50 protein-coding genes are annotated in these 48,828 nt (G+C 56.3%); 32 read left to right on the top strand and 18 right to left on the bottom strand.

Annotated elements, in window-relative coordinates; genetic code table 11:
- Window positions 1-249: 249 nt before the first annotated feature.
- A complete protein-coding gene (locus tag B7364_RS02425) occupies window positions 250-1,011 on the bottom strand; it encodes an alpha/beta fold hydrolase (protein WP_085338355.1) in 762 nt (253 codons plus the stop codon).
- Between the two features lie 9 nt (window positions 1,012-1,020).
- On the opposite strand from B7364_RS02425, the gene B7364_RS02420 reads away from it, so the two are divergent.
- The 4 genes from B7364_RS02420 (at window position 1,021) to pheT (ending at window position 8,804) form a co-directional block, all read left to right on the top strand.
- Window positions 1,021-1,818, top strand: coding sequence for a tyrosine-protein phosphatase (locus B7364_RS02420; protein ID WP_085338354.1), 798 nt, complete (start codon window positions 1,021-1,023; stop codon window positions 1,816-1,818).
- Window positions 1,819-1,864: 46 nt separating this feature from the next.
- On the top strand, window positions 1,865-3,412 hold the full coding sequence (locus B7364_RS02415) for an acyl-CoA carboxylase subunit beta (RefSeq protein WP_085338353.1): 1,548 nt from the start codon (window positions 1,865-1,867) through the stop codon (window positions 3,410-3,412).
- A 64-nt stretch (window positions 3,413-3,476) separates the two neighbouring features.
- Window positions 3,477-6,386 (top strand): DNA polymerase I, encoded by a 2,910-nt coding sequence (gene polA / locus B7364_RS02410; RefSeq protein ID WP_085338352.1) that lies wholly within the window; start codon window positions 3,477-3,479, stop codon window positions 6,384-6,386.
- Between the two features lie 30 nt (window positions 6,387-6,416).
- On the top strand, window positions 6,417-8,804 hold the full coding sequence (gene pheT, locus B7364_RS02405; RefSeq protein WP_085338351.1) for a phenylalanine--tRNA ligase subunit beta: 2,388 nt from the start codon (window positions 6,417-6,419) through the stop codon (window positions 8,802-8,804).
- A 43-nt stretch (window positions 8,805-8,847) separates the two neighbouring features.
- Here pheT and B7364_RS02400 read toward each other — a convergent pair whose 3' ends face one another.
- On the bottom strand, window positions 8,848-9,426 hold the full coding sequence (locus tag B7364_RS02400) for a VOC family protein (RefSeq protein WP_085338350.1): 579 nt from the start codon (window positions 9,424-9,426) through the stop codon (window positions 8,848-8,850).
- A gap of 91 nt (window positions 9,427-9,517) precedes the next feature.
- Between B7364_RS02400 and B7364_RS02395 the strand changes: the two genes are divergently transcribed.
- From B7364_RS02395 to B7364_RS02335, 13 genes are all read left to right on the top strand, one after another.
- Window positions 9,518-10,369 (top strand): HpcH/HpaI aldolase/citrate lyase family protein, encoded by an 852-nt coding sequence (locus B7364_RS02395; protein WP_085338349.1) that lies wholly within the window; start codon window positions 9,518-9,520, stop codon window positions 10,367-10,369.
- A 2-nt stretch (window positions 10,370-10,371) separates the two neighbouring features.
- Window positions 10,372-10,893 (top strand): MaoC family dehydratase, encoded by a 522-nt coding sequence (locus B7364_RS02390; protein WP_085338348.1) that lies wholly within the window; start codon window positions 10,372-10,374, stop codon window positions 10,891-10,893.
- Window positions 10,893-11,111 (top strand): hypothetical protein, encoded by a 219-nt coding sequence (locus tag B7364_RS02385; RefSeq protein ID WP_085338347.1) that lies wholly within the window; start codon window positions 10,893-10,895, stop codon window positions 11,109-11,111. The genes B7364_RS02390 and B7364_RS02385 overlap by 1 nt, the downstream gene beginning before the upstream one ends.
- A gap of 10 nt (window positions 11,112-11,121) precedes the next feature.
- A complete protein-coding gene (locus B7364_RS02380) occupies window positions 11,122-12,318 on the top strand; it encodes an acyl-CoA dehydrogenase family protein (protein ID WP_085338346.1) in 1,197 nt (398 codons plus the stop codon).
- 11 nt (window positions 12,319-12,329) lie between these two features.
- Window positions 12,330-12,863, top strand: a complete 534-nt coding sequence (locus B7364_RS02375) for a GNAT family N-acetyltransferase (protein ID WP_085338345.1) — start codon at window positions 12,330-12,332, stop codon at window positions 12,861-12,863.
- A gap of 89 nt (window positions 12,864-12,952) precedes the next feature.
- The gene (locus tag B7364_RS02370) at window positions 12,953-13,204 is read left to right on the top strand and encodes an AbrB/MazE/SpoVT family DNA-binding domain-containing protein (protein ID WP_085338344.1); all 252 of its coding nucleotides are present in this window, start codon (window positions 12,953-12,955) and stop codon (window positions 13,202-13,204) included.
- Window positions 13,201-13,593, top strand: coding sequence for a type II toxin-antitoxin system VapC family toxin (locus tag B7364_RS02365; protein WP_085338343.1), 393 nt, complete (start codon window positions 13,201-13,203; stop codon window positions 13,591-13,593). The genes B7364_RS02370 and B7364_RS02365 overlap by 4 nt, the downstream gene beginning before the upstream one ends.
- Entirely contained in the window at window positions 13,587-14,000 is a 414-nt protein-coding gene (locus B7364_RS02360) for a GFA family protein (protein ID WP_085338342.1), read from the top strand. The genes B7364_RS02365 and B7364_RS02360 overlap by 7 nt, the downstream gene beginning before the upstream one ends.
- Entirely contained in the window at window positions 13,997-14,554 is a 558-nt protein-coding gene (locus B7364_RS02355; protein WP_085338341.1) for a lipocalin family protein, read from the top strand. The genes B7364_RS02360 and B7364_RS02355 overlap by 4 nt, the downstream gene beginning before the upstream one ends.
- A 5-nt stretch (window positions 14,555-14,559) precedes the next feature.
- Window positions 14,560-15,687 carry a CaiB/BaiF CoA transferase family protein gene (locus B7364_RS02350; RefSeq protein ID WP_232780772.1) on the top strand — a complete coding sequence of 376 codons (1,128 nt, stop codon included), beginning with the start codon at window positions 14,560-14,562 and terminating at the stop codon, window positions 15,685-15,687.
- A gap of 74 nt (window positions 15,688-15,761) precedes the next feature.
- Complete coding sequence (locus B7364_RS02345; protein WP_085338339.1) at window positions 15,762-16,397, top strand: hypothetical protein; 636 nt, start codon at window positions 15,762-15,764, stop codon at window positions 16,395-16,397.
- Window positions 16,398-16,516: 119 nt separating this feature from the next.
- Window positions 16,517-17,686, top strand: a complete 1,170-nt coding sequence (locus B7364_RS02340; RefSeq protein ID WP_085338338.1) for a CaiB/BaiF CoA transferase family protein — start codon at window positions 16,517-16,519, stop codon at window positions 17,684-17,686.
- Window positions 17,686-18,759: a DUF2332 domain-containing protein gene (locus tag B7364_RS02335; protein ID WP_085338337.1), complete on the top strand. Its 1,074-nt coding sequence runs from the start codon at window positions 17,686-17,688 to the stop codon at window positions 18,757-18,759. The genes B7364_RS02340 and B7364_RS02335 overlap by 1 nt, the downstream gene beginning before the upstream one ends.
- A 12-nt stretch (window positions 18,760-18,771) precedes the next feature.
- On the opposite strand, the gene B7364_RS02330 is transcribed toward B7364_RS02335, so the two are convergent.
- Window positions 18,772-18,975, bottom strand: coding sequence for a SlyX family protein (locus B7364_RS02330; RefSeq protein WP_085338336.1), 204 nt, complete (start codon window positions 18,973-18,975; stop codon window positions 18,772-18,774).
- A 134-nt stretch (window positions 18,976-19,109) separates the two neighbouring features.
- Between B7364_RS02330 and B7364_RS02325 the strand changes: the two genes are divergently transcribed.
- On the top strand, window positions 19,110-19,847 hold the full coding sequence (locus B7364_RS02325; protein WP_085338335.1) for a superoxide dismutase: 738 nt from the start codon (window positions 19,110-19,112) through the stop codon (window positions 19,845-19,847).
- Window positions 19,848-19,947: 100 nt separating this feature from the next.
- Here B7364_RS02325 and B7364_RS02320 read toward each other — a convergent pair whose 3' ends face one another.
- A complete protein-coding gene (locus B7364_RS02320) occupies window positions 19,948-20,304 on the bottom strand; it encodes a cupin domain-containing protein (RefSeq protein WP_085338334.1) in 357 nt (118 codons plus the stop codon).
- Complete coding sequence (locus B7364_RS02315; protein ID WP_085338333.1) at window positions 20,304-20,945, bottom strand: CC0125/CC1285 family lipoprotein; 642 nt, start codon at window positions 20,943-20,945, stop codon at window positions 20,304-20,306. The genes B7364_RS02320 and B7364_RS02315 overlap by 1 nt, the downstream gene beginning before the upstream one ends.
- Before the next feature lie 300 nt (window positions 20,946-21,245).
- Here B7364_RS02315 and rimO point away from each other — a divergent pair, with 300 nt between their 5' ends.
- Window positions 21,246-22,574 carry a 30S ribosomal protein S12 methylthiotransferase RimO gene (gene rimO, locus B7364_RS02310; protein WP_085338332.1) on the top strand — a complete coding sequence of 443 codons (1,329 nt, stop codon included), beginning with the start codon at window positions 21,246-21,248 and terminating at the stop codon, window positions 22,572-22,574.
- On the opposite strand, the gene B7364_RS02305 is transcribed toward rimO, so the two are convergent.
- The 4 genes from B7364_RS02305 to B7364_RS02290 form a co-directional block, all read right to left on the bottom strand.
- Complete coding sequence (locus tag B7364_RS02305) at window positions 22,571-22,900, bottom strand: hypothetical protein (RefSeq protein ID WP_085338331.1); 330 nt, start codon at window positions 22,898-22,900, stop codon at window positions 22,571-22,573. The two genes, rimO and B7364_RS02305, sit on opposite strands and share 4 nt — an antisense overlap.
- Window positions 22,897-23,508, bottom strand: a complete 612-nt coding sequence (locus B7364_RS02300; RefSeq protein ID WP_085338357.1) for an RNA polymerase sigma factor — start codon at window positions 23,506-23,508, stop codon at window positions 22,897-22,899. The genes B7364_RS02305 and B7364_RS02300 overlap by 4 nt, the downstream gene beginning before the upstream one ends.
- A gap of 31 nt (window positions 23,509-23,539) precedes the next feature.
- Window positions 23,540-23,932: a DUF6249 domain-containing protein gene (locus B7364_RS02295; protein WP_085338330.1), complete on the bottom strand. Its 393-nt coding sequence runs from the start codon at window positions 23,930-23,932 to the stop codon at window positions 23,540-23,542.
- 92 nt (window positions 23,933-24,024) lie between these two features.
- Window positions 24,025-24,429 (bottom strand): hypothetical protein, encoded by a 405-nt coding sequence (locus B7364_RS02290; RefSeq protein WP_157893436.1) that lies wholly within the window; start codon window positions 24,427-24,429, stop codon window positions 24,025-24,027.
- A 122-nt stretch (window positions 24,430-24,551) separates the two neighbouring features.
- Between B7364_RS02290 and B7364_RS02285 the strand changes: the two genes are divergently transcribed.
- The 5 genes from B7364_RS02285 (at window position 24,552) to B7364_RS02265 (ending at window position 30,276) form a co-directional block, all read left to right on the top strand.
- On the top strand, window positions 24,552-25,652 hold the full coding sequence (locus B7364_RS02285) for an aromatic ring-hydroxylating oxygenase subunit alpha (protein ID WP_085338328.1): 1,101 nt from the start codon (window positions 24,552-24,554) through the stop codon (window positions 25,650-25,652).
- 96 nt (window positions 25,653-25,748) lie between these two features.
- Entirely contained in the window at window positions 25,749-26,885 is a 1,137-nt protein-coding gene (locus B7364_RS02280) for a Re/Si-specific NAD(P)(+) transhydrogenase subunit alpha (protein WP_085338327.1), read from the top strand.
- 9 nt (window positions 26,886-26,894) lie between these two features.
- On the top strand, window positions 26,895-27,236 hold the full coding sequence (locus B7364_RS02275; RefSeq protein WP_085338326.1) for an NAD(P) transhydrogenase subunit alpha: 342 nt from the start codon (window positions 26,895-26,897) through the stop codon (window positions 27,234-27,236).
- A 1-nt stretch (window position 27,237) separates the two neighbouring features.
- Window positions 27,238-28,644, top strand: a complete 1,407-nt coding sequence (locus B7364_RS02270; RefSeq protein WP_085338325.1) for an NAD(P)(+) transhydrogenase (Re/Si-specific) subunit beta — start codon at window positions 27,238-27,240, stop codon at window positions 28,642-28,644.
- A gap of 72 nt (window positions 28,645-28,716) precedes the next feature.
- Window positions 28,717-30,276, top strand: coding sequence for a hypothetical protein (locus B7364_RS02265; RefSeq protein ID WP_085338324.1), 1,560 nt, complete (start codon window positions 28,717-28,719; stop codon window positions 30,274-30,276).
- Here the strand turns inward: B7364_RS02265 and udk are convergent.
- Genes udk through B7364_RS02250 form a run of 3 tightly spaced genes read right to left on the bottom strand, consistent with a single transcriptional unit; the run spans window position 30,262 to window position 31,635 of the window.
- A complete protein-coding gene (udk, locus tag B7364_RS02260; protein ID WP_157893435.1) occupies window positions 30,262-30,918 on the bottom strand; it encodes a uridine kinase in 657 nt (218 codons plus the stop codon). The two genes, B7364_RS02265 and udk, sit on opposite strands and share 15 nt — an antisense overlap.
- 5 nt (window positions 30,919-30,923) lie before the next feature.
- Window positions 30,924-31,244 carry a heavy metal-binding domain-containing protein gene (locus B7364_RS02255; protein WP_085338322.1) on the bottom strand — a complete coding sequence of 107 codons (321 nt, stop codon included), beginning with the start codon at window positions 31,242-31,244 and terminating at the stop codon, window positions 30,924-30,926.
- A 34-nt stretch (window positions 31,245-31,278) separates the two neighbouring features.
- Window positions 31,279-31,635, bottom strand: coding sequence for a hypothetical protein (locus B7364_RS02250; protein ID WP_085338321.1), 357 nt, complete (start codon window positions 31,633-31,635; stop codon window positions 31,279-31,281).
- 88 nt (window positions 31,636-31,723) lie between these two features.
- Here B7364_RS02250 and B7364_RS02245 point away from each other — a divergent pair, with 88 nt between their 5' ends.
- Window positions 31,724-32,953 carry a serine hydrolase domain-containing protein gene (locus B7364_RS02245; protein ID WP_157893434.1) on the top strand — a complete coding sequence of 410 codons (1,230 nt, stop codon included), beginning with the start codon at window positions 31,724-31,726 and terminating at the stop codon, window positions 32,951-32,953.
- A 348-nt stretch (window positions 32,954-33,301) separates the two neighbouring features.
- The gene (locus B7364_RS02240) at window positions 33,302-35,203 is read left to right on the top strand and encodes a ribonucleoside-diphosphate reductase subunit alpha (protein ID WP_085338320.1); all 1,902 of its coding nucleotides are present in this window, start codon (window positions 33,302-33,304) and stop codon (window positions 35,201-35,203) included.
- Window positions 35,204-35,534: 331 nt separating this feature from the next.
- Here the strand turns inward: B7364_RS02240 and B7364_RS02235 are convergent, their stop codons facing one another.
- Window positions 35,535-36,290 (bottom strand): hypothetical protein, encoded by a 756-nt coding sequence (locus B7364_RS02235; RefSeq protein WP_085338319.1) that lies wholly within the window; start codon window positions 36,288-36,290, stop codon window positions 35,535-35,537.
- On the opposite strand from B7364_RS02235, the gene B7364_RS02230 reads away from it, so the two are divergent.
- The 3 genes from B7364_RS02230 to B7364_RS02220 all read left to right on the top strand — a co-directional run bounded on the left by B7364_RS02230 (window position 36,278) and on the right by B7364_RS02220 (window position 38,303).
- Window positions 36,278-36,778 (top strand): GNAT family N-acetyltransferase, encoded by a 501-nt coding sequence (locus B7364_RS02230; RefSeq protein ID WP_085338318.1) that lies wholly within the window; start codon window positions 36,278-36,280, stop codon window positions 36,776-36,778. The two genes, B7364_RS02235 and B7364_RS02230, sit on opposite strands and share 13 nt — an antisense overlap.
- 126 nt (window positions 36,779-36,904) lie before the next feature.
- Entirely contained in the window at window positions 36,905-37,942 is a 1,038-nt protein-coding gene (locus B7364_RS02225) for a ribonucleotide-diphosphate reductase subunit beta (RefSeq protein WP_085338317.1), read from the top strand.
- A 142-nt stretch (window positions 37,943-38,084) separates the two neighbouring features.
- Entirely contained in the window at window positions 38,085-38,303 is a 219-nt protein-coding gene (locus B7364_RS02220) for a hypothetical protein (RefSeq protein WP_085338316.1), read from the top strand.
- Here the strand turns inward: B7364_RS02220 and B7364_RS02215 are convergent.
- A complete protein-coding gene (locus B7364_RS02215) occupies window positions 38,300-39,892 on the bottom strand; it encodes a sodium:solute symporter (RefSeq protein WP_085338315.1) in 1,593 nt (530 codons plus the stop codon). The genes B7364_RS02220 and B7364_RS02215 overlap by 4 nt on opposite strands.
- A 211-nt stretch (window positions 39,893-40,103) precedes the next feature.
- Between B7364_RS02215 and B7364_RS02210 the strand changes: the two genes are divergently transcribed.
- Window positions 40,104-40,892, top strand: a complete 789-nt coding sequence (locus B7364_RS02210) for a bestrophin-like domain (RefSeq protein WP_085338314.1) — start codon at window positions 40,104-40,106, stop codon at window positions 40,890-40,892.
- Window positions 40,893-40,904: 12 nt separating this feature from the next.
- On the opposite strand, the gene B7364_RS02205 is transcribed toward B7364_RS02210, so the two are convergent.
- Window positions 40,905-42,185 (bottom strand): extracellular solute-binding protein, encoded by a 1,281-nt coding sequence (locus B7364_RS02205; RefSeq protein WP_157893432.1) that lies wholly within the window; start codon window positions 42,183-42,185, stop codon window positions 40,905-40,907.
- Window positions 42,186-42,464: 279 nt separating this feature from the next.
- Here B7364_RS02205 and B7364_RS02200 point away from each other — a divergent pair, with 279 nt between their 5' ends.
- The gene (locus tag B7364_RS02200; protein WP_085338312.1) at window positions 42,465-42,869 is read left to right on the top strand and encodes a hypothetical protein; all 405 of its coding nucleotides are present in this window, start codon (window positions 42,465-42,467) and stop codon (window positions 42,867-42,869) included.
- 597 nt (window positions 42,870-43,466) lie between these two features.
- Entirely contained in the window at window positions 43,467-45,248 is a 1,782-nt protein-coding gene (locus B7364_RS02195) for a TonB-dependent receptor plug domain-containing protein (protein ID WP_157893431.1), read from the top strand.
- A 267-nt stretch (window positions 45,249-45,515) separates the two neighbouring features.
- Here the strand turns inward: B7364_RS02195 and B7364_RS02190 are convergent, their stop codons facing one another.
- The 3 genes from B7364_RS02190 to B7364_RS02180 form a co-directional block, all read right to left on the bottom strand.
- Window positions 45,516-46,880 carry a pyridoxal phosphate-dependent decarboxylase family protein gene (locus tag B7364_RS02190; protein WP_085338310.1) on the bottom strand — a complete coding sequence of 455 codons (1,365 nt, stop codon included), beginning with the start codon at window positions 46,878-46,880 and terminating at the stop codon, window positions 45,516-45,518.
- Between the two features lie 9 nt (window positions 46,881-46,889).
- Window positions 46,890-47,135, bottom strand: coding sequence for an ArsR/SmtB family transcription factor (locus B7364_RS02185; protein ID WP_232780773.1), 246 nt, complete (start codon window positions 47,133-47,135; stop codon window positions 46,890-46,892).
- An 86-nt stretch (window positions 47,136-47,221) separates the two neighbouring features.
- A complete protein-coding gene (locus B7364_RS02180) occupies window positions 47,222-48,154 on the bottom strand; it encodes a pyridoxal-phosphate dependent enzyme (RefSeq protein WP_085338308.1) in 933 nt (310 codons plus the stop codon).
- Window positions 48,155-48,828 lie beyond the last annotated feature (674 nt).

Below are 48,828 nucleotides of genomic sequence, written 5' to 3'. Positions count from 1 at the left end.
AACCAATACAAATCTCAATTCCACAACTGACTTGATGACAGCGTGAAAAGGGTCTTTATCTGGAAGGCTTTGGTGCAGGCTGTGCCTGCCCCAAAGGCCAAACTCAATTGTTGGTGGACCATAGGGATCACCAAAACGCGTCCAGATGAGACTCCTTCAAAAAGCGCGATGTCACCCCCACCGAAGCGTAGTGGAAAGGGGAGGCCCTACGGCACGTAGCCGCACCAATTCCTGCTTTGGCGGCGCCGTTTACGTGCGCAGAAAAGCCACGAGGGCATCGCGGAAGGCGGGTTCGGCGACGGCGCTTAAGTGATTGCCCGGTACCAATTTGTAACTGCCATTGCCGAGTGCCGCTGCCAACGCGACTGGGTCGCCATTGTCGCGATCTTGATCGCCATTGACCACAAGCACCGGGGTTTTGATCTTGGCCAATTCCTCTGGCGATGTGGATACTTGCGTCGAAAGGACACCCAAGGCTGCCTGCGGACTCATGCCGCGTTGCTTGAGGATGTTTTGAATAAAGGTGCCAGCACGCGGATCTTGGGCATTGGCCCCATTACGGATACCATCCTCAAAATAATCCTTCCGTGTACCGACGGTGGTGATGCCTGCCTCTCCCATGCCGCCGAGAAAGACCTTTTCTGGACGAGTATAGCCGCGTGCGAGGAGGCGCACCGCCGTGCGTGCCCCCAAGGAATAGCCGACGAGATCAAAATCTGTGATCCCCAATTGGGCCAAGAGCACTTCTTGATCTTTGGGAAGCGCGTCCTTGGGATAGGCGGCCTCGTCTGTTGGCGCATCAGATTGGCCGTGGCCACGTAAGTCCGGCAGAAGGATGCGGCGCCCCGTTGTCGCCATCGCTGCGGCGAGGCCCGGCTCTATCCAGTTCAAATGCGCACTGGCTAGGAAGCCGTGCAAAACCAGTGTGGGTCGACCATTGGGTGAACCCGTCTCAGTCCAAGCCAGATTTAAGCCGTCAAACGTCTTGAAGCGCGCGGTTCTGTAGTCCATGTCCGTTTGATGACCTCACCTCTGCCGCCCCCATTCATTTTTGTCGAAGGCGTTCGCAATTTTCGCGACTTTGGACTCTATCCAACCCAATCCGGCCAGACAGTGCAAGCAGGAAAGCTCTTCCGCTCTGCCAATTATGCGCAAGTAACCGATGCCGGCCGGGAAAGGTTTCGCGAGACCGGGATCAAAGTTGTGGTTGACTTGCGCCGTGGCCATGAGCGCCAACAACAGCCGAGCCAGTTAGATGGGCTTCCAGTTGAGATTCTCGCTTCCAATCTGGGCGATGGGGATGGGCTGACCTTGCCGCCGCATCTGCAATTCATCCGCGACACCGATTTGACGCAACAGGCCACCCACGACCATATGCTGTCCTCCTATCGCCGTATCCCATGGGAGCCCCAACATCTCAGCCTGTTTGGCGAGACCTTCGACCGTTTGGCGGAAGGGAAAGGCCCGATTGTTATTCATTGTGCTGCCGGCAAAGACCGAACGGGCATTTTGTGCGGCTTGATCCTCTATGCCTTGGGGGTCGATCTGGAGCGGATTGAGCACGATTATCTGTTGACCAATCATGTCGCCCATGACCCCAATCTATTGGCGAATTATGCCAAGATGATGGGCGAGCAGTTTGAAAAGCAAATCGACCCAGAGGCCCTTATGCCGATGGTCGGCGTCCATCAGGACTTTTTAGCCGAAGCCTGGGCCGAGATGGCGCGGCGCGAGGGCGGGTTGGATGGATATCTCGAGCGTTTAGGGGTGGATGCCGCCAAGAAGCGGGCCTTGGCGGATTATTTGCTGACAAGCTGATGGGTTGGTTGATTGCACGCGTGAAAAGTGTGGTTACAGTCTGGCTATGAGCTGGAAACCTGAGATCGAAGACTTGCGTGCCCGCGAGGCACTGGCCGAACAAATGGGCGGCGAAGAGCGCGTTGCGCGCCAATTGGCGCAAGGAAAGTCGACCGCCCGAGCCCGGGTAGATGCCCTTTTAGACCCCAGCAGTTTCCACGAGATCGGCAAGATTGCAGGCGTTGCGGAGTATCATCCAGACGGCTCGCTCAAAAGCTATTTGCCGTCCAATATGGTGACCGGCCGTGGACGGATTGATGGCCGCCCGGTTGGGGTGATCGCCGATGACTTCACCGTCCGTGGCGGGGCGGCAGATGCGGCCATCTGGCAAAAGATGGTACAGGCTGAAAAGTTCGCGGGTGAATATCGCATGCCGCTGATCCGCATGGTGGATGGCACGGGCGGCGGCGGCAGCGTCAAAATGCTGGAAAAGGACCCTCGCACCTACATCCCAGAGACACCAGGCTGGGAAGTTGTGGTCGCCAACATGGGCCAGATTCCAGTTGTGTCTCTGGCCTTAGGCCCGTGCGCGGGACTGGGCGCAGGCCGGGTGGCGGCGAGCCATTATTCGGTGATGGTCAAAGGCCTCAGCCAGGTCTTTGTGGCAGGCCCACCCGTCGCGCGGGCCATTGGCGAGGACATTGACAAGGAGGGCTTAGGCGGTTGGGAGATACAGGCCCGCAATGGCGTGGTGGATGAAGCCGTCGATAGTGAAGCCGAGGCCATGGCCTGTGCGCGGCGCTTCCTGTCTTATTTGCCGGGCTCGGTTGATGATTTACCGGCCCGCGCGCCCAGTCTGGACCCAACCGATCGCAAAGAGGAATTTCTTCTTTCGATCGTGCCGCGCGACCGCGTGACGCCCTATAAGAGCCGCAAAATTGTTGAGGCGTGTGTCGATGCCGGTACTTTCTTCGAGATGGGCAAAGCGTGGGGGCGGTCCATCATCACAGGCCTTGCCCGGATTGATGGCTGGCCCGTCGCCATTATGGCGGGCGACCCCTATGTGCTGGATGGGGCGTGGACGGCAGATGCCGCCCGCAAGATTGAGCGCTTTGTCGATCTTGCTAACACCTTCCATCTTCCCATCGTCCATTTCGTCGATTGCCCGGGTTTTGCAGTCGGTCGCAAGCATGAGCAGGCAGGCGTAACCCGCGCGGGCGTTCGGGCGATGAGCGCGATTTATCAAGCGCGCGTGCCCTTCTGCGCGGTGGTGATGCGTAAGGCCTATGGGCTTGCGGGTTCTGCCATGTTCAACCCGTCCCGCGCCAAGGCCCGCTTCTGCTGGCCATCGGGTGACTGGGGCAGCTTGCCGATGGATGGCGGGGTCGAGGCCGCTTTCCGGCGCGAGCTGGAGGCCCATCCAGACCCCGCCGCTCGCTTAGCCGAGATCAAGGCCTGGATGGAAGGCTTGCGCAGCCCATTTCGAACCGCAGAAAGCTTCTATGCCGAAGAAATCATCGACCCGCGCGATACCCGCCCGCTTCTGTGCGAATGGGCAGGACTTGCCCGTCGGGTCTTGCAAGCGGGGCCAGTCCGTACGGCGATGCGGCCCTGAGACAAATGTGTGGATCGGAGAGTTTGGGATTGGAAGTGGCAAGCCGCTGGCCTAAGATCAGAGGATGACACATCCTGTAGGCCCCGATTCCCGCGTCACCCTTGTTGACGGCTCTGGTTACATTTTTCGCGCTTTCCATGGCCTGCCGCCTTTGACGCGCAAAAGCGATGGTGCGCCGATTGGCGCGGTGTCGGGCTTTTGCAACATGATCTTCAAGCTCTTGGCCGACGAAAAGGATGGCGACCAGCCAACCCATTTGGCGGTGATCTTTGATGCGTCTGGACCGACCTTTCGCAACGATATCTATCCCGCTTACAAAGCTAACCGGCCGCCTGCGCCCGAAGATTTGGTGCCACAATTTCCAATGATCCGGGAAGCCACCCGCGCCTTTGGTCTGCCCTCGATTGAATTGCCCGGCTATGAGGCCGATGATTTGATCGCAACCTATGCCAAGCAGGCCGCAGACAAGGGTGCCAAAGTCCGTATTCTGTCGTCGGATAAGGATTTGATGCAGCTGATTACTGACAAAATTTTCCTCTATGATCCGATGAAGGATCGCCCCATGGGACCTGAGGCGGTTCTGGAGAAATTCGGTGTTGCGCCCGAACAAGTGATTGATGTGCAATCCTTGGCTGGGGACAGTACCGACAATGTGCCCGGTGCGCCCGGGATTGGCGTGAAGACCGCCGCAGAATTATTGGGCATTTATGGCAATCTGGAAACGCTTCTGGACCGAGCCCATGAGATCAAACAGCCCAAGCGCCGGGAGACCTTGATCCAATTCCGCGAACAGATTGAAATCTCGAAGCGCCTTGTCACCTTGATGGATGACGTGCCGGTGTTGGAACATCTGGAACATTTTGGCGTGCGCGAGCCAGATCCAAGCATTTTGCTCGACTTTTTGCGCAAGATGGAATTGCGGACCTTAACGGGCCGGGTGGAAGCCGGGCTGCGCCGGGATGGCTATGTTGCCGATAAGGCTGAGCACCGCGATACAGTGCCTGTTGCTTCGCTCGCTTCTGTGCCGACAACAAATCCGAGTACGGATGGTGCGCCCGCCGGGCAGGTGTTGATCCCACCGGCGGTGTTTACGCCGATCGACACCAGGGGCTATGAAACCATTTCGAGCCTTGCCCGCCTTGACGATTGGATCGCCCGTATTCACAGCCAAGGCTATGTCGCCTTTGATACTGAGACCGCGTCCCTCAACAGCGTCAGTGGCGGTTTGGTCGGTCTTTCGCTGGCGGTTGAGCCAGGCATTGCTTGCTATATCCCGGTCGGTCATCGCGGCGCGGGCGATTTGGGCGTGACGGGTGACCTGTTTGGTGGTGGGCAAGATACGGTCGCGAAACTGCCTGGCCAGTTGGAACTGGCCGATGTCTTGGCCCGCTTGAAGCCTATTTTGGAAGATGATGCCATCCTGAAGATCGGCCAGAATTTGAAATATGATGTCTCGGTCATGGCCCAGCATGGCATTGCCATCAGCCCGATTGACGACACCATGTTGATGAGCTTTGCCCTCGATGCCGGCCGCAATAGCCATGGCATGGATGATTTGTCACTCCGCTTGTTGGCGCACCAGCCCATCGCCTTCAAAGATGTGTGCGGCACAGGCAAGTCTCAGATCAGCTTTGACCAAGTGCCCCTTGAGCGCGCCACCGCCTATGCTGCCGAAGATGCGGACGTGACCTTGCGCCTGTGGCACATTTTGAAACCGCGTTTGGTGCAGGAGCGTTCAGCCACTGTCTATGAAACGCTGGAGCGCCCCTTGGTACCTGTCATTGCAGGGATGGAGCAGGCCGGCGTGAAAGTGGATGTGGCCGAGCTCTCGCGTCTTTCGCTCGATTTTGCCCAGCGCATGATTAGCCTTGAAGCCCAAGCCCATGAGCAAGCCGGCGAGGTGTTCAATTTGGGCAGCCCCAAGCAATTGGGCGATATTTTGTTTGGCAAAATGGCTTTGCCCGGCGGCAAAAAGACGGCGACGGGGCAATGGGCCACCGGTGCTGATGCGCTGGAAGATCTGGCGGCCCAAGGCCATGAACTACCGCGTACTTTGGTGGACTGGCGGACGTTGGCCAAGCTTAAAAGTACGTATACCGACAATCTGAAAGATGCGATCGATGCCACCACAGGCCGGGTCCATACTTCCTACAATATGGTTGGGGCGGCGACGGGGCGGCTGTCCTCAACTGATCCCAATTTGCAGAATATCCCCATTCGGACCGAAGAGGGCCGCCGCATCCGTCGCGCCTTTGTCGCAGAGCCCGACCACGTTCTGATCTCTGCCGATTATAGCCAGATTGAGTTACGCCTCCTTGCCCATGTTGGCGACATTCCCCAGCTGAAGAAAGCCTTTATTGAGGGCTATGACATCCACGCCATGACGGCCTCAGAAATGTTTGGCGTGCCGTTGGAGGGGATGGACCCGATGATCCGCCGCAAAGCAAAAGCGATCAATTTCGGTATTATCTATGGCATCTCGGCCTTTGGCCTCGCGCGGCAATTGTCGATCCCGCAAGGCGAGGCACGCGATTATATCGCGACCTATAAGCAGCGCTTCCCCGGCATTCAGGCCTATATGGACCAGATGAAGGCGATGGCGCGGGAAAAAACCTATGTTGAAACCATTTTTGGTCGCCGGTGCTGGGTGCCGGGTATCCATGCCAAAAGCCAAGCTGAACAGGCCTTTGCCGAACGCCAAGCAATCAATGCCCCTCTTCAAGGAGCTGCCGCCGATATCATCAAACGCGCCATGATCCGCCTGCCAAAAGCCCTGAAAGAAGCGGGTTTGCAGGCCCGAATGTTGCTGCAAGTGCATGACGAGCTTGTGTTTGAAGCGCCTTCAAGCCAAGCGGATGCGACATGTGCTCTGGTTGCAGAGGTGATGGAGAAGGCTGCCCTACCGGCAGTGGCCTTGTCTGTGCCTTTGGTGGTAGAGGCACGCGCCGCCTTGAATTGGGCTGAGGCCCACTAAACCGATTAGCTCCCGCAGGGATTTGTACCGATGAAATTCACCTTGTCTTGGCTGCAGGATCATTTGGCCACCGACGCCCCTTTGTCTGCTGTGTTGGACGCCATGACAATGGCGGGCCTAGAGGTGGAGCATTGGGAAGATCCAGCCGACAAACTGAAAGCTTTTTCAGTCGCGAAAATCATCTCGACCGCGCGTCATCCCAATGCCGACCGCTTGCAAGTGTGCCAAGTGGAAACTTTTGAAGGCATGAAGGAAATCGTCTGCGGCGCACCCAATGCCCGGCCGGGCCTGACGACGGTTTATGCGCCTTTGGGTACTTATATCCCCGGTAGCGGCATTACGTTGGAGCCGCGCGCCGTGCGGGGCGTGGTCTCCAACGGCATGTTGTGTTCGGCGGCTGAGCTGGAAACCGCCGAAGAGAGCGATGGCATCCTTGAACTTGATGACGCTCTGGCCGTTGGTACGCCCGCCGCTGCCGCTTTAGGCCTTGCTGACGCGGTGATCGACTTTGAAGTGACGCCAAACCGCCCCGATTGGCTAGGCGTGGTGGGTATCGCGCGTGAATTGGCTGCAGCCGGTCTCGGCACACTGAAAGATCATTCAGTTAAACCAGTAGCTGGCAGCTTCCCCTGTCCGGTGACCGTGACCATCGACGCGCCTGAGGCATGCCCCGCTTTCGCGGGCCGCTTGATTAAGGGCGTGAAAAACGGGCCAAGCCCTGCGTGGCTGGCGGATCGGTTGCGCGCCATTGGCCTGCGCCCGATCAATGCGCTGGTTGATATCACCAATTTCATTTCCTATGACCGCGCTCGGCCTCTGCATGTCTATGATGCGGCCAAACTGACCGGCGGCATTGTGGCGCGTATGGGTGAGGCAGGCGAAAGCTTTGTCGCCCTCGATGGCAAGACGTATGAGTTGACCTCTGCCATGTGCGTCATTGGCGATGAAGCCGGACCTCTGGGCTTGGGCGGCATTATGGGTGGCGTGTCGTCGGGTTGCTCTGAAGAGACCGTTGATGTCTTTGTCGAGAGTGCCTTGTTCGCGCCTTTGACGATCGCTCAAACCGCGCGCGCTTTAGGCCTGCAATCCGACGCCAAATACCGCTTTGAGCGGGGTGTTGATTCAGGTTTCATGGTGGATGGGCTAGAGCTTGCCACCGCAATGATCCTCGAGCTGTGCGGCGGCACTGCCTCAGACGTCATTATTGCCGGGGAAGTTCCTGCGGCCCCAGAAGCCGTGCCCTTTGCCACCAAGGAAGTGCATCGCTTGACGGGCCTAGACCTAAGCGATGGCGAAATTGACACCATCCTGACTGCTTTGGGCTTCTCACCGGAAGTGACCGGGGCGGGAACCCGTAAAGTTGGCGTCCCCACATGGCGGCGGGATGTGGCAGGCCCTGCTGATCTGGTCGAAGACATTGCGCGCATCGCTGGCTTTGATCGTTTGCCGACGGCCACATTGCCAGAGCGCAAAGGCAGGAAAGAGCCCCTACTAACCGCGGCGCAAAACCGGGTCCGTTTAGGCCGTCGCAGCCTCGCTGCCCGCGGCTGGATGGAAGCGGTGACTTGGAGCTTTGCCAGCCGCGCGACATGTGAGTTATTTGGCGCTGCCCAGGGCGGCGGGGCTTTGGTTCTGGCCAACCCCATTGCCTCAGACCTCGATTGCATGCGACCCAGCGCCTTGATTCATCTGCTGCTGGCGGCCCAACGCAATGCCGATCGCGGCTTTGGCGACCTCGCCTTGTTTGAGGCCGGTCCGGTCTATCGCGGCGATGGACCGAAAGATCAGGAGATGGTTATTGCGGGCGTTACGCGCGGCGCCATTCGTCACTGGAGTGGGACCGAGAAGCCCGATGTCTTCACGGTAAAGGCCGATGTCTTGGCCATGTTAGATGCCATGGGCGCATCGACTGGCGGGATGCAAACGGTTCAAGGCGCGCGGGCGTGGTGGCATCCCGGCCGCTCGGGCACGTTTAAGCTGGGCCCGAAGACGATTTTGGCAGAGTTTGGGGAGCTACACCCCCGGGTCCTCAAGGAATTGGGCGTTGATGGCCCAGTCTATGGGTTTGAGCTGTTCTTGGACGCCTTACCACCCGCCAAAGTGAAGGCTGGCAAGACCAAATCCAAGCTGGATGCTTCCGCATTCATGCCCCTGACGCGCGACTTTGCCTTTGTCGCCAAGGCTGAACTGCCCGCAGGGGATTTGATGCGTGCCGTGGCCCAGGTTGATAAGGCCTTGATTTCAGATGTGAGTCTGTTTGACCGCTATCAGGGCCAAGGTGTCGCTGAAGGGGAGGCTTCGCTCGCGCTCCAAGTCAGTCTTCAGCCCCGTGACCGCACCCTGACCGACGCAGAGATCGAAGCCGTCAGCACAAAGATTATTGCAGCCGCTGCGAAATTAGGGGCACGGCTGCGCTGAGTCCTTCAGTCCGATCCGGGCAGTCCGATCCGGGCAATCCCCGCTAGCGAACGCTGGGCGGGTCGGACTTGGGATATTCATACAGCACGATCACATTGCCATCCCAGTCAAGGAAGCCTTGCTCGGTCCCGTCGCCCTGACCAACCGAAGCCAGGACTCGTGGCCCAAACACGGTCAGGCCCATCGCCTTGGCCTTACCGATAATCTCTGCCAGACGGCCATTGGCATTAATGACAGCCCCAGTTGTGCGAATACCTGTCTTGGGCGGCAAAGGAACGCCTTTGACCTCTAGCAACGCCATGGTGCGCACCTGCGTCGGCCCGGCGCTTAAGGTACAAAAGCGCATTTGGGCTTCTGCAGGAATATTGAATACTTCACGCGAGTAAGAATTAGGGCCCGAAGTCGTAATCGCGCCAGCCTGAAGGCCCAAAACATCGCGCCACAGCGTCAAGGCCCGCTCCATATCGGTGACCACATAGAGTTGCCGTTTGTAATAAGAACCAGAGTAAGGGGCCTCAGAGGCCTGTGTGGATGTGGCATGTTGGGCCAGCGCGGGCGTAGCCGCCATCGCCATTAGGCCGACCAAAATACCAGCCAAACCAAATCTTACCCGTAGATCCATTGCTTGAACTCCCTTGCCTGGCGACACAAAGTCACACGGCCACGCGGTTTCGAATTGACGTCAGCTTATATCAGGTTAAATGTCCGGACAAATGAAAACGTTTCGATCGCTCCTCTTTGTCCCGGGTTCCCGGCCAGACCGCTTTGAAAAGGCGCTGGCAGCGGGTGCCGATTCCATTTGTATCGACCTTGAAGACGCGGTGCCACCGCAAGATAAAGCCGCCGCCCGTGCCGGAGTGATTGGCTGGCTGGAGGCCAATGCAGAAGCCGATCCAGCCTGTGCAATCGGTGTCCGGATGAACGGCCTCGATACTCTAGACGGCCTCAAGGACATCATTGCCTTTAGCGAAACGACCGCACGACCAGACTTCTTGATGGTGCCCAAGGCAGGCTCAGGGGCAGACTTGGCCAATTTGAGCCAATTGCTCGACCTGCGCGGCTTGTCGCACAAAAAAGTCGCGCTTTGGGCCGTGATTGAATCCGTTATGGGCCTTAAGAATGCCTCAGACATAGCTGTAACCTGTGGCTCCAGTGGCGGCGTTTTGTTTGGCGGCGCGGATTATTCGCTCGCGATTGGAACGGCAATGGACTGGGACGCGCTGTTCCATGCCCGCACCACTTTAGCCACTGAAGCCCGCGTTGCCAACGGATCCTTGATGGATGTGCCCTATTTGAACGTGAAGGACGAAGAGGGCTTGCGTGCAGAATGCGTACGCGTGAAGGCCTTGGGCTTTGACGGCAAGGCCTGCATCCACCCCAGCCAAGTCGCCATCGTCAATGAAGTCTTCTCCCCGTCCGAGGCGGAGTTAGGCTGGGCTAAGCGCGTGGTGGCAGCTGGCCGATCTGGCGATGCCAAAGCAATGTTGCTCGACGGCAAACTCCTCGACATCCCCGTTTATCTGCGCGCAGAGCGCGTGTTGTCCAAAGCAGGAATTGAGTTCTAACCATGGTTCGAAACGTGAAAGAAGTGGGTCCCCAGCGCTACCGCGAGACTTTTGGTCGCTATTTTGAGGACTTTGTGGTCGGCGATGTCTATGAGCACCGCCCGGGCAAGACCATCACTGAATATGACAATCACATGTTCACCTTGATGACCATGAACACCCACCCAATGCACTTCGATGCGCAATTTGCCGCCGCAAGCGAGTTCAAAAAGAATCTGGTTGTGTCACCCTATACTTTGGCATTGTGCATTGGCATGAGCGTGACCGATACCAGCCAAAAGGCGATCGCCAATCTGGGTATGGACGAGGTGAAGTTCACCGCACCGGTGTTTGCCGGTGATACGCTGTATGCCGAAAGCGAAGTGCTGGCCAAACGAGAGAGCGCCAGCCGCCCCGGGCAGGGCATTGTCACCATTATCACCAAGGGGTTCAACCAAGATGGTGTCATGGTGTGTACCTTCAAGCGCAACATGCTGATCCCCGCCCGCGGCCACGCGGTTGAGGACAAAGTGGGCAATTATTGATGGTTCTCTTGCTCCGCATTCTCGCTGTACTCGCCGCCCTTAGAGGCATTGGCGCAATGATGGTCATGATGGGGAGCGACCATGGCGGTGTCGGCCCATTTGTTGTCATCGGCGAGGTCTTGGATGCCGGTACCCCTTCTCTCACTTTGGCGCTTGTCAGCTATGTGGTTGCCGACCTGCTTGCCGCCAAAAAACTCAAAGAAAACCTGAAAGACTAGGATCAGCATCATGGCAGACGGACATTTTGGACATATCAGCGAGGCAGATGAGCGCCAGATGCTGGACGCGATCCAGAAATGGATTGAGAAAAAAGTCGCCCCTGTGGCGATGAAGCTGGAACATGACAATGAATGGCCAGCCGACCTTGTCGAAGACATGGCAGAGCTTGGGTTGTTTGGCGCGATCATCCATCCCGATTATGGCGGCCTTGGCCTGTCGGCGACCACCTATTCGAAAATCGTCACCATGATCTCGCAGGAATGGATGAGCCTGACGGGCATCTTCAATTCCCATTTGATGATGGCAACCGTGGTGCAGCGCTTTGGCACCGATTATCAGAAAGACTATTGGCTGCCGAAGTTTGCCACCGGTGAAATGCGCGGTGGTTTGGGCCTCACAGAACCCGATGCTGGCACAGACTTGCAAGGCATCCGCACCGTCGCCCGCCGTCACGGCGACAACTATATCGTCAATGGTACCAAGACCTGGATCTCCAACGCGATCGAAGGCCATTGCGTGGCCCTGCTGGTCAAGACTGATCCCGATGCCCAGCCCCGTCATAAGGGCATGAGCATGCTGATCGTGCCCAAGATTGACCCCGAAACCAAGGTCCCGCTCAAAGGCATTAAGAATGGCAAGAAGCTGGAAAAGCTCGGCTATAAGGGCATTGATTCAGGCGAATTCATCTTTGAAGATTATGAAGTCGACGCCAAGAAGAGCTTGGTCGGTGGTGAAGAAGGTAAGGGCTTCATCATGGCCACGGGTGGCCTTGAGATTGGTCGCGTCAATATCGCTGCCCGCTCGGTCGGCATTGCCAAGCGTGCTTTGGCTGAGAGCGTGAAATATGCCCAGTTGCGCAAGACGATGGGCAAGCCGATTTGTGAGCATCAGGCCATTCAGCTGAAACTGGGCGAAATGGCCGCCAAAACGCGCGCCGCAGAACTTCTGACCCAGGATGCGGCAGCGGCCTTTGATCGCGGCGAGCGGATCGATATGGAAGCTGGCATGGCAAAATTCTTTGCCTCTGAAACCGCCGTGGAAGTGGCGTTCGAAGCCATGCGCATCCATGGCGGCTATGGCTATTCGAAGGAATATGTCATCGAACGTCTCTATCGCGATGCGCCGCTGATGTGCATTGGCGAAGGCACCAATGAGATGCAGCGCATCATCATCGCCAAGCAATTGGTGGCGCGCAATCCGGTCTAGGATGGGCGAGGATGATGCTCGAGACCGGCCGTCTCATCTTGCGCCCTCCGGCTGAGGCAGATTTTGAGGCTTGGGCGGCCCTATTGGCCGACCCTAACTTACTGGAAGCGGGCGAAAAGCCCGTAACTGGCCCTGAGGCTTGGCGGTCATTTGCGGCGGCGGCTGGGTCTTGGCAGTTGCGCGGCTATGGGGTTTTTGCGGTTTTCGAACGCGAAAGTGGCTCATTTGTCGGCCGTGTTGGGCCCCATAAGCCCTATGGCTGGCCCGACCGCGAGCTTGGATGGGTGATTGCAACGCGCTTCCAAGGTCTGGGCTATGCTGTGGAGGCCGCAAGTGCATGTCGTGACTGGATTTTTGAGGTGCTGAAGTGGCCCCGCATTATCCATACCATTCGCCCTCAAAATCGCGCCTCCTGCGCCATCGCGACGAAAATCGGCTCCAGAAACTTAGGCCCCATTCAATTGCCACCGCCTTATGACCACATTGTCAATGACGCATGGGGCCAAACCCGCGAAGAATATTTGGCAAGGAGCCAACAGGCTTGATGGCTTATCCCAATCAGACCTCTCACCCCTAGCCCCTCATCCGGCAATCATGTATATACGTGTATATACAATCAACCGAGGACAGGACAATGGCGACGCACAAAACCAAGACGTTCAAAAGTGGCAATAGCCAAGCGGTGCGCTTGCCAAAAGCGCTGGCCTTTCCAGAAGGCACGGAATTGGAGATGGTACGCGAAGGAGATGTTATTACCCTGCGTCCAACCTCGCGGTCCGGCAAAATTAGCTTCCAACAAATGTTAGCAGAGCTCCGAAACCTGCCTGACGTCGCCGACATTGAAGCGCGCGATCCCGATATCTTTCCTGAGCGCGAGGGGTTATGAGCCCGCTTTACCTGCTCGATACCAGCGTTGCTATTGAAGTTCGCGATCGCAGTCGGGACATTCTAGAGAAGCTGCAAAATCTAACCGGGCGGCTCGCGATTTCTGTCATCACGCGTGTTGAGCTGGAGGGCGGCGTTCACCGAGAGCCATCGTCCGCTGCACTGAGGCGACAGCGACTTGATGTTTTCCTTTCCTTCATGCCTGTGCTCCCTTTCGAGGAGAAGGATGCAGACCGGTATGGATTGATTTTGCAATCCTGTGGGTTTTCACGTCGCAAAATCCTCGACCGGATGATTGCTGCCCAGGCTTTGAATGCACAGGCGACATTGGTGACGCTCAATCCGCAAGACTTTGACGACATCACAGACTTAGAGGTGATGGGATGGTGAAAACATGGCGCACCGGCTCGTGCCATTGTGGCGATGTGAGGTTTGAGGTGCTGTGCGCCGACACAGCCGAGGTGGAGGCCTGCAATTGCTCCATGTGTGCGCGGACGGGGTTTGTGCACCTGATTGTGCCACAAGATCATTTCCGGCTGTTGGCGGGGGCCGAGTGCCTGACCTCTTACCGTTTCAATACAGGCGTGGCCAACCATACCTTCTGCTCGCGCTGCGGGGTCAAGCCCTTCTACACGCCGCGCTCCAACCCCGATGGGGTTAGTGTGAATGCGAACTGCTTTGATCCGGGTAAGGCCCCAGACCTGACCATTGTTCCGTTTGACGGACAGAATTGGGAAGCCAATGCCGCCAAACTGGCGCATAAATCTGTTTCACCTTTGAAAGGCAAACACCCATGAGACCGCATTTTTGTGCTTTGTTGCTGACCGCCAGTTTGGGCTTAAGCGCGTGTGTGGCAGGCACGATGGGCCGGGCCAAGGACGCCCCACCGCCGCAGACAGTCGCGGCTGTCGATCTCAATCGCTATGCGGGAACTTGGTATGAGATTGCCCGCTATCCCAATAGCTTCCAGAGAAAGTGCGAGGGTGTCACGGCTCAATATGCGCTGCGCGAGGATGGACGTGTGGGCGTCACCAATACGTGTGCGACCGGGACCAAGGATGGCAAACCGCGCAGTGTTCAAGGCGTGGCGTCGGTGATTGCAGGCTCAAACAACACCAAATTGGCGGTCAATTTCGCCCCCATTCCCTTGCCAAAGGGCGATGGTAATTATTGGGTGCTGTATCTTGATCCCGATTATCAGACAGCCTTGGTGGGAAGCCCTAATGGCTCTTATTTGTGGCTCTTGGCGCGCACGAAAACCATCAGCGCCGAGCAACGCGCCGCGCTGAATGCGGCTGCCGAGCGCAATGGCTTTCGCACCGACCTCCTCAAAGAGACGGTGCAGAAGTGATGTCGGTGGCGGAGCTTCCCCTTGCGGGCATCAAAATCCTGTCGATTGAGCAATATGGTGCGGGGCCTTATGGCACGATGTTGCTGGCGGATCTGGGTGCTGAGGTCATCAAGATCGAGGCCCCCAGCATGGGTGGCGATGTCAGCCGCGCGACGGGCCCCTATTTTTTGGGCGAGCAGGACAGCCAATTCTTCCAGACATTTTCGCGTGGCAAATCCTCGGTTGCGCTAGAGATTAAGACTGCTGAAGGCCGGGCTGCCTTTGAGGCCATGGTGCGGGAAGCCGACGCGGTGGCCAATAATCTGCGCGGCGATCAGCCTGCCAAGATGGCCATCACCTATGAGGATTTGAAAGCGATCAATCCGAAGATCGTCTGCGCCCATCTTTCCGCCTATGGACGCGATAATGAGCGGGCGTCTTGGCCAGGCTATGATTATCTGATGCAGGCCGAAGCAGGTCTGATGTCCATGAGTGGCGAGCCCGATGGCCCACCGGTCCGCTGCGGCCTGTCGATCATTGATTTTCACACCGGAAGCCAGTTGGCTGTCGCCCTTTTGGCGGGCATCCTCGGTGCGCACCGGACAGGAAAGGGTTGTGATGTGGATGTCGCCTTGTTTGATACCGCCTTGCACCAGCTGTCATATCCAGCCACGTGGTATCTCAATGAGGGGGTGCAAGTCGGCCGCCTGCCACGCGGGGCACACCCCTCCATCGCGCCCAGTCAGGCCTTCAAGACCCAAGACGGCTGGCTCATGCTCATGTGCCAAACGCCAAAATTCTGGGAGATTTTTTGCACCAAGACGGGCCGCTCAGACCTGTTGACCGATCCTCGTTTCAGCAGCATCCCAGCCAGACGGGCCAATCTGGCTGATTTGACCGACGTGCTTGATACCTTGCTCTCAACCCAGCCCACATCTGCTTGGATTGCGCTTTTGGGCGGGCATGTCCCCGTCGCCCCCATTTATGACATCGCCCAAGCCCTAGACAGCACGCATGTGAAGGCCATCGGCATGACCGACGCGGTTGGCCATCCCGATGCCAAGGATGGCCGCTTGCGCCTGTTGGCCAGCCCGATCAAGGTCAATGGCAAGCGGCCAGCTGGAAAGCGCGCACCAAAAATGGGAGAGCATTGAAACGGACCGTTTCGGCTTAGTCGAATATGGCTCGCTGGTTTTGCCGACACGAATTCGTGATAGCTAAAAACTCCATGCGTCAGCTTTGGCGATTGTCAAAAATTGGATCATGCCCTACCCTTGCAACCTTTGATTTATTTTGGGGGCGAAAGTTGGTTGATTCAGTAAATCGGCGGCCGGAATGGCTCCGGATTTCCGCGCTCGTTGTTACCTGTATCGTCGGCCTTGCCGCAAGTTACCTCTGCGAAATGGTAATTACTGGTGCGCCATTGTTGCTGACGCTTGCGCAATCGGCCAGCCTTCTTCCGTTTTGGATCTGTGTTTTCTGGCCAAGCTTTGCTCTTAGCAAGGATTCACTACACAGAATGTCGATCTCGGGGTTTCTTTGGCGACTCGCCCTCGCCTTGCAGATCGTTGGCTTTTTCGCGTTGAGCCTTGCGAGCGACATTTATCGTGGCGTCGCTGCTGAGCTTAAGCTTCGCGATACCACTGCTGCTTCGCAAGAGTTGATACAAGCCATGCATGAGCAGGCGGCTGAGCTCACATCCCTCGCACTAACATGGGCAGGCTACAGTCTAGCCTTTTGGGTGTTTGCTCTAATCGTATATGGTGTAATCTGGATTTGGCGCTCCTTCCGCGAGATTGCGGCCATTAAGGAAAGCCCAAAATTGAACAAAGATGAAATTTTCATTGTGGGTGATCGCGGGTGACAGCCTTGCGATAGGTGCCTTGTGTGGGCTAGCTTGTGAGATGTCTGCCCGTCGTCTTGCACTTTGATATAATTAGCGCTCTTGTGGCATCCGATTGAACCCATGAGCGACACACCTGCATGAAACTCCAAGGCCTAAAAGTTCTCGACCTCTCCGCCTTTTTGCCGGGGCCGCATATGACCATGATGATGGCCGATCATGGGGCCGATGTCGTGATGGTTGAGCCTGCCAATGGTGTGGGTGAGCCCACCCGCGTGATTGGCTATAAGACCCAAGACGGTGTGTCGGTGTGGTTTCGCAACATCGCGCGTGGCAAGCGCAGCTTGAAGATCAATCTGAAAGATCCAGAAGCGCGTGAGCTGTTCTTGAAGCTCGCCGCAGAGGCGGATGTGATTGTCGAAGCCTTCCGGCCCGGTGTCGTGAAGCGCTTGTGCGTGGATTATGACACCATCGCCGCGATCAACCCGCGGATCGTCTATTGCTCCATCGCGGGCTTTGGTCAGGACGGCAAATATGTGAACAAGCCTGGCCATGATCTGACGATGGAAGCCATGGCAGGTCTGGTCGATCTCAACCGGGGCTTAACCGATGATAAGCCCGCCAGCCCCTCCATCCCGGCAGCGGACATGGCTGCCAGCCTGATGGCTTTTGCCGCGATCATGATGGCCCTTTATCGCCGCGCAGAGACGGGCAAAGGCGATTATATCGATCTTTCCATGTATGATGCGCTTCTGGCTTGGACGCCTAATGTTCTGGGGCCCGTCTTTGCCGACAATGCGCACCCTGTCGCCAAAGAGATGCGACCCTTCGGTGGGGCGGCCATGTATCGGCCCTATGAGACGAAAGATGGAAAGTTCCTGGTCTTGGGTGGGTCGGAGCATCATTTCGCCAAGAATTTGCTCGACGCATTGGGACGGCCCGACCTCTTTGACTATGCCAAGCTGGAACCCGGTCCCGGCCAAGACCCGCTCAAGCGCTATTTCGAAGAAACCTTTGCCAGCAAGACCTTGGAGGAATGGAGCGCCTTTCTCAAAGACGTCGATCTGTGCTGGGCGCCCGTGCGCAGCCTAAAGGATGCGATGGAAGACCCCTATACCATCTCGCGCGGCATGGTGCTGACCGATGCGGATGGTAATAAGCATTTGGGCATCCCCATCCGCTTCCGGGATGAACCGGGTCGGGCCACGCTCACCCTACCTGCCTATGGCGCGGATTCTGAGGCTTTGGCTGGAGAGGCAGGCCTTGATCCTGCCGCCATTGCCGCGCTGAAAGCGCGTGGTGCAATCTGATGGTGGACGTCACAATCCCAGAGGCCCTGCGACAACAGGCCATTTGGTGCACAGCCTTCGACTCCCCCTTCACGGCGGCCTTGTGCGACATCATGGCCGATGATTTTGAGGCCGGTGGCATTATCGCAGACTTGACGCAGGGGTGGATGACCCACCCGATCCAAGATGCTTTAGCGCTGCGCTTGGCAGGCGCCCTGCATGCCATTGTCCTGACCGATCCAGACGGCAGCTTGGCCCAAGTCTGGCCGCAGCAAGGCCGTGCTTGGTCGATGGCGGCGGCTTGGCCAGTGGCGCGTGCGACCTTGCGCGAACGTGAGTCTTGGGCACGCGCGTTTCTAAAGTCCCCACCCCAGACCAATGAGGTGCGCCGCGCTATGGGCCTATGGCCCGGCCTGTGTGCTGCTGCTGAGGCCTTTGTTGGGCCGATGGATGTGCTGGAGCTTGGGGCGTCGGCCGGACTCAATCTCAGCATGGACCGCTTCCACTATGATGGTGGCAGCTGGCAGTGGGACAGCCCTATCGCGGGACCGCGCGTGGCGCTTTCCACACAATGGATGGGTCCTGCGCCGCGCTTTCCAGACCATGTTGCCATCCGCAACCGCGCGGCCTGTGATCAGAATCCCTTGAATGCGGCTCTGGCAGAAGATCGGCTTCGGCTGCGCGCCTATATCTGGCCAGACCAGCCCGAGCGTCTCGAGCGCGTCAATGCGGCGATGGAAATTGCCCAAGCCCAGTCCATCACGCCCGAAAAAGGCGATGCCGCCGACTGGATAAAGGCCAAGCTTGCGGCCCGCGCGAAAGATGCTTTGACACTCATCTATCATTCCGTCTTTTTCCAATATCCGCCGCAAGCCGTGCGCGATGCCATCACACACGCGATCGAAACCGAAGGCGCACGCGCCACGCCTGCAGCCCCGCTGGCTTGGCTACGGTTTGAGCCGGGTGGTATTCTGGGTCATGCCCAGCAGGGGGCCAATATGGTGTTGGAATTGATCGAATGGCCTTCAGGTCGGCGTCGGGTTCTAGCCGAACTTGACCCCCATGGTCGCTTTGTTCATTGGCACGGGGCTTGAGCCCGCACGGCCTCAATAATGGGGCGGCTTCTGGTCAGCCGGTGGCAGCTCGGCTTGTTCATGCTGGCGCTGGGCTTCGCGCTCCAACAAATGATCAACCCGGCGAGTCAGACGGGTGATCTCCCGGGCCTGCGCATTGGAAAGGTCTGAGAGTTCTTCCACCGTCCGCATCAAATGCATGACGTAAATTTCCAAGGCTTCCACGCGGTCTTCCATACTTCATGCCCTCTTTATGCCCTGCTCTTAAAGCAAGATTTATGAGCGGGTGACATTATTGTCAGCACAAGCCGCCTTGTTTACGCCGCCGCCTCAGACCATGTTCGCATGATCCTGTTAGGAAAGTAGAATAAATGCGCCTCGTCTTGACCCTCTCTGCCTTGAGCCTGCTTTCGACTGCCGCCTTGGCCCAAACCCCAACCCCCGCGACAGCACCAACAGCCCCTGCTGCGGCTGCGACACCTGCAGCGCCGGCCTTCACGCAAGTGGCTCTGCCCTATGCTTATGGCGCTCTGGAGCCCATCATTGATGAAGCCACCATGCGCCTTCACTTTGAGCGTCACCATGGCGCACAAGTTGCGGGTCTCAATGCCGCCATTAGCGCCAATCCAGCCTATGCAGGCAAAAGCTTAGAAGCACTTCTGGCCTCGGCCTCAACCGCGCCAGCCGCCATCCGCAATAATGCAGGCGGGCATTGGAACCACAGCTTCTTCTGGAAGATCATGACCCCGGTCGGCACGGGCGGCGCGCCTTCACCCGAACTGGCCGCCGCGATCAACCGTGACTTTGGTTCACTGGATGCCTTTAAGGCCCAGTTCCGGGCAGCATCTATGGGCCGCTTCGGTTCAGGCTGGGCTTGGCTGATCGTGAAGCCAGACGGCAAACTGGCGGTCGGCTCTACCCCCAATCAGGATAATCCTCTGATGGATATCGGCGATTTTCGTGGCAAGCCCATCCTTGGCAATGATGTGTGGGAACACGCCTATTATCTGAAATATCAGAACAAACGCGCCGATTATGTTGATGGGTGGTGGAGCCTGATTAATTGGAACCAAGTCTCCAAACTCTATGCGGAAGCCGTCAAGCCGTAAGGTTCAGGATGAGGCTGATTTAGAGACGACACGTGGAAGGCTTTGGTGAGGAATATGCCGCACCATAGCCGTGTCCAGACGGGCCAAACCAAGCACCCTGCTAAGCCTGCGACGGCAGCACGATCACATAGTGCTTTTCCATATCTTCCAGCACGTCCCACACGCCTTCAAAGCCGTTCGGAATGACAAAGCCATCTCCGGCTTGCACCTCAATGACCTCGCCCGCTGACGATGTTAGGCGGGCGCGGCCCTTGGTGACGTGGCAATATTCCATCTCGTCATAGACAACCCGCCACGCGCCGCGTGTGGCATGCCAAATGCCGGCAAAAACCCGTCCATCAGGGCTTTCATATACATTCTGCGTTCCCCCAGCAGCCCCAGCCCGCACCACGCGATCAGGCGCAGGCTGCCAGGGTTCGACTGGTTTCGCCGCACTGCGAAACACAATGATCCGCATCAGGTCTTCGTGGTCGTGGAGGCGGAGGCCGGAGCGGCCGGAGCTGGAGCTACCGTTGGCGCCGGGGGCGGGATAATCCGTGGGGCCAAATTCATCTTCACATCCCGCGCATCGTAAGCATCCGCGCGGTCTGTTGGTTTTGGACCCTTGCCAAGAATAATCTCAGCGGTGGCTTGAAACCGGGTGATCTCTTCGGTGTCAAACCGGTCAAAGAACGGATCATAAAAGCCATTAGACCAGAAGGGATCATAATAGCTGACCCAGCCATAGCGGGGATGGAAGGTCCGGAAGGAAGAATAGCCAAATCCGCCGCCAAACGCCCATCGCGACCTCAATTGAGGGCGGCTATAGGTCTTGGGATCGGTTGCGCGCTGGGCAATTTGAAACCAATCATAGCCGTTATCAATGGTCACATCGGCAGCGCGTAGCAGAAGCGAGTCTTCAACCCGTTGGCGGGTGGTCTTGCTATTGCCTTCAAACGTAATGCGATAGCGATTGGCTTCAATCCGTTGATCCGTGAAGCCAAATTTGCCGGCTGCTGCGGACTGATAGGGCGTTGGTCCTGACTTGGTCGCCGTTGTGGCACAGGCCGACAGGCCGACAGTCGCAGCAAGGGCAATCAACGTTACAAGCGTTTTCATCTCATCTCTCCACTTGCCCGTCCCAAGCCTCAACATGCGCGCAAGCGCCGCATTCGGCAAGGGTTAACCACTGTTCCGGCGGACATATTTTTGTGTTTGGCGGCCCCTTATGGCTGCACCAACACCACCGCCCAAAACCATGACATCCCTGCGGAACGGGAGCGGTAAGCCGGCACCTCTGCCAGTTTGCGGCATAAGGTCTGGGACTGGGCCGCGCCATAGGGGATGACATCGCCCTTACCGTCACGAAGGCCAAACCCGCGCCTTGCCCCACAAGGCCGCGCGCGCTAAAGCCAGCCGATGACAGACGCACTTGAAAAAACCATTCCCAAAGTTGGCATTGTATCGCTGGGCTGCCCGAAGGCGCTGGTGGATAGTGAGCGGATTATCACGCGCTTGCGGGCTGAAGGCTATCAGATTGCGCCCGATTATAGCGGGGCAGACCTCGTGCTGGTGAATACCTGCGGCTTCCTCGACTCGGCGCGGGAAGAAAGCTTGGATGCTATTGGCGAGGCGATTGCCGAAAATGGCAAAGTTATCGTCACCGGCTGTCTAGGGGCCGAGCCGGATGTGATCCGCGAGCGTCATCCAAAGGTTTTGGCGATCACCGGCCCGCAACAATATGAGAGCGTGATGTCGGCGGTACATACGGCGCTGCCGCCCAGCCATGACCCGTTCCTGGACCTGGTGCCTGAAGGCGGGGTTAAACTGACGCCGCGCCATTATGCCTATCTGAAAATCTCAGAGGGCTGCAACAATCGCTGTTCTTTCTGCATCATCCCCAAGCTGCGTGGCGACCTCGTTTCCCGCCCAGCCGCCCATGTCATGGCAGAGGCTGAGAAATTGGTGGGCGCGGGCGTGAAAGAGCTTTTGGTGATCAGCCAAGATACATCCGCCTATGGCCTCGATATTGGCTATGCCACCAGCAGTTGGAAAGACCGCGAGTATCGGGCGAAATTCTATGATCTCTGCAAGGACTTAGGCAGTTTGGGCGCATGGGTGCGCCTGCATTATGTCTATCCTTACCCCCATGTAGATGAAGCCATTCATCTGATGGCAGAGGGCAAAATCCTGCCTTACCTCGACATTCCGTTTCAGCATGCAAGCCCGCGTGTGTTGAAAGCGATGCGCCGCCCTGCCAATCAAGACAAGCAGGCTGCCCGCATTGCGAAATGGCGGTCAGAATGTCCTGATCTTGCGATCCGTTCGACCTTTATCGTCGGTTTCCCCGGCGAGACGGAAGAAGATTTCAGCCTTCTGCTCGATTTTATGCGCGAAGGACAAATCGACCGAGTTGGCTGTTTTAAGTATGAAAATGTCGTCCATGCTGCCTCGCGTGACCTCGACGGCCAAGTGCCCGAGGACGTAAAGGAAGAACGCTGGCACCGGTTTATGGAAGTCGCCCGCGAAGTTTCCGAACAGCGTCTAGCCACCAAGATCGGGAAAGAAGTCGACGTCATTATTGATGAGGTTGATGATGAAGGCCCGATTGGCCGCACGGTTTGGGATGCGCCGGAAGTGGATGGTGCGATTGAGTTGCATGGCTTTAAGAAGGCCAAGCCCGGCGATATCGTGCGGGCACGCGTGGTGGATGCGGGTGATTATGATCTGGTTGGCGAAGCGATCTAGTTTTTCGTCGCCAACCACCAACCACCAAAACTGAAGCTCAGCACCAAGGTCAAAAGGACGGCCTGTTGGTTGAGGCCATAGGCAGCGGCACTTCCCAGAACTGCCGATTGGATAATGGGCAGACCTGTGGGGGCCAGAAGGGCGCATAGGCTCACTACCATGACAAAGAGCACGATCCCGACCACCTCGCGCCAAACCTGTTTGCGCGCGATATCGGCCTGAACCTGCTGCATGACGCCCGCCACAAAAGCTTCGTTAGAGGCAGATTCTTCAAAAGCCTGGGCTTCCAAGAATAAGGATTTGAGAGCGAGATCGTCTTGGTTCATGGCTGCTGGCTTTCTGACAGATCAAGTTTGGCCCTTAGAGCCGCGGGGCGCAAGTCCCGCATGACTTCGAGGGCGCGGTCTCGCCCGCGCTGGGCGTGGCTTTTGACGGTGCCTAGTGGCATGGACAGGGCTTGGGCGGCTTCGGCATGGGACAGGCCAGCCCCGAAACAGAGGGAAACCACCAAACGCTGATCAGGTGACAAGGCTTCTAGCACTTTCTCGAGGTCGAGCTTGGCGGCGAGGCCTGCTTCTTGGGTGCCAATTTGCTCTTGATCGGCGAGCCAATCGGTGTCGCGCTTTTGCGACCGGGCTTGGCTGCGACGTTGGTCATGGGCGGCATTGACGGCAATGGAAAACAGCCAACCCCGGAAACTGCCCCCCGCTTGGTCTGCTCCACGCCAGCGTGAGAGATTTTTCCAAGCTTTCAAAAAAGTCTCCTGTGCCAGATCGTCGGCCAAGCTTGGCTCTTGGACCATCCGGCACAGGAAGCCACGAACGGCGGCTTGATGACGGCGCACCAGTTGGTCAAACGCGTTGGAGGAACCCGTACGGGCGCGCTTGACCAAAGCTTCATCAATATCGCTGACAAGCGTTTGACTGGTGTGCATGGTCATGACCGAGTTCGCGTGACCCCTCGCCTTATTGCGGTTCAGACGAAGGAGCGGGGCGACGCAGGCGCCAGCTCAAGAGCTGGCCTGCGCCGGTAAAGGCCAAAACGATGCCAATCAGGATCAAAACGATGCCAAAGCCGTCGTCAAAGTCATTGAGTTTGCTGATCCCGCCAGCGGCGCAGAAGCCTAAGCCCATCATCAGGCTGATAATGCCGGCGCGAAGGTCCATTTCTGGCGAGTTTGGGGCCTTCACCATGAGCTTTAGCGTGGTCTCATCCAGCTTTTGCCCAGAGGCAATGACTTGACGGAGGGTTTCTTGTTGGCCTTCGCGGACCTTGGCGTTCCAATAGAGCGTCGCGAGTACCCCGACGGTGATGCAGAAGAAGAGCATAAAGGGGACGAGTTCACCAACGATTTCCATTTTTATTTTCCTTTTCTCATGTGCGGCGACGGCAAAAACAACTGACGCCGCCGCAGCTGGATTTGGATGCAGCCAAGCTGCATTCTTTAGGACTACCGAGCAAGCGTGGCTTGGGTAGAGGCGGTGGCAATGACCACCAGATCATAGCTCACTAGCCGCTCTCGCACGCTTAAGGGCAAGGAGAGCCAAACCGCACGATTGGCCTTCAGGGCTTTGATGTCGATGGCTTGGCCCTCCGCCGTCGGTTTTGGCGCCAGCTGGGTTAGGATGGAGCACGTCTTGGCACTCAAGGCTTGGCGGCCTGCAGGTTGGCACAATATATGCCGGTTGACAGGAGGAGCTAAGTCTTTTGCCCACGCCAATTGGGCAGGCTTCAGGGGGGTAACGACCTGTTGTACTTTGACATTGGTTTGCGGAATGGCTGCAAATACGGGGCTTGCAAGGGTTAGGCTCACGCAAAAATGGCCGGCGGCAAGGATCAGGGGGAGGGTTTTCATTTTGGTATCCTTCGTGCTGGTTGGATAGAGATAAGACGCCACCGCCCGAGGATTTGGATGCGCCACTTTTCCGCATGGGATGATATTTTTCGTGTCGGCAAAACTAGTTTATAGGATTTGCTATGGCTGATGATGTTTCCCCCCTCTCGAGGGCGCAATCCATCACTTCTGATGGGCTGTTACTGGATTGTTGGTATTTTGCCGCGACGTCGGCAGAGCTGAAGGCGGGCAAGCAATTTCGGCGCATGATTGTCGGTGAGCCCGTGCTTTTGGGGCGTACCGCACAGGGTGAGGTTTTGGCAATCCGCGACGTCTGCCCGCATCGCGCCGTGCCCTTGTCGGCTGGGCGTCAAGTTGAGACCAATGGCCAAGCCACCATTGAATGTCCCTATCATGGCTGGCGCTTTGGCGGCGATGGCGTCTGCAAGCTGATGCCGTCCTTGGTCGCGGGCCAACCCTATGACCCGTCCAAAGTGAAGGTGCGGCGCTTTCCCCATGCAGAGCGCAACGGCCTTGTCTTTATCTATATCTCGTCTGATCCCCGGTTTGACGGTACGCCCGACCTTCCCCCACCAGATTTCGGGATTAAAGCTGATAAACCCAAATTCGTGGTCAGCCGGGTGTTTGAAGCCCATATGGATAATGCGGTGGTGGGCCTGATGGACCCGGCTCATGTGCCCTTTGTGCATAATCAATGGTGGTGGCGGCCGCCGTCGGTGGGTCTCAAGATCAAGGAAAAGCAATTTGAGCCGCGGCTTTATGGCTGGGCGATTGCGCGGCACGCCCCGTCGTCTAACTCGTTGGCCTATCGCCTCCTATTCGGTGAGGGGGTGACGACCGAAATTGTGTTCATGGTGCCGGGCTTTCGTTGGGAAGTGGTGGAAAATGACAAGAGCCAATTCTTCACGCTCACCTGTTTGACGCCCATCGATGGTAAATCCACCCTGATTACTCAAATTAGCTACTGGACCCGCGCGCCATTACTAGACCTGATCAAGCCAATCCTCATCCCCGCAGCCCGCGAATTTCTGGACCAAGATGGCCGCATGGTGGACCTACAGAATAAAGGCCTGCCATTTACCAAAGGCATGCTTTGGATTGACGACATCGACGTACAAGCTAAGTGGTACAACAAACTCAAGCGGGAATGGGCGCAAAGTCGGGCTGAGGGGCGGCCCTTTTCTAACCCCATCCGTCCGCAAAGCTTGAAGTGGCGCAGTTGATTTAACGCACGTGCGACGAATAGGCTTGCGTCAACGCGGTAGGTCAGCCATCGTGTTAACACAGCACGTGCAGGGGCTCAGGGGAGATTAAGCTTCATGCGAATAGCCATATTGAAGGAAACGCGCGACGGGGAAACTCGGGTGGCGGCCTCGCCAGAAACGATCAAGAAACTTACCGCGGCGGGCCATCAGATCGTGATCGAAACCGGTGCTGGGGATCAGGCCTCGTCGCCAGACCGTCTGTTCGTTGAAGCTGGCGCTGAAATCGCTTCCGATGCGAAGGCGACCCTGAAGGGTGCTGACCTTGTGTTGAAGGTGCGCCGCCCCAGTGCGGCTGAGCTGAAGCTGGTGCCGAAGGGCGCGGGCGTTGTGGCCTTTTGGAATCCCCATGGCGATAAAGCGCTGATTGAGGCGGCCGCCAAGGCTGGTGTGGTCGCGCTGTCGATGGAATTCACCCCGCGTATCACCCGCGCGCAGGCTATGGACGCTTTGTCCTCGCAGGCAAACTTGGCAGGCTATCGCGCCGTGATTGAAGGTGCGGCCCTCTATGGTCGGGGCTTTCCGATGATGATGACGGCAGCAGGAACGGTTGCCGCAGCCAAATGTTTTGTCATGGGGGCAGGCGTGGCCGGTCTTCAGGCCATTGCAACCGCGCGTCGGCTTGGGGCCATCGTCACGGCAACCGATGTGCGCCCAGCCGCCAAAGAACAAGTGGCGTCACTGGGGGCAAAGTTCATCGCGGTTGAGGATGAAGAGTTCAAGGCAGCTGAAACTGCAGCTGGCTATGCTAAGCCCATGAGTGCGGAATATCAGGCCAAGCAAGCTATCCTTGTTGGCGACCATATTGCCAAGCAAGATGTGGTTATCACCACGGCTCTAATCCCCGGCCGTCCTGCCCCGGTTTTGGTGACTCCGGAAATGGTCGCTGCCATGAAGCCCGGCAGCGTGATTGTGGATTTGGCGGTGGAGCAAGGCGGCAATTGCCCATTATCCAAGGCCGATGAATTGGTGGTGACGGAAAACGGGGTCACGATTGCGGGTTTTGCCAATTTGCCCGGTCGGTTGGCTGCGGATTCTAGCGCGCTTTATGCGAAGAATTTGCTCAATCTTCTGCCCTTGTTGACAGACGCAGAAACCAAAGCCTTCGCCCCCCATTTTGACGACGATATCATTCAGGGCATGCTGCTCACCCGCGATGGCGCGGTGGTGCACCCCTCCCTGACAGCAGCATGAGGATTGAACATGGAAGCCGTTGATCCCACCGTTTTCCGCCTCGCCATTTTCGTGTTGGCGATTTTTGTTGGTTATTATGTGGTGTGGAGTGTAACTCCAGCCCTGCATACGCCTTTGATGGCGGTGACCAACGCGATTTCCTCGGTCGTTGTCGTGGGTGCCTTGATCGCAGCTGCCGCCACCCTGCCAGATGGTGGGGCGGATGGCGCGACCTGGGTGTCTCGTGGCATGGGTGCTGTTGCCGTGGCCTTGGCCGCCGTTAATATTTTCGGCGGATTCCTCGTGACCCAACGTATGTTGGCCATGTATAAAAAGAAGGAGCGTACCGCTCCTGGAAAGGGCGGCCACTAAGATGACCCCATCCATTGCAGCCCTTCTCTATCTCGTTTCCGGTGTCCTGTTCATTCTAGCCCTGCGTGGGCTTTCGAGCCCAGAGACAAGCCGTCAAGGCAATATGTATGGCATGGTCGGTATGGCGATTTCGGTCGTCACGACTTTGCTTGCCGTCAAACTGGATGTGACGACCATTGGCCTCATCCTCGCCGCAACCGCTGTTGGCGGTGGCATTGGGGCGGTTCTGGCGCGCAAGATTGCCATGACCAGCATGCCGCAATTGGTGGCAGCCTTCCACTCCCTTGTCGGTTTGGCTGCTGTTCTGATTGCGGGTGCAGCTATGTATAGCCCCGAGGCCTTTCGTATTGCGGCGGAAGGCGGCGGTATCAAGACCGTATCCTTGGTCGAAATGGGCCTTGGGATTGCCATTGGCTCAATCACCTTTACCGGCTCGCTGATCGCCTTTGCCAAGCTGAATGGCAATATGAGTGGCGCGCCCATCATTCTGCCCGCCCGCCATTTGCTGAACATTTTGATTTTGGTCGGCATTATCGCCTTGATCGGCATCTTGATCGCAAGCCAGGGTGCAGCGCTTTGGGCTTTCTGGGCGCTGGTTGCTCTGTCCTTCCTCTTGGGCGTGACCTTGATCATCCCCATCGGTGGGGCGGACATGCCCGTCGTTGTTTCGATGCTCAACTCCTATTCAGGTTGGGCTGCGGCGGCGTTAGGCTTCACGCTTGAGAATAATGCCTTGATCATCACCGGGGCCTTGGTTGGTTCGTCTGGGGCGATCCTGTCCTACATCATGTGTAAGGGCATGAACCGTAGCTTCATCTCGGTTATCCTCGGCGGTTTTGGTGCCGCTGATGGTGCCGCGGTCGCGGGTGGCAAGATTGAGACGCGTCCCGTCAAGCAAGGCAGCGCCGATGACGCGGCCTTCATCATGAAAAATGCAGAGCGTGTCATCATCGTGCCGGGCTATGGCATGGCCGTGGCGCAGGCCCAGCATGCGTTGAAAGAAATGGCCGACAAGCTGAAAGCCGAAGGCGTTGAGGTCAAATATGCGATCCACCCGGTCGCGGGCCGCATGCCAGGCCATATGAACGTCCTCTTGGCGGAGGCCCAAGTGCCCTATGACGAAGTGTTTGAGTTGGAAGATATCAACTCAGAATTTGGTCAGGCTGATGTGGCCTATGTCATTGGTGCTAATGACGTGACCAATCCCTCGGCCAAAACCGATCCGCAAAGCCCCATCTTCGGCATGCCGATCCTGGACGTGGAAAAGGCCAAGACAGTCTTGTTCATCAAGCGCGGCATGGGTTCTGGCTATGCGGGGGTGGAGAATGAACTCTTCTTCCGCGACAACACCATGATGTTGTTTGCCGATGCCAAGAAAATGACGGAAGCGATCGTGAAGTCATTATGATGAGGGAAATCTTAAACAGATCCCTCTAACACAAGGGTTTTCTTGATCCGTTTGAGCGTATCTGAGAACCCTATGACGCGACAGAAGCTTTCAGATTACCTCGCCAAGCCCAAACTCTTGGGCGCTTGCCTAAGTTTGGCTTGGCTAAGTAGTTTGATTATCGGTTTGCTGTTAGAGCCAACAACCGACATTACGTGGCGCAGCCATATTGCGGGCGAGATTCTGCAAGGCAAGACGCTTTATCGCGATATCATCGACCTTAACCCGCCGCTTTGGTTTTGGGCGGCCATTCCCAGCGTTTGGTTAGGGCAGATTCTTGGAGTTGGCACACCGGTCGTCGCCATGACGCTGGCCCATCTTGGTGCGCTGTTTGCCGTATGGATGTTTGCCAGGGGCGTGGATGGGCTTATTTCTAAAGCGGAACAAGGCCCTGCCATACTGGGTTTTCTGATCGCAATATTGTGGGTGGCGGTCGCCGATGTTGGCCAGCGTGAACAATCCGCCTTGGTGGCCAGCCTATTGTGGTTGGTACTCGCGCTGCGCCGCGACGCGCAGCTTCCAGTCTCGCTTCCCCTCGCCCTCGGCATTGCTGGATTTAGTGCCTATGGCTTTGCACTCAAGCACTATTTCGTTCTCATTCCGATTGTCATCGAAGCGGTTCTGGCGCTGCGACTTGGCAAAAAATGGCGACCCTTCCGGCCCGAGACTTTAGCCTTAGCGGTGTTTGCACTGGCCTATGCATTAGCCGTGCTTCGCCTTGCGCCGGACTTCTTGTCGCAGATCGCCCCGATGGCGGCCATATCCTATGATGCCTTCAATGCGTGGACAGGAAAGCCAGCTTGGTTTGCGCTTTTGATGATTGTTGGGCCGGCCCAATTCATCTTGGTTCCATTGGTTCTGGCACTTCGATTGAGAGACGCGCGACCGATTATCCTGGGCCTTCTTGGTCTTAGTCTGTTGTTCCTGCTGATCATCGTCGTTCAGATGAAGGGCTTTTTCTATCACTATATTGCCTTGAAAGGGACGTGTGTCCTCCTCTTGATCGTGTGGTGTGCCCGCGAAGCGCCTTTACCCAAGCTCGACAGTCTCTTGGTCTGGCTTGGGCTGTTGGGCTATTTCATTTCGATGGTCATCAGCCCCCTGGTTGTTGTTGTGACCACCGGGGCGACACCCGTCTCAGAGAATTTGCGCCAGCTGATCAACGCAGAGCCGGCTTCAAACCGCATTATGATCCTTTCAACCGTCCCCCAAAACAGCTTCTATGTTTTGGTTCGGGAAGGGCGCAGCTTTGGTGGGCGACATTATTCCATGTGGATGGTTCCAGGCCTGATGGTTCGGGCACAAGATCCGGCAGTGGCGAAAGCGGCCCAAGATCAACTGGCTCGCGTGCGCCGGGACTATCTGGAAGATATCCAGTGCTTTGCCCCCACTATTTTGATCTCCCAAAGTGAGCGCTTTGAAGGTCTAAGGCCGATCCAGACCAACGGCATGGGATTCCTGCGCGAAGACCCCGTTGTGGATCGCTGGATCGCGCAGCATTATCGCCCCGACTCCCGACTCGAGGATTTCCAAGTTTGGCGACAGATAAAGCCAATCCCTATTGCGGCCACCTGCCCGTCACAGCGGCGGTAGGCCGAGTGCCTTGCGAATAGCGGCGGCAATTTGCGCCGCTGCTCCAAAGGCAGTTTCAGATTGTGAGCCCTGCACGCCAGTACCCCCTGAGACGATCAGATCTGCATTCAACCGGCTGGGCCCTGTCCAACGCTCATAGGCGGGGCGGACGGTGGAAAGATATTGGGCTGCCACGGTTTCGGGGGTGCGCCCGCGCTCATGAATGTCGCGCAAGAGCCGACGCAGCAGTCGGATGTCGGATGGCGTGTCGACAAAGACTTTCAGGTCACACAGATTATAGATGGCGCTGTCACACAGGGTGTGGGTGCCCTCTAAGATCACCACATCACAGGGAGGTAAGCGGTGGGTTGCTTCCCGTCTTCCATGGATGGTGAAGTCATAGATGGGTACATCCACAGTTTCGCCTGCTTTGATCGCCTTTAGATGCTGTTCCAGCAGCACATGGTCCCGCGCTTCGGGCGTGTCAAAGTCATAAGTCGCAGGGTCAAAACCCGGCAGAGAGCGACTGTCCTTGTAATAATCATCCTGGCTGACAATGCGCGCATTCAAAGGGCGCAATAAGCTCACCAATTGCGCCGCGGTTGTCGTCTTGCCAGAACCGGAACCACCGCTGATCGCGACCAAAAAAGGGGGATTACTCACGCCGTCTATCCAAGGCGCACGGCGGTGCCACTGGCGGCCACCATCATCATGGTGCCTTGGTGGACGCCGCCTTCAAAATCGATGGACACGCCAATGACGGCATCTGCGCCAAGGGCTTTCGCTTCGATCATCAGCTCATCAATCGCCACTTGGCGTGCTTCGCGCAGAGTCTTCTCGTAAGCGCCACTGCGCCCACCTATAACGTCGCGAATGCCAGCAAACAGATCGCGGAAAACATTGGCCCCGATAACCGCTTCGCCCGCGACCACGCCCAAATAATGGGTCACTTTGCGCCCCTCTACGGAATCGGTTGTTGTTACGATCATCCTAAGCTCCTTCAATCATCGTGGGGTTTGTGCCCTAGTCGTTCACGGGTTCTTTCAAGACGGGGGCAGGCATAGTGCCAACAAAGGTCTGCACATTACAGCCATAGCCGGGCTTTAGCCGCGCTTCGGCTTGATTGAGGCCAGAGAAATTCACAATTACCCGCTCGTCCATATAAACGATCTGGGCACCCTCGATCTGAGGCCCGATTTCGGCGCGGCAAGCCTTTTCGTCTCTGTTTTGCACATAGAGGCAGCTACACATTTGGCGCGCGATAAAGCCCGCACCAATCTCGCCATATTTGCGCGCTTGGTAGCCAACCGCCAGCACGATGATGAATATGGCAACAAGGACGATGCCAACGATCGTGGAAAAAGAAGGCAGTTTGCGCACTGGCCATAGAACCTTATAAAGAGAGTCGTTAGAGACCAGCCTAATCCGGTCTGTCCTGTTCATCTAGAGGCTAATGATGCGCCGCGCCATGCGTCCAAGCAGAAATTTCCCCACACTTTCCCGCCCAATCTGGCTTGGCCTTGCAGCTTGCGCAGCGCTTGCGACCGGCGTGGGTACATTTGTGGTCGCACAAGACAGTCAAAAGGCGCAAATGGCGGCCTATGCTAAGGCCCCATTGGTGCCTCTGCCGCCGCAGCCCAAGGATGTGCCTTTCCCGACTGAGACTTGGCCACGGGGGGAAGCACCTAAAGCCGCTGCCCAGGTGATCAAGACCCAGTTTGATAAGGCCTTTAACGATTCGAGCTCTCCTATGGGGCAGACCCGCGCCGTCATCATCGTTCAAGGTGGCCGGATCGTCGCGGAACGTTATTCAACCGGCTTTGACGAGAAATCGAAGCTTATCTCGTGGTCGATGGCGAAAAGCGTAACCTCCAGCCTTGTCGGCATTGCGATGCTGGATGGTAAGCTGAAGCTGGACCAGCCCTTGAACGATCCCCTATGGGATGATGGCGACCCTCGCCGCAACATCACCATTCGTCAGGCCCTGCACATGAGCGACGGTTTGCGCTGGCGGGAAGATGGCTATTCAGACCCTGTTTCCAATGATGCCGCCAAGATGTTGTTTGGCCCAGGGCGGGAAAACATCGTGGCCTATGTCGCTGATCGTCCGACTGAGTTTAAGCCCGGCGAGAAGTGGCGCTATTCTTCTGGCACCACCAATTTGATCTCGGCCGCAATTGCCCGTGCGGTGTCGCCCCGCAGTCTCAAGGACCCGACGGGTGCGGAGGGCTATCGCAATTTCATGTATGATCGGCTGTTCCGCCCCATCGGCATGAATAATGTGGCGGCCGAGTTTGATTTGGCGGGCAATTTTTACGCCTCTTCCTTGGTGCATGCGACCGCGCAGGATTGGGCCCGCTTTGGCCTCCTTCATTTGCGCGACGGGGTTTGGGACGGCAAACGCATCCTGCCCGAGGGCTATGTTGACTTCCTGCGCACGCCAACCACGGCGGAGGGGGCCACCAGCTATGGCGCGCATTGGTGGCTGAGCCTGCCAAACAAACAAGGCACGCTGAAGAACGGTCCCTATGATTCGTTTGAAGCCCACGGCTTCCAAGGACAATGGATCGGGGTGATTCCCTCCAAGGATTTGGTGATTGTCCGGCTGGGTTTGATGACGGACGAATCAGGCTGGGATACGTTGGATGCGTGGCTGCAACCAATTGTGGATGCCTTTCCACCTGTGACCCGGCCCTAGGGGCCGCCAATACCCCAATAAAGCGACTAGAATCGCGGGTTTTCTCTTCATCTTCATGAAGAATCCCAAGCGGCTGCCCGTCTGCATTAATCTCTCATTAACTGAAAAATACATTTTGCGTGAAAAACCCCATTGACCGTTCTGCCAAGCCACATCCACTATATATGGTGTCTTGCTCTGGGGGCGGGCGCAAATTCTAGGCAGAACGCCGAATCATCTCAATCTGCGCAAACATGTGAGTCGCGCGAACGAACTTGTGTGCACTGCCACATTAGGGGCTGTTCAAAGGTTGGGGAATCGGGTGTTCTGAACGGCTGACGGGCCGGTAACGATTTGGGAGCAGGAAGAATGAACGGGAATGATGCAGCTACCGCTAATGCCATCGAAGCTGTCGCCAGCGCAGCACCGGCACTTGCGCGCCGTGCCGTCCATCGGGGTAAGCCAAAGGCCGTTCAGTTGCGGATCGTTGAAAGCGTTAAAGTAGATCGGTCGCGCGATGCGCTCTTGACCGATTTCGGCAAAACCACGCTGGAAGATCGCTATTTGCTGCAGGGCGAAAGCTATCAGGACATGTTCGCCCGCGTCGCCACCGCGTATGCCGACGATATTGCCCACGCCCAGCGCCTGTATGATTATATCTCCAAATTGTGGTTCATGCCCGCAACGCCTGTCTTGTCCAATGGCGGGGCAGAGCGCGGTTTGCCCATCTCCTGCTTCCTGAATTCGGTGGACGATAGCCTGGATGGCATCGTGCAGTCCTGGAACGAAAACGTCTGGCTGGCCTCTAATGGCGGTGGCATCGGCACCTATTGGGGGGGCGTGCGCTCGATTGGGGAAAAGATCGGGGCCAATGGCCATACCAGCGGCATCATCCCCTTTATTCGCGTGATGGATTCCTTGACGCTCGCGATCTCGCAAGGCTCGCTGCGCCGCGGCTCGGCTGCTGTCTATTTGGATGTGCACCACCCAGAGATCGAAGAATTCCTTGAAATTCGCAAACCCTCGGGCGACTTCAACCGCAAGAGCTTGAACCTGCACCATGGCATCAACATTACCGATGACTTCATGGAAGCGGTGCGCAATGATGGCGATTTCAGTCTGATCAGTCCCAAGACCCAGGAAGTGGTGCGCACGGTAAAGGCGCGCAAAATCTGGCAGAAAATCCTCGACCTGCGCCTGCAAACCGGCGAGCCGTATCTGCTGTTCGTTGATACGGTGAACAAGGCGATGCCGGCTCACCAGCGCAAGCTGGGCTTTAAGGTTCGCCAGTCCAATCTGTGCAGCGAAATCATGTTGCACACCGGCAAAGACCATTTGGGCAAAGACCGCACGGCCGTGTGCTGCCTATCTTCGCTCAATGCGGAAACCTATATGGAGTGGAAGGACGATCCAAACTTTATTGAGGATGTTTTCCGTTTCCTCGACAATGTGTTGGAAGACTTCATTCAGCGCGCGCCAGACGAGATGGAGCGGGCAACTTATTCCGCCTTCCGCGAGCGGTCGGTCGGTTTGGGCATCATGGGCTTGCACTCCTTCTTGCAAGCCCAAGGCGTTCCCTTTGAAAGTGCTATGGCAAAAAGCTGGAATATGCGGATTTTCAAACAAGTCCGCCAAGCCGCTGATGCGGCCTCGGTTAAGCTGGCGCAAGAGCGTGGGCCTTGCCCTGACGCGGCAGAGCAAGGCGTAATGGCCCGCTTCACCCATAAGCTGGCGATTGCGCCAACGGCATCCATCTCGATCATTTGCGGCGGGACTAGCGCGGGTATTGAGCCAATCCCCGCCAATATCTACACCCACAAGACCTTGTCGGGATCGTTTTCGGTGAAAAATCCGTATCTTGAGAAGCTTTTGGACTCCAAAGGCCTCAATAATGATGCAACCTGGACTTCGATTCTCGAGAATGAAGGTTCGGTCCAGCACCTCGATTGTCTGACGGACTTGGAGAAGTCAGTTTATAAGACCGCCTTTGAATTAGACCAGCGCTGGGTGATTGAGCTGGCAGCAGATCGCACGCCCTATATCTGCCAAGGCCAAAGCTTGAACGTGTTTATCCCCGGCGATGTCGACAAATGGGATTTGCATATGTTGCATTGGTCGGCTTGGGAAAAGGGCATCAAGAGCCTGTATTACTGCCGCTCTAAGTCCATCCAACGCGCCCAAATCGCAGGCTCGGCCAATAAGGGCGAGGATGTGGTGGATATGGCAAGCAGTGCCCCGACCAATTATGACGAGTGCTTGGCCTGCCAATAGGTGGGTCAACAAAAATTTGGGCGTCTGGTTGAGGGGCCCATACAGAAAGGTCCCAGACATCACTTTGTAATGCAAAGCCGATGCTGAGACCTTGTCCAAATTGCGCTCTAGTTCACGGCTAGTCGCAGTTTGCAGCCGGGTTGCCGGACCAATAGCGGGCGGGCGAGGATTAATTCTTCGTCCGCCTTTTTCACTTAGCCTGCTTCGAGAATTATGGAATCCCCTAACTGTCAAATAGTCGCCGCTAATGGTTAACAGTCTTCTAACTTTTGAGCCGAGAAGCAAGCGAATCAAACGACTGAACTACCAGCACCGTGTTCAAGAAATTCGGTCAATGGTCCAACGAGCGTATGTCTCGCCCAGTCATGTCGATCTTATTCACCTGCGCGAAGCGCAAGAAAGAGCCCATCGGGAATTCAGTCCAGCTGCGGTGGGCGGTGTCGAGGCCTAGGGCTGCGGCTACGTCAAACACATAATCCTGACAGCCAAAGGTCTTACCCTTGTCAGGGCCGATCAGGCTGGGTCGCAGACGATAGCGGTTTTCAGAGCGCCAGCGCCGATCAACGGCGAGTGCTGCCTGATAGCGGGCTTCATCGACGCGAACATGAACTTGCAAATGCCGCCACCAGCCATCATCCACCTTCATCAGACCCGGGACAAAGTCCTGACCCGTCACCGCGCCCCAAGGCAGGATCAAGGCCGCGGCCATCGCCTTGACCGCTTGGATCTGGTCTTGCGCATAATAGCCGCCCTCGCGTGTGCCAGGCTTTGCCAAGGGCGGCGTTTCGGGCCATTCCAGCCATAAATGGCCGATAAAGTCGCCCTTAGACGGGGTAGGCTTGGTGGCAATAATGGTGATGACCCGACCGGGCACAGACGTATCGGTGCGCAGATCAAGCGAAGCGGCGCGCGGCACAGGCTCAATCGGTGCGTAATAGGAGCGCATCCAAGCGGCTAGGACGAGGCCTAAGTTCAAGACAATCCACGCCAAAATCGCAAGCAAGGTCAACAAAATGATTTTGCCGCGCCGCTGCTTGGTTGCACCCGCGGTCTTGCTTGTGGCAGTCTCGTGCAATGCGCTATTCAATTCGACCTGCCACGTTAGAGGATGCAGCCTCTATTCAAGCAATCTATGCCCATCATGTCAAAACAGGTACGGGCACGTTTGAGCTGGACCCGCCTGACTTGGCAGAAATCCAAGCACGTATGGACAAAATCTCAAAGCGCGGCAGCCCTTGGCTGGTGGCCTGCCGCGAGGCAGGCGACATTATCGGCTATGCTTATGCCGGGGCATTTCGAGAGCGGCCGGCTTATAATTGTACAGTGGAAGATTCCATTTATCTTGCCCCTGAGGCCATTGGCCATGGCGTCGGCCGCGCGCTTTTGGCCGAATTGATCGCCCAATGTACCAAGTCTGGCTATACCCAAATGCTGGCGGTGATTGGCGATAGTGGCAATTTAGCCTCGATTGGTTTGCATCGGGCCATGGGCTTTACCGATATCGGCGTGCTGCGCGAGGTTGGCCATAAGTTTGGCCGCTATTTGGATGTTGTGATTTTGCAGAAAAGTCTGTGAACAAGTCGCCAGAAACGGGGAATCATTGTTTCGTGTTTGCGCGATGTTGTTAAGCTGGTCTTAACCAAGCCCCGATCTATATGTAGGGGCACACAGCACGAAACACACACGATATAGGGGCGATCAATGGCATTTGGTGATAATGGTTCGGGCGTCGGGTTGGTCACACCTTCTCATAGTTACAAGCCATTTCGGTATCCTTGGGCCTATGAATTCTGGAAGCGCCAGCAGCAAGTTCACTGGTTGCCAGAAGAAGTGCCGCTGGGCGAAGATTGCAAAGACTGGGCGACCCGTCTGAACGATAATGAGCGCAACCTTCTGACCCAGATTTTCCGCTTCTTTACCCAGTCCGATGTCGAGGTGAACGACAATTATATGGAGCGCTACGCCCGCGTCTTTAAGCCGACTGAAGTGAAGATGATGTTGTCGGCTTTCTCAAATATCGAGACCGTGCATATCGCCGCTTATGCGCTGCTGCTTGAAACCATCGGCATGCCCGATTCGGAATTCTCGGCTTTCATGGAATATGAAGCCATGCGCGACAAGCACACCTATATGCAGGACTTTGGTGTCGATACCGAAGAGGATGTGCTGCGTACCTTGGCCATGTTTGGCGGCTTCACCGAAGGCCTGCAGCTGTTTGCTTCCTTCGCCATGCTGATGAACTTTCCACGCTTCAACAAGATGAAGGGCATGGGCCAGATCGTGTCTTGGTCGGTCCGCGACGAAAGCCTGCATTGCGAAGGCATGGTGAAATTGTTCCACACCTATGCCCGCGAGACCGGCAAGCTCTCGGCTTCGGTGAAGGATGATATCGTCGATTGTTGTAAGACTGTGGTGAAGCTGGAAGACAAATTCATCGATCTGGCGTTCGAAATGGGCCCTGTTCAAGGCATGGTTCCCGAAGATATCAAATCCTACATCCGCTATATCGCCGATTGGCGCTTGACCCAGCTTGAGCTGCCAACCGTCTATGGCGTGACCGAGCATCCGCTGCCTTGGTTGAGCCCTCTGCTGAATGGGGTGGAGCATGCGAACTTCTTTGAAGCGCGCGCCACAGAATATTCCAAAGGCGCGACCAAGGGCGATTGGCACGGCGATGATGGCGTGTGGTCGATGTTTGACCGCATGCTGCAAAAGCGCGCTGCCGAAGGTGCCCTATAAGGCCCTCTGATTGACCATTCGTGCCGCGCAAGCGGCACGTATTGCCTAGCCAGATGACAGGTTAGCGCCAAAATAGCTGAATTGATCAAGTATTTGGCTGGCACGCTTCTTGAAATGAGACCATCGAACAGGATGGTCTCATATGCGTCTCGAACTACTTCCCGTCGATAGTCTGACCCGTATTGCCTGGGCGCTTGTAGATGCCCATGGCACAGAGGCCTTGGGCGTGGCCGACCGCACCATCCACGAACTTGAAAGCGAAGGCTCCCCCGTGGTGGCCGATGCTTGGCGCGGCCTGCGGTCAGTTCTGGAAGACGTGCTAGAAGGTCGCCTCGGCCGCGACGCCCCGACGATCCACTAGCGCCAGATCCAAACCAAGACGGCCGTAATCCCGATCAAGACCGCTGCCTGAAGGCGGTAATTCTGCCAAAGCGGACGGGTGCGCAAATGCTCGGTCTCGGCGTCATAATCGGCTTTGCGCCACATCAGGGTTTCAATCTGGGCAAGCTGTGGAGCGGGGGCCAGCAGCGAGCCTATGACCGTTGCTATCAAGGCGACCGCAAAAATGACCACAGCCGCGATCAAGAAGTGCATCTTCAGCGTGCCCAAAAGGGCAATCGTGATGAAGAGATAAATACCGCACAACGTGCCCAAGGTCAGGCCGATGCGGGCCCCGGTCGCATTGGCGCGCTTCCAAAACAGCCCCAACACAAACAAAGCCACGATGGGGGGCACGGCATAGGCCAGCACCGCTTGAATATATTGCCACAGCGAGTCGGCATGCTTTTCGATGACGGGTATCCAAGCAATCGCCAACACCATCAGCACCAAAGTCGTGATGCGGCCAATGCGCACCAGTGCCGTTTGGCTTAAATCCGGTGCGATTTTGCGGGCAAAATCCATCGTCACCAGGGTGGAGGCTGAGTTGAATGTCGAGGCAATGGACGACATGATCGCCGCCAAGAAGCCTGCAATCACAATGCCAACAATCCCAACCGGCAAGAGATCAAAGATCAGGGTTGGATAGACCATGTCGCCCTTGGACAGGTCGGGATAGATTAGAATCGCGGCCGTCCCGGGTAGAACCATCAAGAACAGGATTGGCAGCTTCAAGACTCCGGCAAACAAACTGCCCCACCGCCCATGGTCTAGCGTTTTGGCACTCATCACCCGCTGGGCCATGAATTGGTTGGTACACCAGAAATAAAACCCCAACAGCGGCACGCCTGTGATCAACCCGAACCACGGCACACCTTGATCATCATTGGGGCGGATCAGGCTGAGCTTTTCTGGATCTACTTGGGTCATCACCGCATGCCAGCCGCCTGCTTTCTCAAAGGAAAAATAGGCGATGAAGACAGAGGCCCCGAGGAGTAAAATGGTTTGCACCACTTCGGTCACCATCACAGCCCGTAGCCCGCCAAGCGCGGTATATAGCCCTGCCGTAACCGCCAAAATGGCTGCAATTTCCCACAGGGCAAGACTGGGGAATAAGAGCTTAAACAGGATGGCACCCCCAAATAGGGTCGCCGCGGTATCCACAACGATGTTGAGGAAGATGGTTAGGCCTGAAAAATAGAGCCGGATCGAGCTGGAGTAACGCCGCTCCAGAAACTCTGGCATTGTATAGACTTGGCTGCGCAGCACGGCTGGCAGCACAAAGACGCAATAAATGGCAAGAATTACCGTCGCCATCCACTCATAATTGAACACAGAAATGCCAATCGTATAGGCCGCCCCGGCCAGACCGATCAGTGTGGTGGCCGAAATGTTGGAGCCGATGAGTGCAAGGCCAATGGTCGGCCAAGTTGCAGAGCGGGAGGCGAGAAAATAGTCCTTGGCATCTGTCTGCCCGCGAGAGGCGATCAAACCCAATAGGATAATGCCCACCATATAGCCGATGACAATGATCCAGTCCAAGCTCGCCATAGATGCTTGCAGCGTGTCCATGTCTCTTCCCCCAGATTTAACGGGTTATCTGCGCAACCGTCTGATCACGCTAAAGTGACCACCGGCATTCGACAACCATTCCAGCGAGAGTTTTCACAGCACGTGCTGGTAAGGGCATTGCGCCCTGAACATGTCTTGACCGCATTCTAAACTATAAACGATACTCACCCCTTGGTAGCAGCCAAAACGCGCGGCGCGGAGATGACACCCCATGCTGGACTCTTTCGTGGCAAATCAGCCTTTGTGGCTCTTGTGTGTGATCTTGCTGGTCAGTCTGGTTGTTTTCGAGTTTTTAGGTCGTGTCTTACGCCAATTTCTGCGCCGTCGAGCTGGGGCTGGGACCGACGCCGCGGCAGATGGCATTGATTATTTGCTCTCCAGTGTCTTTGCCCTTTTGGGCCTCTTGATTGCGTTCACCTTCGGCATGGCGTTGGACCGCTATGAATCGCGTCGTGATTTGGTGGTGCAAGAAGCCAATGCGATTGGCACCGCCCATATTCGTACCGCCTTTGCCGCCGAACCCATGCAGAGCCAATTGCGGGATCAGTTAGAGGCCTATGCCAAAACGCGCCTGGCCTATGGGCAGGCCGCCTTTCACGACAAGCCACCCTTGGCCGCAGAATCCGAACGCCAACGCGCGGTGCTGGCAAGCCTTGGAATTGCGGCTACGCAAAGCGTCGCGTCTGCCCCAATGGGCCCTGCCGTGATGGCCAGCGTGAACGAGGTGATTGATGTGGGAAGCACGCGCGAAGCGATTAATCTCGCCAAAGTGCCCACCAGTGTGGTGGCGATGCTGGTCGGCTATGCTTTGATCTCAGCTTTTGTTTTGGGCTATTCCCAAGCCATACCCAGTCTGGTGCAGCGGATTGGCAATGGCTTGTTGTTTTTGCTGCTGACCTTGTCGCTCGTCACCATCTTTGACCTCGACCGCCCGGCAACTGGAACCATCAAAGTCAGCCAACAGCCGCTGGTCGATCTCATTGCCGGATTTAAGAAATAGCGGCTTTGGCGGTCAGCTCGCCTTGCCGTCACGCAGGGCTAGGATGGCGGCTTGCACTTCGCGCTGGCAATCCTGCCAAGCCGCTTCAGAAGTCGTCTCCAACTTGGTGACCCGCTTCATCGCCTTGTCAGCTGGCGACCAGACCATGGTCATTTCCGGCAAGTTGGGCATGGCGACGGCCGAAAGGGCTTGGGTCTTATAGGCCTGCGCAATCGGGTTTTGGGCCACTTCTGGCACGTCATAGACCGCGCGCAGCGTCGGCAATTCCCCGCCTTCAACGGCCATGATTTTCGCCGCCTCAACACTGGTTAGGAATTTCGCAAACGCCCAAGCTTCGGCTGGGTCATGGGTGCCCGCGCTCATAAAGATGGCTTCCACGGCCAAATAGGGGGCCATTGGCCGATTATTCGCGGCTGTAATCCTTGGCAAAACGGCTGCGCCATACTCAATCTCCGGCGCGATCTCGCCCAGAAACCATGGGCCATTAAAAATCATAGCCGCCCGGCCTGTATTGAATAGCGAAGCGACGAGTGACGAGGTTGGGTCATCGGGCAAAATACCCAAGTCACGCCGCCAATACTGAACCAGATCCGAGGCAGCAATATTGCGGGGATCATCCAGCATCAGCTTGCCCGTGGCATCAAACACCCCACCGCCATAGCCATTCATTAAGGCCGCATGGAAGAAGAAATCGTCATAGGCATAAGCAAGACCAAATCGGCCGCGGGCTTGGTCGGTAAGTTTGATCGCCAAATCCTGCATCTCTTCAACGGTTTCAGGCGGTTTGGCGACCAGCTTCTTATTATAGAGCAAAGCAGCAGACTTATAGTTGAAGGGCAGGGCCCAGACCGCATTCTTATAGGTCACCGCCTCAAACATATGGGGCAGAAAGGCTGCTTTGGTTGCCTCATCCAAAAAGAAGTCTAGCGGTGTGATCGTATCGCCCACCTCGGCCCAGCCGCCCAAACGATCATGGCCAAAGATAAATAGGTCTGGACCTTTACCGCGTGGAACCGAGGCTGAAATCTTATCCGCCATCGCATCGCTGGGGATGGCCACGGCGCGGACCGGGCGTTGGCCGGGCTTTAGTCTGCCGGAATAAATCGTGGCCAGCTTTTCAAGTGATGCCTTCTCCGCCCCGCGAAAGCCATGCCAAATGATCAGATTGGGGCGCAAAGGGGGCTTCTTCGGCCCACACGCTGACAGGGCTAACGCGCCAGTTCCTGCCAAACCACCTGCAACGCCTTTGGCCATCCAGCCCAAGGCCTGTCTTCGGTTACGACCCTCAACCATGGCTATCGTCTCCACTTGGCCTTTGACGCGGCTTTTCGAAGGGTGAAAGCAATCTAGCACCTATGCAACCGTTTTCTGCATGGTATTTGCCGGGCCCCCATAGCAAAAGCCCCTTGTTATGCCCTAGCTCCTTAGGGGGCGTGAAACCCGCCACTATCCGCAGTCGCACAGGGTCACTCGGACTCGCCTGGCACGGGAATCGCTTCTCCAGATAGGCTTGTCCCAAACAGACACACATGCCGTCGGCGGTGTCTCGGGCCGTGATTTGGAGTGAAGAAAATGCGCAAACCCGTCATCGTCGCCACAGCACTCGTCGCCGTTACGTTGGCAGCAGGATTTGCTGTTGCCGGGGTTAAGACCTCGGGCGATCACGCCATCACGCCAGAGCGGCAAGCCATCTATACCAGCTGCTTACAGGCAGCAGATGCCAAATTTGACGGCATTCACTTTGACCTTTTGGTTGGCGAAACCGCCGACAAAGTGGCCCTACGCAACCGCGCCATGCGCGCCCACTGCGACGCCTATCGCGCCGACCTCACCACCCGCTGGAACGGCTTTGCCGATTCCTGCCAAGATACCGCCGCTTATTCCGGCATCGAAGGCCGGCCCCTCAACGCCAACAGCGTCGAGACCATGCGCAAAGTCTGCACCGCCATGACGGCTACCCAGTCTGCGGCGAAATAGCCGATCGCACTTTTCTATTTTTGGCTCGCGTTTGGGGTGTGTTGTCTAAGCAATGCATCTTGACCACGCCAAATTTGAAGATTTCTTGCGCTTGGAACGGCTTGAGGCCGCACTTTGCTTGTTTTGAAACAAGAGGACAATTCCTATTGCGCAAGCTGAGGAGTCAAAGGGTACAATCGATCTCGCATCAAGGGCAAAACATCAACAATCTCACAGCTGTGATCGCCTGATAGCGGAATTTCGCTGTCATCGCTAGAAGCAACCTATTAAAGGTAGCTTTCCACGATTTGAGGCTCATTTGAAATGATCAGTTTTTTCTTAGCGGGCACCGTGATTGCCCAAGCTGCGTCGGACGTTACCACAACTCAGCCACCAGCAAGCCCAGCGGTCGCGGAAGGACAGGAGAGCAGCACGACTGCCGAACCTGCCCAGCAAGTCGAAACGATCGTGGTCAAGGCACGACCGCAAACGCGCGATAGCCGGATTGATCGTGTTGTGTATGACGTTCGCACTCTTCCAGACGCCCCAGCCTCAGCGGCAGTGGATGCGATTGGACTGCTGCCCGGTGTCTTTGTAGGAGCCAATAATCGGATCACCATGGTCGGCGGTGCCTTTGTAACTGTGTTGGTGGATGGCAAGTCCATGCCAAGGGCCGCAGCACTTCAGATTCCCGCCAATCAGATCGCGCGCATTGAAGTGATGTCCAATCCGCCTGCGGAGTTCGCCTCCAGCGCCCAAGCTGTGATCAATATCATCACGAAGAAGGCGCAAGAAGAGGACAAGCTTGGCGGATCAATCGCGGCCAGTATCGATACGCTCGATGCTCACGTGATTTCTCTATCAGTCAGTCGGGGCATGAAGCCTTGGAGCTTCAATGGCTTTCTTCGCACGACGAGGAATGAAGAGCCCGTTCGGTCACAGTCTGAAGGGGTTTCTGGAATTGGTGCCAACCGCGAGCTGGAGTCTCAGCTTAGCCAAGGGCACTTTACAACCTTGGGCACCACCGCGTCGCTTCGTGCTATCCGAACGCTCTCGGCCACGGACTCCCTCTCCTGGAGTTCAACTTTCTTTACGAGCGAAGTTGATTACTCGACGCAAGGTATTGAAACCCGCACGCGAACCAATACCCAAACCATTCTCCCGGTCACGACAGCGACAAAATCACCGGGATCCGTGCAATATCATTCTGTCGGCTTCAAGTCTGAACAGGAAGACAAATACAAATTCGATATCGATCTCACCTTTAGCAATAATTTGAACAAGTCCGGCTACCAAAGTCGGCGCGGAACACAATGGTTTTCAAACCAAGAGCGCAAACAAGAGCGCACTTTTGAATTTGAAACGAGCTTTGAAAAAACCTTTAAGGAAGGTCGCGTTCTCTCACTGGGGATGAGCTATAAGGATGAAGACTTTGAACTGGGCTTTTCGGACCTCGGCTATGCCGGCCCCGGCGTAGTCCAATCAAATCTCTTTCTGGCTCAACAAAAAGATCAGGCAGCTTATGGATCTTTTCAGTTCAAGCTCGGCAAATTTGGCTTTCAGCCCGGCCTTCGCGTTGAGGAAACCAGAATAAATTGGTCGGATGGCGCAGGCCTACTTTCTGGGACCACGAGCTATCAGCGTGTCCTGCCAAGCGTGTTTATCACCCACGCTTTGGGTGGCCCTGGGACCCTAAAGGCCAGCTACAGCCAAGGGACGACACCGGGTTCTTTAGTCGATCTTAATCCATTCCGCCGCGCTTTCGGTGTCGACTTTGCATTAGAAGGCAACCCCAAGCTGAAGCCTGCCGATCGTCAGACCTTTGAACTAACGCATGAGTTTGAAAAGAATGGCTTATCGCTCATCACAACCGCTTTCTACCGAGATACCAAAAATGAAGCGAGTTATGGCTCGCGACTGATCGACAACAATGTGGTTCTGGCGACGACCATCAATCTAGGTCGCTCGGAATCGACTGGCCTGGGTTCCACATTGAAAGGAAGATTTGGCAAGAAGTTGAATTACAGTCTCAATTGGGAAGTGAGCAAGATTTCCTTTTCCGATCCGTTTTTTGCGTCTGGATTTTCCCGAGTGGAGAAGTCCCAGTCCAACGGGAAGGCGAGCATCGACTATAAACCAACACCCAAAGACCAATTTGTGTTTTCAGCGAGCTTCCAGAGCGATAGCCATCGTTTGGGGGCTGTCGATGAAGGCTATTGGGAGAATTCTATACAATACACGCGCCGGCTGCCCAACAAAGTTTCTTTGGTTATCACCGCAACAGACATCGGCGTAGAAACGAATCGGGTAAATCGATCTTTTGGACCAGACTTTAGTTCACAATCGTTGAGCGCTAACCCATCACGCGCATTGAGGATTTCCTTGTCGAAAACATTCTGATTCGTCTCGAGTTAAGTGGGCCAGCGTGTGGTGCTGGAAGCCATATAGATGGCTGGTATTACTCTTAGTGGGTCATCGTAATCCAGATGGGACCCCGCAAGACACCAGCCTATCTGGTTTATGGGCCTTTCTCTCGCATGCTTTGTCCCGATCAGTGATTACATGGCACCATCTCAATCCCATGATTTCTTTAAGGCGTGCTGACGTTCACGCCCACGTCTGTGCCAAGTTTTCGTCTTGGAGGGCGAAGCCAGGCATTTGGCCGCTTTATGACGCCGCGTGCCGGATGGTGTCGCGGGCTTCTAGGATCGTCGACACGAGGTCATCAATATCAGCATCTTGGGTCCGCCAAGACGATACGCTGATCCGGAATGCAGGTCTGCCACGCCATATGGTCGTCCCGAACCAAGCCCGTCCGCTGTCGGAAACCAATTTTTGGATCGCCAAAGTTGTTTGATCATCGTCACAGCGCACAAGGACTTGGTTGAGGACGATACGGTTGAGAATATCAAATCCTTCTGCCTTAAGTGCTTGGCCAATTTTTTGGGCCTGATCTATGTGCCGCTCAATCATGCTCGCAATCCCATTGCGACCCAAAGACCGGAGAGCGGCCCAAACTGGGATGCCACGGGCACGCCGCGAAAACTCCAAGGTCAAATTCTTTTGGGCGTTAACCGAGGCCATGGCGTAGGCTGCATCGCTATTCATCGCCTTGGCCAAGGCCGTAGGGTCACGACAAATGGCCATGGCACCGTCATAGGGTGTATTCAGCCATTTATGGCCGTCTGTTGCCCAACTGTCAGCTTGGTCAACATCTCGTGCTAGGTCGGCGGCCAGTGGCGTTGCGCGGGCCCACAGTCCGAAGGCCCCGTCGACATGTACCCATGCACCCGCCTGCTTGGCCTTTGGGATTAAGGTTGAAAAGGGGTCAAATTCCCCCGTGTTGACCTCTCCCGCCTGCAGGCAAAGGATGGTCATATCATCCATCGGGGGTAATTGATCCGGGTCGATACGCCCGAAGCTGTCTGTGCGAGCAATCAGTAAGCGATTTATGCCAAACCCAAGAATTCGCAGGGCTTTCTTGACTGTCACATGGGCGAGGTCGGAGACAATGACCTTAATTTCGGGTGCATGCACGAGGCCCTCTTCGTCAAAGTTCCAGCCATGACGTTCCAATAATGACCGCCGTGCCGCTGTGAGGCAGCTGACGGTGCTCGCGGTCGCACTCGTCCCAAACCCGACCGCACTTTGTCGTGGCAAATCTAGCGCGTCGAGAATCCATTCGGCTGCAACGGATTCCAACTTTGCCGCAATCGGTGAATTGTTAAATGACGATGCACATTGATCCCAGGCTAGCATGAGGCGTTCGGCGGCCGCTGCAATGGGCAGGGTCGCGCCCACCACGAAGCCAAAATAATGAGGTCCGTTAGAGGTAACTGTTCCAGGGGATCCTGTGCCGGCCATCAGCGCAAGAGTTTCAAGACCATCGCAACCTTGCTGCGGCAGCGGCTCATCAAAGGCCGATAATGCTTGGATGGCCATCTGATCTGGAAAAACGCGCCTGTGAGTGACTGAGGCCAGATAGTCTGCGGCATAGGTGTCAGCCCGACCAATCAAATCAAGCTCTTCCATGTTTCGTCCTTATAAATCGGCAATGCTCTGGCTAAATGCCTGCAGAGAGGCCTCATTGCGCTTAAAATAGGTCCATTTCCCCAGACGTTTTGACGTGACCAGACCAGCCTCGACCAACACGCTCAAATGCGCCGAGGCTGTTGCTGGAGTCATGCCCAATTTTTCCGCAATAAAGACGCCACAGACCCCATCTTTGACCAGATCGGCGTGTACTTGCGGGGGGAAGTGGTCACATGGCGATTTCAGCCAAGTCATGATCGACAGTCGGCTGGCGGAGGACAAGGCTGAGGCGAGCTTTCGGATTTCCACAATACGTCAATTAGCAAAATAACTAATGTCGGTCAATCAAAACGTGCGCTGCTGGTTTGTTCGAGCCATGTCGCCATCATCTGAGGCGACATGGTGGCTCCGCCACACACAATGATCACGATTTTTCGAAGATCGGCCAATTCTTTTGCCCTGCTGTAAGCAAGGGCTAGGCTTGCGCCACAAGCAGGTTCAACCAAAACGCGATGATCTTCCAAGAAAGCCTCACATGCTTGCACCGCCTGCGCATCACTGACCCGTGCACTGATCACCTTATTGGTTTGGCACACTTCCCATGCCTGGCCGCAGATCTGTTTGGCTGCAAGTGAGGTCGCAAGTGTAGCCACTTCATCCAATGAGGTGAGCTTGCCCGCTTGTAGGGACGCATGCAGTGATGCAGCGCCATAGGTCTCTGTGGCAATGATCGGTATATGGCCCCAGCCTTGCCGATTAAGACCTTCGGCGACACCGGCTAGCAAGCCGCCTCCGCCAACCGACAGTACGATCGCGTCGGGACGAATATTGCTTGCCTTGATCTCGTCAACCATCGAGGCATGTCCAGACCACAAATGGGGATCGTCAAACGGATGAATAAAGGCGTCCGTCGGCTGCAATAATGACCGGGCAAAGCGATTGGCCTCGTTAAAGTTTGCTCCAGCAATGATCACCTCAGCGCCATAGAGCCGCAAAATATCGCAAGCTTTCACGGACGTTGTTTGAGGAACCACCGTGACGACCGGTATTGAGAGGGCCCGGCCTGCATAGGCCACTGCAATTCCTGCATTTCCTCCTGACGCCGCAACAAACCGGGCAGCCCCGCTCTGCGCATAGGTTGTGCAAGCCCGACCAATGCCGCGGATCTTGAATGACCCGCTGGGTTGGAACGCCTCCATCTTGAGCCAAACTTCCTGTTGGCCCGCACTCAGAATTGGAGATTGGATAAGAGGGGTTTGAATATGTAGGTCCAAATCTGGTCCCCGATGGATTGAAGGATCTGGCGTCCTAGGCGGAGATAAGGATTCGACAATTAGTTGATCAACTAATTAATGTCTAGCGGCATGGCCTTGAAAAGGCAAATTTCCGTAAGGCTCCTTCTCAAGATCAACACCCACCACCACAAGGCGGGTCAGACCGAACGCTCACGTAACAGATGCTGGTGGGCATCGTGATGCTGCCATCTACTCCCTGATTCAAAATGAACGCCTTCTGGGCGTCGGAAAACTTGCTCGCCTTCCTTGTTGTCCACTCCCCCCCAGCACAGCAAGCGGTAGGATGCATTCCATCGATGGAATGCACTTTGGTCAAGCAATTCGCGAGCTTGTTCATGTGGGACCTAATCCAAATGACTTGGAGCGGCACAATGCGTCGCGCCGCTTGCCTTGAAGCCGCCTAACGATTGTTATTGCACAAGCTGGGGAGTCAAAGGGTCAAATCGACTTCGTCGACGCGCGAAGCGCGCCCCTTGACGCCCCATCTCGCGCGCCCAAATTCGAGCACGGCCTTTGCCTAGGCATAGCCTGTGGCAAAGACCTTCCAAGTGGAAAATGGGCTGTGCAATTGGCGATCAGATTCAATGCCAGGCCGTCATACAACGGCGACTTTTGGCCGAAGAACGAACCCGCTCCGCGGGAGGTTTGTGCGT

It is taken from the genome of Aquidulcibacter paucihalophilus (assembly GCF_002105465.1).
GTDB lineage: Bacteria > Pseudomonadota > Alphaproteobacteria > Caulobacterales > Aquidulcibacteraceae > Aquidulcibacter > Aquidulcibacter paucihalophilus.
This window is presented reverse-complemented; position numbering and strand designations above follow the sequence as displayed.

Coding starts and splice junctions, on each gene's coding strand:
- B7364_RS02245 (WP_157893434.1), top strand. CDS start 31,724: ATGCGTCCAAGCAGAAATTTCCCCACACTTTCCCGCCCAATCTGGCTT.
- B7364_RS02425 (WP_085338355.1), bottom strand. CDS start 1,011: ATGGACTACAGAACCGCGCGCTTCAAGACGTTTGACGGCTTAAATCTG.
- B7364_RS02420 (WP_085338354.1), top strand. CDS start 1,021: ATGACCTCACCTCTGCCGCCCCCATTCATTTTTGTCGAAGGCGTTCGC.
- B7364_RS02330 (WP_085338336.1), bottom strand. CDS start 18,975: ATGGAAGACCGCGTGGAAGCCTTGGAAATTTACGTCATGCATTTGATG.
- B7364_RS02285 (WP_085338328.1), top strand. CDS start 24,552: ATGGCTGATGATGTTTCCCCCCTCTCGAGGGCGCAATCCATCACTTCT.
- B7364_RS02315 (WP_085338333.1), bottom strand. CDS start 20,945: ATGAAAACGCTTGTAACGTTGATTGCCCTTGCTGCGACTGTCGGCCTG.
- B7364_RS02190 (WP_085338310.1), bottom strand. CDS start 46,880: ATGGAAGAGCTTGATTTGATTGGTCGGGCTGACACCTATGCCGCAGAC.
- B7364_RS02400 (WP_085338350.1), bottom strand. CDS start 9,426: ATGGATCTACGGGTAAGATTTGGTTTGGCTGGTATTTTGGTCGGCCTA.
- B7364_RS02240 (WP_085338320.1), top strand. CDS start 33,302: ATGAACGGGAATGATGCAGCTACCGCTAATGCCATCGAAGCTGTCGCC.
- B7364_RS02295 (WP_085338330.1), bottom strand. CDS start 23,932: ATGGAAATCGTTGGTGAACTCGTCCCCTTTATGCTCTTCTTCTGCATC.
- B7364_RS02395 (WP_085338349.1), top strand. CDS start 9,518: ATGAAAACGTTTCGATCGCTCCTCTTTGTCCCGGGTTCCCGGCCAGAC.
- B7364_RS02275 (WP_085338326.1), top strand. CDS start 26,895: ATGGAAGCCGTTGATCCCACCGTTTTCCGCCTCGCCATTTTCGTGTTG.
- B7364_RS02270 (WP_085338325.1), top strand. CDS start 27,238: ATGACCCCATCCATTGCAGCCCTTCTCTATCTCGTTTCCGGTGTCCTG.
- B7364_RS02220 (WP_085338316.1), top strand. CDS start 38,085: ATGCGTCTCGAACTACTTCCCGTCGATAGTCTGACCCGTATTGCCTGG.
- B7364_RS02390 (WP_085338348.1), top strand. CDS start 10,372: ATGGTTCGAAACGTGAAAGAAGTGGGTCCCCAGCGCTACCGCGAGACT.
- B7364_RS02325 (WP_085338335.1), top strand. CDS start 19,110: ATGCGCCTCGTCTTGACCCTCTCTGCCTTGAGCCTGCTTTCGACTGCC.
- B7364_RS02385 (WP_085338347.1), top strand. CDS start 10,893: ATGGTTCTCTTGCTCCGCATTCTCGCTGTACTCGCCGCCCTTAGAGGC.
- B7364_RS02415 (WP_085338353.1), top strand. CDS start 1,865: ATGAGCTGGAAACCTGAGATCGAAGACTTGCGTGCCCGCGAGGCACTG.
- B7364_RS02195 (WP_157893431.1), top strand. CDS start 43,467: ATGGTCGGCGGTGCCTTTGTAACTGTGTTGGTGGATGGCAAGTCCATG.
- B7364_RS02345 (WP_085338339.1), top strand. CDS start 15,762: ATGCGTCAGCTTTGGCGATTGTCAAAAATTGGATCATGCCCTACCCTT.
- B7364_RS02320 (WP_085338334.1), bottom strand. CDS start 20,304: ATGCGGATCATTGTGTTTCGCAGTGCGGCGAAACCAGTCGAACCCTGG.
- B7364_RS02255 (WP_085338322.1), bottom strand. CDS start 31,244: ATGATCGTAACAACAACCGATTCCGTAGAGGGGCGCAAAGTGACCCAT.
- B7364_RS02375 (WP_085338345.1), top strand. CDS start 12,330: ATGATGCTCGAGACCGGCCGTCTCATCTTGCGCCCTCCGGCTGAGGCA.
- B7364_RS02300 (WP_085338357.1), bottom strand. CDS start 23,508: ATGCACACCAGTCAAACGCTTGTCAGCGATATTGATGAAGCTTTGGTC.
- B7364_RS02290 (WP_157893436.1), bottom strand. CDS start 24,429: ATGAAAACCCTCCCCCTGATCCTTGCCGCCGGCCATTTTTGCGTGAGC.
- B7364_RS02200 (WP_085338312.1), top strand. CDS start 42,465: ATGCGCAAACCCGTCATCGTCGCCACAGCACTCGTCGCCGTTACGTTG.
- polA (WP_085338352.1), top strand. CDS start 3,477: ATGACACATCCTGTAGGCCCCGATTCCCGCGTCACCCTTGTTGACGGC.
- rimO (WP_085338332.1), top strand. CDS start 21,246: ATGACAGACGCACTTGAAAAAACCATTCCCAAAGTTGGCATTGTATCG.
- B7364_RS02370 (WP_085338344.1), top strand. CDS start 12,953: ATGGCGACGCACAAAACCAAGACGTTCAAAAGTGGCAATAGCCAAGCG.
- B7364_RS02305 (WP_085338331.1), bottom strand. CDS start 22,900: ATGAACCAAGACGATCTCGCTCTCAAATCCTTATTCTTGGAAGCCCAG.
- B7364_RS02340 (WP_085338338.1), top strand. CDS start 16,517: ATGAAACTCCAAGGCCTAAAAGTTCTCGACCTCTCCGCCTTTTTGCCG.
- B7364_RS02360 (WP_085338342.1), top strand. CDS start 13,587: ATGGTGAAAACATGGCGCACCGGCTCGTGCCATTGTGGCGATGTGAGG.
- B7364_RS02265 (WP_085338324.1), top strand. CDS start 28,717: ATGACGCGACAGAAGCTTTCAGATTACCTCGCCAAGCCCAAACTCTTG.
- B7364_RS02355 (WP_085338341.1), top strand. CDS start 13,997: ATGAGACCGCATTTTTGTGCTTTGTTGCTGACCGCCAGTTTGGGCTTA.
- B7364_RS02280 (WP_085338327.1), top strand. CDS start 25,749: ATGCGAATAGCCATATTGAAGGAAACGCGCGACGGGGAAACTCGGGTG.
- B7364_RS02380 (WP_085338346.1), top strand. CDS start 11,122: ATGGCAGACGGACATTTTGGACATATCAGCGAGGCAGATGAGCGCCAG.
- pheT (WP_085338351.1), top strand. CDS start 6,417: ATGAAATTCACCTTGTCTTGGCTGCAGGATCATTTGGCCACCGACGCC.
- B7364_RS02230 (WP_085338318.1), top strand. CDS start 36,278: ATGCGCTATTCAATTCGACCTGCCACGTTAGAGGATGCAGCCTCTATT.
- B7364_RS02185 (WP_232780773.1), bottom strand. CDS start 47,135: ATGACTTGGCTGAAATCGCCATGTGACCACTTCCCCCCGCAAGTACAC.
- B7364_RS02215 (WP_085338315.1), bottom strand. CDS start 39,892: ATGGACACGCTGCAAGCATCTATGGCGAGCTTGGACTGGATCATTGTC.
- B7364_RS02335 (WP_085338337.1), top strand. CDS start 17,686: ATGGTGGACGTCACAATCCCAGAGGCCCTGCGACAACAGGCCATTTGG.
- B7364_RS02225 (WP_085338317.1), top strand. CDS start 36,905: ATGGCATTTGGTGATAATGGTTCGGGCGTCGGGTTGGTCACACCTTCT.
- B7364_RS02205 (WP_157893432.1), bottom strand. CDS start 42,185: ATGGTTGAGGGTCGTAACCGAAGACAGGCCTTGGGCTGGATGGCCAAA.
- B7364_RS02210 (WP_085338314.1), top strand. CDS start 40,104: ATGCTGGACTCTTTCGTGGCAAATCAGCCTTTGTGGCTCTTGTGTGTG.
- B7364_RS02365 (WP_085338343.1), top strand. CDS start 13,201: ATGAGCCCGCTTTACCTGCTCGATACCAGCGTTGCTATTGAAGTTCGC.